The organism is Agarivorans sp. QJM3NY_25, from assembly GCF_050870875.2.
GTDB lineage: Bacteria > Pseudomonadota > Gammaproteobacteria > Enterobacterales > Celerinatantimonadaceae > Agarivorans.
This window is the reverse complement of sequence record NZ_CP194041.2, coordinates 4,433,415-4,490,727: the sequence shown is the minus strand read 5'-3', so window position 1 is coordinate 4,490,727 and position 57,313 is coordinate 4,433,415. Positions and strand designations below refer to the sequence as shown.

The following is a 57,313-nucleotide window of genomic DNA, read 5'->3' as shown; positions in this document are numbered from 1 at the left end:
TGTTTAAAAGACTTGCTCGCTTGCTGTGAATCGGGGTTGCGGATCCCTAATAGAAATTTAATGCCAAAGCGGCTGGCTTGCTCAAGCAGTTTCTCATTATCATCAATAAACAGGGTGCGTTCCGGCTCGAAGGGGGGATGCTCAAGCAGTGCTTGCCATAGTTCAGGTTTTTCTTTGGGATAACCAAATTGATGCACGCTAAACTGTTGGTCCAAGTATTGATCTAAACCGGTCAACCTAACCTTGGTGGCGAGACCATCGGGATGGCAATTGGTGAGTAAAATACGTTGCTTGCCTGCTTGTGCTAAAGCGTTTAAAAAGGGTTTTACGTTATTGCGCCATGCTATTTTATGCTCTACCTCGGTTTTAAGCTGGCGTATATCGATGTTGGTTTTGTTGCTCCAGTAATCGAAACAATACCAATCTAAGGTGCCTGCAACGGTTTCGTAATCAGCCATTAGTTGTTCACGGGCCTGTTCTATACTGAGCTTATTTTGCTGAGCAATTGCGATCGGTAGATAATGCATCCAAAAATAATTATCGTAATGGAGGTCTAGCAAAGTGCCGTCCATATCCAGCAAAACGGTATCTATTTGGCTCCAGTTAAACATTCTTGTTCGCAAATCCTTGAGTGCTTCTAACAGCAATGTAACAATGATACTACGTCAATGATAGCAGGAACCGCGATGAGTAAGCATCATCCGCCCCGATTAGTAGACAGTGCCATCACTGCTGAAAGTCGTTATTTCAAAATTGAAGAATTACACCTTGAGTTTAGTAATGGCGAACACCGGACCTATGAGCGCTTGGTTGGCTCGGGGCGCGGCGCGGTCATGGTACTGCCTATCACTGAGCAAGGTGAGCTGTTATTGGTGAGTGAATACGCCGCCGGAACAGAGCGTTATGAGCTAGGCTTTGTAAAAGGCTTGATCGATCCAGGAGAGACCGCACTGGTTGCCGCCAATCGAGAGTTACAAGAAGAAATTGGCCTGATAGCGAGTGAATTTCAGCTGCTTACCGAACTCTCGGTGGCGCCGAGTTATTTCTCCAGTCATATGTCGGTTTATGTGGCACAGGGGCTTCGTCCGAGTATTTTACCTGGCGATGAACCAGAACCGTTGCACATGATTAAAGTTTCTTTGCAAGACTTAGACAGTGTATATAGCCGTGAAGACTTTTCTGAAGCGCGTAGTGTTGCATCATTGTTGTTATTAGAAAAATGGTTGAAGAAAAATAAGGTGGATTGCTAGAGGATGTTTGAGCCTGTCAGTGTGTTATCAGAAGTGATTGAAATTGCACGTGGTGCTGGTGAGTTAATCCGTAGCATTTATGAGAAAGGTGATTATGTCAGCGAGGTGAAACAAGATAAAACACCCGTGACCTCAGCTGATTACGCAGCCCATCATTTTATTATGAATAAGCTTTCCAGCTTAACTCCAGAAATCCCCATTTTGTCTGAAGAACAGGCGAATATTCCTCTAGAAGAGCGTCAAACTTGGCAAACTTATTGGCTAGTCGACCCTTTAGATGGTACTCAGGAGTTTGTTTCTGGGAGTGGTGACTTTGCTACCGAAATTGCCTTGATCCACGATAACCAACCGGTATTGGGGGTGGTTTATGGACCTATCGTGCAAATATTGTATGCAGCAGTCAAGGGGCATGGTGCGTTTAAAGAGCAGGCGGGTAAACGAACCAAAATTCGTAGTCGTCATTACGATAGTCCGCCCGAGCAAATCCGGGTTGCCACCAGTCGAGTGCAGCGCCCTGCTTTATTGCAAGCGATTTTAAATTGTAACTATCATTACAAACTTTATCCTTTAGGTAGCGCTAGCTTAAAAAGTTGCTTGGTCGCCGAGGGCGTTGCTGATTGTTATATTCGAGTCGGCCCAACTGGCGAATGGGATACTGGCGCGCCGCAGATCATCTTAGAAGAAGCGGGTGGCGGATTGTTGGATTTACATTTACGCGACCTAAGCTATAACCAGCGCGAATCCTTAGAGAATCCTAATTTTATTTCTTTGGGTGACCGACAACTGCCGTGGCGAGATATTCTGAAAAACCCCAGCTAAGTAACATCTAAGATACATAGTTCTTATATTCGTTTTTACAATGGTTTAACCTCAGGGGAATAGCGGGTATAATTTTGCCAATAATGACAAGGATGCCTAATACTGCAGACAGTAGGCACAATGAGGAGAGATAAAGGTGAAGCTTTTGAATTGGAAAACATTGCTGGTATCACTGTGCTTAAGCATATTACCCAGTGCGTTTGCGGCTGATATGTCTGATGAAGCGATAATCGAGCGGATTAAACCTGTCGGCTCCGTTTATTTAGATGGCGAACTTGCCGTGACTAAAGCCCCTGCTGCCGCAAGCGGTCCTCGAGATGGGGCCACTGTTTTTAATACTTATTGTACGGCTTGTCATAGCACTGGTGTTGCCGGAGCACCTAAAAAAGGTGATGCAGCCGCTTGGGAGCCTCGTATTGCTCAAGGTAACGAGACCTTATTTAACCACGCTTGGAATGGGTTTAATGGTGTGATGCCAGCCAAGGGCACTTGTGGTGATTGTAGTGAAGATGAAATTAAAGACGCGATTGCCTATTTAACCCAATAAGGCCAGCCCGTTAAGCAATAAAAAACCACCGTGAACGGTGGTTTTTTATTGCCAGAATAATTAGCGTCGTTTACGGCGTTTTTTCTTTTGTAGTTCGGCAATCATTTTCTTTTTTTCTTCTTTTTCGGCGACTAGTTTGGCCGTTTCAACTTTCTCAACTGCCACCATCGCTGGCGTTTCCAAGCTAATTCGACCGATAGTTGCATCGCGTAGTTCGTTAAGAATGATGGTGGCAACCTTCACGTAGTCGACCTGACCACCACGAACCAAACAGCCTCGGCGGCGACCAATCTCTTCCATCAAGACAATTTCTGACTCAGGTAAATCTTCAAGCTTATAACGGGCTTTTAACTGTTCGGGATAGGCTTCTAATAGATATTCGCAAGCAAAGGCTGCGACATCATCATAATCCATGGCTGTATCTTTGACCGCTCCGGTTGTTGCCAAGCGGTAGCCGCTGGCGACATTGTCGAACTTTGGCCAAAGGATCCCTGGCGTATCTGAGAGGATGATGTTGCCCTCTAGACGGATCCTTTGTTGAGCCTTGGTTACCGCCGGTTCGTTGCCGGTTTTAGCGATGGTTCGTCCCGCTAAGGCGTTAATTAAAGTCGATTTACCGACATTAGGGATCCCACAAATCATAGTATGGATTGGCTTATCAACGCCCCCTTTATTGGGTAACATACTACGACATAAGCTTAGTAATTCTTGCGTCTGATTCCCCTGAATAGTACACAAGGGAATCGCTTTAACCCCTTGCTCTTGTTCAAAGTATTGCTGCCATTGGCGGGTGATCTCGGGATCGGCTAAATCACTCTTGTTTAACACTTTGATACAGGGTTTATCACCACGTAGGGTGGCAACCAACGGGTTCTCACTGCTATAGGGGATCCGAGCATCCAATACTTCGATGATCAAATCGATATTTGGCATCACTTCTTTGATTTGTTTCTGGGCTTTGTGCATATGCCCTGGATACCATTGAATTGCCATCCTATCCCCTTACCATTTCATCAATTTGGCGCTCATTGTACTCACTCAAGCTATAAAGTGTAGTGCTTTGTGCCGATAGCTGTACCAACATGTGGCGAAAGGATAAAAGAAAATCAAGAGCAAATGTAAGCAGTTGTCACGGATGTAGGTTTATTACTGATAATTCTTATTTTAACTGCTATGTTAAAGGGGCGCTTTCTGGTATCAATTACTTTGAGGCTGAATGCTCTGGTGGTTGCCCTAGCGGGAGTGTTTAGCTTGTTAATTTTAAGTGTTAAAATTAATCAGGATCCGTATCTCGCCGTTATTTTTGAGATATAAATTAAGGCTAACAATATTTGTTAGTATTCATAAGCCACTTTTAGGCAATCTTAGGGAAGAGATCATGTCTACCAATGAGCTAAAACAGCAGGCTGAGATTATTCACGCTGCTGATAGTGTCGATTTTCATTCTCCAAAGCAACGCAGTCACCGTTCAGAGGTGAGTCTGCAAGTTCGATATGAGCACCATAAGGCGCGCCATCAACATTATAAGAAAGCCTATCGACATGTTAGAAAGTATCGTTGGATTAGTGCCGCGCTGGTGGTCATTAGTTTTGCGTCGGTATTTTATTTAGTCGCTCTATTACCGACTTACCATGATTTGAGACACGATTATGAAGGCTTGTTAAGTGATTTTAATGTGGTTGAACAGCAAAACTTGAAATTGAACCAAGCTTTACAATTAGAACGAAAATATAACTTCGAACTAAATAAAGAGAATCACCCCGAATTACGTGTATTTGCCTTTGATAGTTTGATCGCCATCGACCAACAACATGTTCGTTCGGCTTTTTTTGTTGAGTCGGAAAACCAAGGGAAACAGATTGGCGTGAGTTACCAGTTGTTGGTTGAAGGGCCGATTGAGCAAGCCTTGGTGATGATATTTATTGACCAAGGTGGTGAAGAAGTGTTTCGACAGGGGATCGACTTTAATCAGCGAGTGGTATCTCAGGGACAGTTGGTCACGCTTGATGGCAGCATGTCTTATGCGAAACAATTGGATATTCGCTACTTTAGGATCGAAGTTCAGGAGATGGACGCTACCAAAAATAAAGACCTCAGCCGCTAATCTGTGGCCTTTGTTCAGAAGGCTACTAACTCATATGGTTTCGTCAAAAGGACTGGTATTAAATATATTTGGCATCATTGCTGATCTATTCTTGGTGATGAAAATCAAAAGACCCTAGACGAGCCTTTTAGTTATTCTCGTCAGGTGATGCCATAGTGCTGTTCCTGATATAAAAAATGACGGTTCCTTGTAAAAATAATCTCAAAAGATAAACAGCCTCTAGGCATTGCCAGTTATACTGGGCAACTCCAAGGACCCTATTCAGCATGAAGGTGTAGAGATGTACATTACTGATAATTTTGATAGTGGTAACATTCGAGTTATCGCTTTACAAGATCCGCAAGATATCCAACTTGAAATCAAACATGACAACCAATCTGAGTTTTTTCAGTGGTTTCATTTTCGTTTTGAAGCTGAGCAAGCGCAGTCTTATCAATTCCATATTATCAACGCCAGTCAGTCGGCTTATCCACAAGGTTGGCAAGGTTATCAGGTCGTCGCATCTTATGATCGCCAACAATGGTTTCGCATCGATACCGATTATGATGGTGAGCAATTAAAATTTTCTTTGGCGCTTGAGCAATCGAGTGTCTATTTCGCTTATTTTGCACCTTATAGCTACGAGCGCCATCTGGATCTATTGCAAACCATACAACAAGATCCTCGGGTGAGACTTAGTACCCTAGGGCAAACCTTGGATGGTCGGGATATGAGTTTATTGCAAATTGGTGATGCCGAGCAGGACAAGCACAAAGTTTGGGTGATGGCGAGGCAGCACCCAGGTGAGACCATGGCAGAATGGTTTGTTGAGGGGATGCTCGCCACGTTATTGGACGAAGATAATCCCTTGGCTAAAAAGCTATTGGAAGAAACCGTATTTTATGTCTTGCCGAATATGAATCCAGATGGTTCAGTGCGAGGTCATTTGCGTACTAATGCCGCTGGTATAAATTTGAACCGTGAATGGCAAAATCCAAGCATGGAACATAGCCCAGAGGTGTTTTTAGCAAGACAAAAGATGTTGGAATTGGGAGGCGATCTGTTTCTTGATATTCATGGAGATGAATCTGTGCCTTACAATTTTGTGGCAGGGTGTGAAGGGGTCCCTTCATATGATGCGCGGCATCAGTTGCTAGAAGAAACCTTTAAGCAAGCGTATATGGCGATTTCACCAGACTTCCAAGATCAACATGGTTATGCCAAGAACAAGCCGGGAGAGGCTAACTTAAAGATTGGCGCCGCATGGTTGGGCGAACAGTTTAAGACATTGTCTTATACCATCGAAATGCCATTTAAAGATAACGCTGATTTGCCTGATGAGGATTACGGCTGGTCACCGGAGCGGGCAATGCAATTGGGTGCAGATGTGTTGTTTCCAATTAAGCAGAGCTTAGCGCGTTTGTAGTGTCCTATTTAGCTATTTAGCGCTTAATTTTGAGCATACAAAAAGGAGGTTATGATGGATGACCTCCTGATTCGTTGTGGCTACAAGAGAAGTCGCTAGACTTGCTTTTTCTTTTTTAGTCTATCGGTTAGATTTTTTTATTTGATGTGTTCGGTTATTGGAATCATCCTCCTAGTCGATGATCGCCATTGTTTAAGGGGGCATTTCGCCACTTTTAGTATGTTGTGATTCACACGTTACAGGTAGCCGTTGGCCGCTTTTCATCCGCTTCCGAGCGAAGTCTCGTCGGTAAAGTGAGCGCAATCATGAATCAATCAAGAGCCGACGACATGGAAGTCGTGCAGAGGAGCAGTCTCAGTGATTTAGCGAAACTTGATGTTTTATCTTTGAGCTAAGATATCAGAGTCACTCACTAAGGTTCTATAAAGGTTCGCGACTTGACGATACAAGCCAGATTAGCCTTGATTCGTTGAAGGGTCTTCGAATCAAAGGCTAATCGGTGTTTTAGTCCCTTGAATTTACATAGTACCAATATACTCTGTAGTTTATATTCTGGAAAAGTTCTGTAAAGCTAGAGTCGACGAGGCTTCTAGGACTTTTCCAGAAATATAGCAAAAATGACAAAATTTTGTTGAGAAGCAAGATTCTGGAAAGAATTTTCCAGAGGACAAAGTTTTTTTTGCGCAGGAAGGGTAGACGAAATTTATTGAAATCTTTCTTCTTGCTCGAAGTGGCCCTGAAATGCTTTACAATCTTAAATGTCGACATACTAACAAGAGTAAAGCTAACTAGTTGCCTACAGCATATGCTAGGGGAGCACTCAAACGCTTGTCTCCTAACTCGATTATTGCTAGATTCTCGTTATGAATAATATTTCAATGCCTACATTATCCATTCTTTGGTGGCGCTCTCATTAGAGCGGCACAGAATTCTTACATTCTTATGCTGCTGGTAGGTAGCTAAGATTGTCATCTCTTTTGTATCTCCAGTGGCCAATTTATTTGACGAGGAGATATACCAATGAATACACAACCGAAAACTGATAAATTAGAGGTTATTTTAACCGGTGATAGAGCTACGGGCCCATTACACCTAGGCCATTACGTTGGTTCTTTAAAGCAGCGTGTCGCTTTACAAGCTCACCATGAACAAACCATTCTTGTTGCTGATATGCAAGGCCTGACAGACAATGCCCTTCACCCTCAAAAAGTGTCATCGAATATTCTAAATGTGGTGGCGGATTACCTCGCTGTAGGGATAGACCCATCAGCAACAACCATATGTCTGCAGTCACAATTACCAGCGCTTGCCGAGCTCACTATGTATTACAGCAACCTAGTTACTATTAGTCGACTAGAGCGTAATCCCACAGTTAAAAGTGAAATTCAAAATAAAGGATTTGAGCGCTCCATCCCTGCAGGATTTTTAACTTACCCCATCTCTCAAGCCGCGGATATCACTGGGTTTAACGCAACATTAGTCCCCGTTGGTGACGACCAATTACCAATGCTTGAACAAACTAATGAAATCGTGCGGAAGATAAACGCGTTAGCCGGGCGCAATGTTCTCAATGAATGTCAACCATTGTTAAGTAAAGCGCCACGCTTACCTAGCACCGATGGAAAAAATAAGATGTCTAAATCTATGGGGAACACTATTAATCTAGGAGCTAGTGAAAAGGAAATCACTGCAGCGGTTAAGTCTATGTATACCGACCCTCACCATGTAAGGGTTGAAGACCCCGGCAAGATAGAGGGGAATGTGGTGTTTACTTATTTAGATGCTTTTCATCCAGATGAAAGCTATGTCCAACAATTAAAGCAACACTATCAACGAGGGGGACTGGGTGACGGCGTGACGAAACGAATATTAGAAGAATGCTTACAAGAAATGCTCCGGCCCATTCGAGAGAGAAGAGCTATGTATTTAAATGACAAGGCACAACTAATCGACATTTTGAAGGCTGGAAGTCAGCTTTCTCGAGAAAAGACAGATAAAGTGCTCTTTGATATCAAAGACATATTTGGCCTAAATCTATTTTAGTCACAGGCGTAATGAGTAACGATGTAAAGGTTGGTTTTCTCTACTTTGTAGCCGGCGACGTTTTTCGTGATTTAGAGTTATATACAGCAGCAAAAGCCAGCTTGTGATTTGCATAAACTTTTACTGTAAGACACTGAAAATTTAAAGAAATGACAATTACGCAAGGTGCGTTTCGCAACTTGCGAAATGCATTCGATATCATACTGGCGAGGTGTATTTTAAAGGTAGTCATGTTTTAGTTTGTGCTGGGGAGGCGTCGTACGTTGCATTACTTTTTATTTTTCTTGATTTTTGTGGATTGGTAAAAGTATATCAGGCTATTCAAATTTACTTTTAACCAAGGTTAATTTCCATTTGCTTCACGATGGGCAACCACCTTTAATCAGGTGGCCAAATTCACTATGCCACTACAGTTGGGAATTTCAAAATCAAAAGAATTAACGACGAAAACCATACTAGCCCCAAACCAATAGATATTTCTATAGGTCTAAGTATTAGTAGGTTTTCCAGAATCGTCAATTCTACAGGGTACTGTTTCCAGACCCTGATCTACATAGTAACAAATTCTTCTGCGCTGGTGGGGTGGATCGCGACACAGGCATCAAAGTCGGCTTTGGTTGCGCCCATCTTCATGGCAACACCAAATCCTTGTAAAATTTCGTCCATGCCTAGACCTATCCCATGCAGACCAACCACTTTTTGTTCTTCACCGGCACAAATCAGTTTCATCTTGGTCATTTGACGATGCTGAGTGACCGCTGTGTACATCGCGGCAAAGCTTGAGTTGTAGACTTTGACATTATCCGCACCGTATTCAGCAATCGCTTCGGGTTCGGTTAAACCCAAAGTGCCGATGGCTGGGTGACTAAAGACCACAGTAGGGATGAGTTGATAATCCATTTTAGCTTCAGTTTTTCCGTTAAATAAACGTTCCGAGAGCAAACGTCCGGCTTTGACGGCAACTGGGGTGAGTTCTACCTTACCGATATTATCGCCGACTGCGTAGACGCCCGCTGCGGTGGTATTTGAGTAGTCATCGACCTGAATGTAACCGCGTTGATCAACTTCAACACCAGCCGCGGCTAGGTTGATATTATCGGTGGCGGGGTCACGGCCAATCGCCCATATAACGCAATCCACTTCGATGTTGTTGCCATTCTCAAATTTAACATTCAAGCTGCCATCAGCTTGTTTTTCGATGGATTGTGGTACGCTATGGGTGTGCAGCGTTGGGCCGTCCTCCGCCATGATTTCGACCAGCGTTTCACTAAGCATTGGGTCAAAGTTACGTAAGGGTGCGTGCTTACGCACCGCTAAATGAGTGTCGCTACCCAGTGAGTGTAAAACACCTGCCAATTCAACCGCGATGTAACCTGCTCCGAGTACCAAGACTCGTTTAGGTTGCTCTGTTAAAGCAAAAAATCCATCGGAATCGATGCCGAGTTCGGCGCCAGGGATTGCGGGGATTGAAGGGCGACCGCCAGTGGCGATGAGAATGTGTTTGGCACGGATTTGTTCGCCATTCACTTCCACGGTATTCGCATCTACAAACTTTGCAAAGCCATTGATAAGTGTGACCCCATTGTTACCCAATACGCGGTCATAGGAACCATGAATTCGTTTGATGTAGGCTTCTCTGCTGGCAACCAAGGTTGCCCAATCAAATTGATTCACTTGTAAATCAAAGCCGTAATCAGGTGCATAGCGGTGAATAGCTTCCGCGACTTGGGCACCAAACCACATGGCTTTTTTAGGGACACAACCTACGTTCACGCAAGTACCACCTACATGACGAGCTTCAATCAGCGCCACTTTTTGGCCGTACATTGAGGCGCGATTGGCTGAGGCAATACCGCCGCTGCCTGCGCCAATGCATAGGTAATCATATTCTTTCATTGAGAAACTCCGTGTAGGACAGATATGTTGCAGCAGTATAGCCTGTAGCTGTATCAGATGTTAATCAGCTTTTGTGACCTGTTTTTGCGATTGATAAGGCAAACGAATGAAGAACTTAACCCCTTCATTTTCCTTACTATCGAAGGAAATATGGCCTTTCAGTAACTGCACCACGAGATTATAAACGATGTGAGTACCTAAGCCGCTACCACCTTGACCGCGTTTAGACGTGACAAAGGGGTCGAAAATACGATTTACAATACTACTCTCCACCCCACGACCAGTGTCTTGATAATCGAGATGGAGTTGTTCACCTTCCCGGTAGATGTGAATATTGATTTGTTTTTCGCCGTCCCATTCCTCAAAGCCATGTTTAATCGAGTTGAGGATTAAGTTTGAGTAGATCTGGGTAAAGCTGCCTGGGAAGCTATAAAGTTCTAAATCGCTGGGACAATCCACTTTGATCGTGCAACCAGAACGACGAATTTTATGGCCTAAAGAGGTGATCACCTGATTAACATTTTCGTTGAGATTAAAGGTGTAGCAGGCTTCGGAGCTTTGGTCGACGGCAACTTGCTTGAAGCTACTAATCAAATCAGAGGCACGACGTAAATTGTTCAGCAATAACTCAGTCGATTGCTGTAAGTTACTGATTAGCTCTTCCATATAGCGACGGCTTAACTTGCCAGTTTCAATGTTCTTTTCGAGTTGTTTGCCTTGCTCTTGTAAGTAAGATGCGGCAGTGACACTAATGCCTATTGGGGTATTAATCTCGTGAGCGACCCCTGCCACCAAGCCACCTAAGGAGGCCATTTTCTCGGCTTCCACTAAGGATTGTTGTGCATTTTTAAGTTTATCGAAAGCACTAGCAAGCTGGAGATTACTCTCCTCTAAACGCTCGGTTCGTGACTTTACTTTTTGTTCCAACTCATCGTTGAGGGTTTTTATTTCTTTTTCAACCCGTTTTAGTGGAGTCACATCATAGCCAAAGGCGATCATGCGAGAGACATGGTTGCCTTCGTAAAAGGGAACAAAGGTCCATAGTAAAGTATATTGATTGTTCACCTGATCGGTGAGCGTTAATTCTTGATCTTGGATCACCCTTAACTGTCGGAGATCGGCTTCAATTTTGTCGCGCCGGTCGTTGTCGACAAATACACTCAGCCAGTTTTGGCCGATTAGTTCTTCTTGATGAAAGCCGGTGAGTAGCACACCAGCAGGGTTTACGGTTAATACATTGAGCTGATTGTCTAAGGTCACAATCACCGCATTACTTGAGTTGATGACGGTTGCGGAGAAGTCTCGCTCATGAGCTAATTGCTCGGTGGCTTTTAATTTTTGGGCAAATTCGTGGTCAATTTTTCGGGTCATTTGGTTGAGAGTATTGACCAATTCGCCCAGCTCATCGTTGCGTTGTTTACCCTTAGCATTAATTTTTAGTGGTGCGCCTAGATTGTCGAGGTCTAGGTTGCGGGTGTAATCCACAATGGTATTGATGTGGCGAACAATCACGTAATAAATGATGAATAAAATACCGATGGATACCACGAGGGTTTTCACGGTTTGGCTAATGAGGATCAGCATCGCTTTTTGCCATAAGCGCTCATACACCTGTTCCAAAGAGGCGGCGACAAACAGCTTTCCAACCATCTCGTCTTGATAAATAAGATCAAATTCCTGAGATAGATCATATTGGTTGGTTGAACGTCCACGTGCTAATAGTGGGACTTCAGAAGAACCTAAGATTTCTTTGACCAATACATATTGCATATTAGGCAAGTTCATAATGCCTTCAATTTGTACCTCGACTTGTTCTTCATCAAGGTTCCATAAGCTGGCTGCAATTGGTTGTAGAAAACTGACTTCAATCTGATCGATACTTTCTTCAATGACTTTCACATCTTGCTTGTAATCGTAATAAAGTTGAATCAGGGTGATGATCAGAGCAAGCAGGGTGGAGCAAATAAGAATGTAGGATAACATGCGCAAGGAAAGGCTGTTGGCTCCTTTATTTAAAGCTAACTTTTTCCACAGCCCGTGATCACTAGTCTCTGTGGATTGAGAGTTATTATCCATGTATAAGCGAGTCCTGTTGGTCTAAGTATCGTTAAACCAAGAAAGCATATTATTCCTTTGAGAAATCATAGTCTAAATCGAGGCTATGTGAAACGTCCAAATCGTGAGGGTGGGTTGATTTACAAATAATTAACCCCAAAATATGTTATTTATAGCTAATATATCTTCAGTTTTAAGGATCTTTTATGAGTAACCCTTTACTTGATTTACCCGGATTACCCCCGTTTAGCAAGATTAAGCCAGCGCATGTGCAGCCTGCGGTAGAGCAAGTGATTGAAGAATGCCGAGCGACGATCGATTCGGTGTTAAAAGAAGCCACGCCTACTTGGCAAAATTTTATTTTGCCTCTCGATGAAGTGAATGACCGCTTAGGTCGTTTGTGGTCACCGGTTAGCCACTGTAATTCGGTAGTCAATAGTCAGGAGCTACGCGAAGCTTATGAGTCCTGCCTCCCGCTACTGTCTGAGTACAGCACCTTTGTTGGCCAACACAAGGGGCTTTATCAAGCCTATAAAAGCTTAGCCGACAGCCAAGCGTTTGCTGATTATAATTTAGCCCAGCAAAAATCGGTTACAGATGCACTACGAGACTTTGAATTATCTGGTATTGGATTGGAGGCTGAGCAGCAACAGCGTTACGGTGAAATAGTGAAACGCTTGTCGGAACTCTCATCACAATTTTCCAATCATGTATTAGACGCTACTCTGGCTTGGCAAAAACATATTACCGAATCTAGCGAATTAGTCGGGCTACCGGATTCGGCCTTGGCTGCCGCCAAACAAGCCGCTGCAGCAAAAGATTTAGAGGGTTATCTACTCACGCTGGAGTTCCCGAGTTACTTACCGGTGATGACCTACGCCGACAATCGTTCGCTACGTGAAGAAATGTATCGAGCCTTTAGTACTCGCGCTTCTGAACAAGCAAGCACTGAGCAGAAATTTGATAATAGCGGACTAATTGATGAAGAATTGGCACTACGTCATGAGTTAGCCCAGCTGCTTGGCTTTGCCAGTTATGCGGATAAGTCACTCGCCACTAAAATGGCTGAATCTCCAGCGCAGGTATTAGGCTTTTTAGAAGACTTGGCTGCACGCTCTAAGCCGCAGGCGGAGCGAGAGTTAGCCGAGTTGCAAGCTTTTGCCAAACAGTATCATGGGGTTGATGAGTTAGCGGCTTGGGATATAGCCTACTATTCAGAAAAATTAAAACAGCATACCTACGCTATTTCCGATGAACAGTTACGCCCTTATTTCCCCGAAAATCGAGTATTGAGTGGTCTGTTTGAGGTGGTGAATCGCCTATTTAAGGTGACTGTAAGTGAACGGCAGGGAGTTGATACTTGGCACCCAGACGTTCGTTTTTTTGACATTAGTGATGATAGTGGAACGCTGCGCGGTTCTTTCTATTTAGATTTATATGCACGCGAACATAAACGTGGCGGTGCTTGGATGGATGGTTGTATCGACCGCCGAGTGGATGTGGATGGACAGTTGGTTAAGCCAGTCGCTTATTTAACCTGTAACTTTAATAAGCCAGTGGGCGATAAACCAGCCTTATTCACGCACGATGAAGTGATTACTTTATTCCATGAGTTTGGTCACGGCATTCACCATATGCTGACCAAGGTGGATGAAGCGGCGGTATCGGGTATTAATGGTGTGGCTTGGGATGCGGTTGAGTTACCGAGCCAGTTTTTGGAAAATTGGTGTTGGCAGAGTGAGACTTTAGCCTTTATTTCTGGGCATTATGAGACGGGCGAGCCCTTGCCGCAGCAGATGTTAGATAAGATGTTAGCGGCACGTAATTTCCAGTCGGCGATGACGATGGTGCGCCAACTCGAATTTTCATTGTTTGATTTCCGTTTACATTATGAACTCGCAGAGGGTCGCAGTGTGCAGCAGCGTCTGGATGAAGTGCGCCAACAGGTTTCGGTGATCAATCCTCCGAGTTTCAATCGTTTCCAAAATAGCTTTAGCCATATTTTTGCTGGTGGTTATAGCGCGGGTTATTACAGCTACAAATGGGCCGAGGTCTTATCTGCTGACGCCTTTGCAAAATTTGAAGATGAAGGCATTTTCAATGCTGAAACGGGTTTACAATTCTTGCATAACATTCTGGAGAAAGGTGGTTCGCAGCAACCGATGGAACTGTTTAAGGCCTTTAGAGGGCGAGAACCTAAGGTAGATGCCTTACTTCGTCATTCGGGGATTGCTGCTTAGCCTCATTTTGATGTTTTAAGTTAGTTTTATGACGCGGCTTAGGCCGCGTTTTGTTTGTCTGAGATTAGAACTGGATGAAGCTATGTTTGAAGATATCGCGCTGTGGTTAGAACACGAACAAGCCGTATTAGCGACCTCGAATTGGTGGTTTGACGTATTGGTTGTGTTGGGACTGACCTTAGTTGCTTTTGTTATTTGGCGTACTTTTGCGGGACGTTTAAGCCGTTTAACCACTAAAACCAAGACCGTGTGGGACGATGCAATTTGGTTTTCATTATGGAAGCCGATTAACTGGATGATCGCGGTGGTGGGTTTGTCTTTAGTGGCAACCGCGTTTGCCAAGGCTCTAGGATCGGACTTACTGCCGATGATCCCAGTGCTGCGCCAAGTGATGATGGTGTTTCTATTGGCTTGGGTCGCGATGCGCTTTGTGGGTTGTGCAGAGCAGCAGTTGATCAGCGAAGGCAAGGATAAAACTACGGTACAGGCGGTGGCGAAGTTGTGTCGTGCCAGTGTGATTATTATATTGCTGCTAGCCGTTTTTCAAACCCTAGGCTTCAGTATTTCCGGGGTGCTAGCCTTTGGCGGTATGGGCGGTTTGATTGTCGGTATGGCCGCTAAAGATTTACTCGCTAACTTTTTTGGGGCTTTGTTGGTGTATTTTGATCGGCCCTTTAAGGTCGGTGATTGGATCCGCTCACCAGATCGCAGCATTGAAGGAACGGTTGAAAAAATAGGTTGGCGGGTGACGCAGATCCGTACCTTCGATAAGCGTCCCTTATATGTGCCTAATTCGGTATTTTCTAGTATCGCGGTAGAAAATCCCAGCCGGATGAGCCATCGTCGAATTAAAGAAACCATCGGTTTGCGTTATGCTGATGCGGCGAAGCTAGGCAAAGTGGTGAGTGATGTGGAAGCGATGTTACGTCAACATCCGGAGATTGATACCAATGAAACTTTGATGGTGAACTTCGATAGTTTTAACGCGTCTTCTCTCGACTTTTTTATCTATACTTTTACTAAAACTACCGATTGGGTTTTTTATCATCAGGTAAAACAAGATGTGTTGAATAAGGTGGTTGATATTGTGCTTGCCAACGGTGCCGAGTTTGCTTTTCCTACGCGAACCCTGCACCTTGCAAATAATGAACCACTTAATTCAAAGTAAATTCAGTCATCTTGCTTCATAAATGAATGCAGTTGCATTCATTTATGTTTCATTCGGCTGCATAGTTATTCTTTTTACTAGCCTAAATCTTCAATAAGCAGAACGGTAAAATAGCCTAATCTAGTGGTGATAAACACTCTGACGGTATTTTTATGCTGTAAAAATCCAATAAAGCTCTTCAAAAATTAGTTATTTAGCAGGCTTGCAGCATATTTAGAAAAAATAAGACTAAAATGCTTAATTTAGATCTATTTGTAGCTCATTTTACTGCTTATGTAGCAAAACTATCTGCATGTGGTCTGGATGAATTGATAGCTGTGGTTGAATAAGTTGTCAAATCCTCTGCCGCTAGGGGGGCTACAGGAACGTCGACTTGTTAAAGGCCTTGTGTATAGGGTAAAACATCAGCCAACGGGGTGAGAATAGCATCCAAGGGTTGATGCGCCGAACTCCTGCAAACACACAATAGATAACAAAAAAGCTAACATGGAGTTTCTAATGACTAAATGGACAAAATCAGCTTCCGGCTTGGCAGTTTCGCTAGCCCTATTTGGCGCGGTATCAGTAGCTCATGCTGCCGATACAATTAAGATAGCGGTTGCGGGGCCTGTAACTGGGCCAGTGGCACAATATGGCGATATGCAATTTACCGGTGTTGGCGTTGCGGTTGATTTACTTAACCAAGCGGGGGCCTTAAAAGGTAAAAAAATTGAAGCTGTTGTCTACGATGACGCATGTGAGCCGAAGCAAGCGGTGGCGGTTGCCAACAAAATTATTAACGATGGCATTAAATATGTTGTGGGTCATTTGTGTTCTGGCGCGACTCAACCTGCTTCAGATGTCTATGAAGATGAAGGTGTATTAATGATTACGCCCGCTTCGACTAACCCAGACATTACCACTCGCGACTATCAGTTGGTTTTTCGAACCATCGGTCTCGATAGTGACCAAGGACCAACGGCCGCACGTTATATCGCGACTAGCGTTAAACCACAACGAGTCGCAGTGATCCATGATAAACAACAATATGGTGAAGGGATCGCCACCTCAGTGAAAACCGAGTTAGAAGCGGCGGGTGTGAATGTGGTTGCTTTTGAAGGTGTGACTGCGGGTGATAAAGATTTCTCAGCGCTGATTGCTAAGCTGAAGAAAGAAAAAGTTGATTTTGTCTACTACGGTGGTTACCACCCAGAACTTGGTTTGATCCTGCGTCAGTCCTCAGAAAAAGGCCTAGATGCCACTTTCATGGGGCCTGAAGGCGTTGGTAACAAAGACATTTCTGCTATTGCTGGCGCAGCTTCTGAGGGCTTGTTAGTTACCTTACCGAAAAAATATGACTTAGAACCGGCCAACAAACCAATCGTGGACGCCTTGGTGGCGAAAGGAGAAGATCCTACCGGTCCTTTCGTTTGGACTGCTTATGCGGCAATGCAATCTATTGTTGCTGGTGTGAATGGTGCGGGTGATGAGCCAGACGCTGTGGCGGCTTATCTTCGCGCTAATACTGTTGACACGGTCATGGGACCACTGCAGTGGGATAGCAAAGGCGATCTTAAAGGTTTCGATTTTGGTGTATTCACATGGCATGCCGACGGCACATCGTCTATCGCTAAGTAATTTGTGAATATCAGACCGGCTAGTGTCATCGGCGCTAGCTGGTCTCTTCTGTTTTAAAAGACACTTAATTAATGGCTTCAAGCTATTAGATTGGGATCGTTATGTCTGAGCAATTTTTCTATTTTTTTCAACAGTTAGTCAATGGACTAACGGTTGGTAGTACCTATGCCTTAATCGCCATTGGTTACACGATGGTGTATGGCATTATCGGCATGATTAACTTCGCCCATGGTGAAGTGTATATGATAGGCAGTTATGTCGCCTTCATCGTATTAGCCGCCTTATCGCTGATGGGCTTGGATTCTCTGCCGATTTTATTATTTGGTGCTTTTGCCATTAGCATCATTATTACCAGCGCCTATGGTTGGACCATTGAGAAGGTGGCTTATCGGCCAGTGCGTGGTGGTAACCGCTTGATCGCTTTGATTTCGGCGATTGGGATGTCTATTTTCTTGCAAAACCTGGTGCGTTTATCTCAGGGAAGTCGTGATATCGCGATGCCGAGTCTGATTACTGGCGGCTGGACATTTGGCCCTGACGATGGCTTCAATTTAACCATTTCCTACATGCAAGTGGTGATCTTTGTGGTGACTTTCCTCACGATGATCGGGTTAACGGCCTTTATTACCCATTCGCGAATGGGACGTGCCTGCCGTGCTTGTTCTGAAGATATTGGTATGGCCAATTTATTGGGGATCGACACCAATAAAGTGATTTCCTTAACCTTTGTGATTGGGGCAGCCTTAGCGGCGGTGGCAGGTGTGTTGTTGGGAATTTATTACGGTGTTATCAATCCCTATATCGGTTTTATGGCTGGCTTAAAAGCCTTTACTGCGGCGGTATTAGGCGGTATTGGTTCGATACCCGGAGCGGTTGTTGGAGGCTTGTTGTTAGGCATTACTGAAGCGATTACTGCTGGTTACTTTAGTACCGAGTATAAAGATGTGGTTTCCTTTGGTTTGCTGTGCCTGGTGTTACTGTTCATGCCAACGGGCCTGTTAGGAAGACCGGAGGTTGAGAAAGTATGAGTAAGCTCAATCTCCCCGGAGCATTAATCTCCACCATTACCTTTATGTTGTTGGCTGGATGGCTGTTAGGGATCCGAATGGAACCTAGTAGCAGTGGACTTAATCTGGCGTTGGCCGAGCCACAACATCTAAAGTGGCTATTTATTGGTTCGGCGGTGGTATTTTTTAGTCAGCTATTTCACCCCATGCTGTTTGGTAAAGCAAAGTTAAGACGCTCGGCGAATAAGTTTAATTTTAAATTACCGAGTCCCGAGCAAAGTCCTAAGGCTTATCGTTTGTTGGTCTCGTTCGCCTTAGCTGGGGCGATCATCTGGCCCTTTATTGTTAGCCGTGGTTCGGTGGATTTAGCGACTTTAACCCTCATCTATGTGATGTTGGGTTTGGGACTTAATGTCGTGGTGGGCTTAGCCGGTCTACTCGATTTAGGTTATGTCGGTTTTTATGCGGTAGGAGCCTATACCTATGCCTTACTGAGTGCCGATGGTTTTGGTTTTTGGACTTGCCTACCAATTGCCGGCGGCATGGCGGCACTGTTTGGTTTCTTATTAGGTTTTCCGGTATTGCGTTTACGCGGTGATTATCTAGCCATTGTGACCCTCGGCTTTGGGGAAATTATTCGTTTATTGCTGAACAACCTTACCGAGTTAACTGGCGGACCTAACGGTATTAGCGGTGTACCGAAGCCAACTTTGTTTGGTTTGGAATTTAACCGTCGCCTAAAAGGTGAAGGTTTTGATACGTTCCATAACTTCTTTGGTATTAGTTATAACTCAGAATATAAGGTGATTTTCTTATACTTGATGGCGCTACTTTTGGTCGTGCTTACGGTGATTGTGATCAATCGCTTGTTAAGAATGCCGATTGGTCGGGCTTGGGAAGCACTACGTGAAGATGAAATTGCCTGCCGTTCTTTAGGCTTAAATCCAACGGTGGTTAAGCTCAGTGCATTTACCATTGGTGCTGCTTTTGCCGGTTTTGCTGGTAGTTTTTTCGCGGCCCGTCAGGGCTTTATTAGCCCTGAGTCGTTCACCTTCATCGAATCTGCGATTATTTTAGCAATTGTGGTTTTAGGGGGAATGGGATCGCAAGTTGGAGTGATTTTAGCCGCGATTATCATGACGGTGTTACCAGAAATGGCGCGTGAGTTTAATGAGTACCGAATGCTGATGTTTGGTTTAATGATGGTATTTATGATGGTGTGGCGCCCCCAAGGTTTATTGCCAATGTCTCGACCTCATATTCAGTTAAAAGAGGGAGCTAAGGCATGAGTCAGTTGCTTGAGGTAAATGGCCTCACCATGCGTTTTGGTGGTTTATTGGCGGTGAATAATGTCGCGCTGAAGCTCAAAGAGAAAGAAGTGGTATCGGTGATTGGTCCCAATGGTGCGGGGAAAACCACGGTATTTAACTGCTTAACCGGTTTCTACAAACCCACCAGTGGACAAATTTTATATCGAGGCGAAGCCTTACAAGGTTTGGCCGGACACCAAATCGCCCGTAAAGGCATTGTGCGTACCTTCCAGCATGTACGTCTTTTCAAAGATATGACGGTGGTAGAAAATCTGTTGGTGGCTCAACATCGTCACTTGAATACCAACTTTATTGCCGGTTTATTAAAAACTCCAAATTTTAAGAAGAGTGAAGCGGAGGCCTTAGCGTTTGCTGAATACTGGTTAGACAAAGTTCAGTTGACTGAATTCGCCAACCGTAAGGCGGGTAATCTGGCCTATGGCCAACAGCGTCGTTTAGAGATAGCTCGTTGTATGGTAACCCGTCCCGAAATCTTGATGCTAGATGAGCCTGCGGCAGGCCTTAACCCTAAGGAGACTGATGATTTGGATCGGCTGATCATGGATCTGCGGGCCAATGAATCGGTCTCGGTATTGCTGATTGAGCACGATATGAAATTGGTGATGGGTATTTCAGATCGGATTTACGTGGTTAACCAAGGTTGTCCCTTAGCGAATGGGACACCGGAAGAGATCCGCAACAACCCTGAGGTCATTAAAGCCTATCTGGGTGAGTTTTAAGGGCGAGGCAAAGACGACGAATGTTAGAGTTAAAAAATGTATCGACTCACTATGGCCCGATTCAAGCTTTACATGATGTTAGTGTGAAGGTAAATGAAGGCGAAATTGTCAGTCTGATCGGCGCCAATGGCGCGGGTAAAACCACTTTATTGATGACCTTGTGTGGTGATCCTCGAGCCAGCAGTGGTCAGATATGGTTTGATGGTAAAGATATTACCCACCGCCAAACCCATGACATTATGCGTGGTGATATTGCGGTGGTTCCTGAGGGACGACGAATATTCTCGCGCCTCACCGTTGAAGAAAATCTTCGAATGGGGGCCTTTTTTGCGAGTAAACAGGAAACCGAGCAACGGATCCAAGAAATGTATGTCTTGTTTCCGCGTTTATTGGAACGAGTCAATCAACGGGCGGGCACCATGTCGGGAGGGGAGCAGCAGATGTTGGCGATTGGTCGTGCTTTAATGAGTAATCCTCGCTTACTGTTATTGGACGAGCCTTCTTTAGGTTTGGCTCCGATTATTATTCAACATATTTTCGATATCGTGGAACAATTACGCCAACGTGGGATGACGGTGTTTTTAGTGGAGCAAAATGCCAACCAAGCGCTGCGGCTGGCTGATAGAGGCTATGTTCTGGAAAATGGTCGTATTGTGTTAGAAGACACTGGCGATAATTTATTGGTGAACGAAGAGGTGCGTAAGGCGTATCTAGGTGCCTAGGCTCGGTTGTTCATACACAAAGCGAAAGCAGCCTTCGGGTTGCTTTTTTTATGCGAGAACATGCTAGTGACAAAGATGAGTACTGATTATTCTGAATGCCGAATCTGCAGCGCCCCAAGCAAACGGTTGGCATTATATTCCCTTCGTTTTGTCTCTTTTTCTTTGTGCGTAAACCAGTTAAAGTGGGCAAAATAGCTCGCAGTGGATCATCATGGAACAATTTGAACAAATCGACGTAAATGGCGCTCAAGATAAAATTTGCAATGCTGGGGCGCTACTATTAGATATGCGTGATCCGCAGTCTTTTGCTCAAGCACACCCAGTGAATGCTTTTCACCTTCACGACGGTAGCCTTAATCAATTATTAGCAAATACCGACTACGATACGCCGCTAATTGTGATGTGTTATCACGGTATTTCTAGTCAGGGGGCGGCACAGTATTTATTAGAGCAAGGATTTGAAGAAGTCTATAGCTTGCAGGGAGGCTTTGAAGCATGGCGTGTAAAGGCTCCGATCACCAGTGGTGAAGCAGAGTGAAGCAATTAATCGTCCTGGCGAATCCTCGCGCGGCACAGGCCTATGTAGACTATATGGCAGTGTTGCATATTGAGTGTCAACTAGCACCCGCGGAGCGAGGGGTGGCGATTATGCTGAACGATGAGTCTCAGCTTGAACGTGCGGAAATTGAATTAGAGCAGTTTTTAGCTAATCCGAATGCTGAAAAATATCATGCGGCTTCATGGACTATGGCCGACAGTCGCAAAGCCTCATTTTCTTATGGTGGCTCGGGGGTGATTAAAAACTCCTTTTTGGCTCATGCGGGTCCGGTGACACTGCTGGTATTGCTGATATCAGCCGTGATTTATACGCTAATGAGCTTCGGTTTTAATCGTTATTTTATTGAACACCTGACCATTACTCCTCAGCTGAGTATGCTCGCTTCAACCCAGTTTTGGCGGGTCATCACACCGATTTTTTTACATTTTTCAATTGTTCATATCGTGTTTAATGGCCTGTGGTGGTGGCAATTAGGTGGAGAGATCGAGCGTCAATTAGGAAGCTCTAAGTTATTATTGATTACGATTGTCGCAGCAGTGATCCCCAATGTAGCACAGCTACTGGCTTCCGGACCGTATTTTGGGGGCTTATCTGGGGTGGTGTATGCATTGTTGGGGTATTGCTGGTTTACGGGGTGGCTACGTCCTAAAGCTGGGCTGCAGTTAAGTCCTTCAATTGTGGGCTTTATGTTGGTCTGGTTGGTGATTGGCTTTATGGATGTAATTGGGCCATCTACGGCGAATCTGGCCCATCTGTTTGGCTTATTCGTGGGTTGTGCTCAGGCGGTATTTGATAAGTTTACTGATAAAGATATTTAGTAAACAGTAACTTATTGACCAGCTTTTTACCGGTTTCTTGCACTAAGAGGTCATTCACTGCCTCTTCACACATCTGTCGAATTTGTTCTCGGCCAGTTAAGGACTTTACATCTTCTTCGGCTTGATGGCCTAAAATTTCAATGATCGCGTCGCGGATCAGCGGGGCGTGATGCTCAATGTTGGCTAAATCCCCTGCGTTTTCTACCATGATGTCGGCGGTGATTCGCACGTAGCCTAGCTTCTTCCCTGTGCTAATGTAGTTCGTAATAATATCCGGTTCTAGCGCAAAATAGGCATAGCTAGGATTACCCGCTTCTTCGGCCTTGATGACGGTGGAGAATAACAAACTAAATGTTATAAGCAATGCTTGGCTAAATTTCATACGATCCTTTGATTCCTTGATAGTCCTAGCTTTATTGTTTGTGCTATCGAGCGTTTGGTCAAGCTGCGCAGCTAAATTTAGTCAATAATTTATCGTTGCTGAAAAGAGCCTAAAGGAAATGCAAACGTGACCGCGCAAGAATAGCATAATGGGCGAATCGGGAGTTTACTTTAATCTGTCAATTGCCGGATAATAAGGCCATTATTCAACAATAGTAATACCAGTGAACTCAAAACAGCCTTATCCTTATCAGGCCGATGGTCGTTGGCAACAGCCACAAAATGTTGAATTAGAATCAACTGCTTTAGCTGATTGGTTACTTTATCCTGGTTCGCTCACCGCACGTTTGCGCCAGCATTGCCAGCATTTTTCCATCCAAGTGTTATTTGAAGGCTATTTGGAAATTACCGAGGCTGAACGGCAGGCTTTGGATTGTGAGGGGCCTTACTGGGTCAGAGAGGTCTTACTGTGCTGTGATGACTTACCTTGGGTATATGCACGTAGCGTCGTTCCGCAGGATTCTTTAGCGGGAGAGGCTGCAGCGGTGAGTTATTTGCAAAACAACTCTTTAGGAGAGTTATTGTTTACCGACAAAGGTCAGCGACAAACTTTAGAGCTGTGCCAAGTTGATGCGCATTCTGCGCTTCAGCAAAGTGTTGGGCCAAAGCAGCCGCTGTGGGGGCGACGCTCTCGCTTTCTATTAGCGGGTGCGCCGCTACTCGTAGCTGAGTTTTTTTTACCCGCCAGCCTAGCTTATCAAGGAGTCGATCGTGCTTGATTTGATCAAAGTACACCCATACTGGCAGCTGATGCGCGCCGATAAACCCATCGGTACCTTATTGTTATTGTGGCCTGCCTTGTGGGCTTTGTGGTTGGCGGCTGAAGGACCACCTAAACTGTCGGTGTTGCTGGTCTTTGTATTAGGCGTGTTTTTAATGCGATCGGCTGGCTGTGTGATGAATGATTATGCCGATCGTGAGGTCGATGGTCACGTTAAACGCACCGCTCAGCGCCCTTTAGTCAAAGGGCTGGTTTCTGAACGCGAGGCGCTTGGCTTGTTTATTGGCTTGGTGGCTTTGGCATTTCTATTGGTTCTGACCCAAAATTTGCTGACCATTGCCTTATCGGTTGTGGCTTTAGCATTGGCGGCAATTTACCCTTTTATGAAGCGGATTACTCATCTACCACAGCTATTTTTGGGGGTGGCTTTTGGTTGGTGTATTCCGATGGCCTATGCCGCCCAAAGTGGTCAGATTGCACCTGAGGCATGGTTGTTATTATTAGCCAACATTTGTTGGACGATTGCTTATGATACTAAGTATGCAATGGTGGATCGTGACGATGACTTGAAGATAGGGGTAAAGTCGACCGCGATTTTATTTGGTCGTTTTGACAAACTAATAATCGGTTTATTACAGTTGGCTTGTTTGTGCTGTTTTGCCGAGATCGCCTATTTAAAGCAATTAGGCTTAGCCTTCGATATTGGTTTGTTAGCGGCGGCGGCTTTGTTTGTCTATCAACAGAAATTAATCCGTTATCGGCAACGGGAAGCCTGCTTTAGTGCGTTTCTCAATAATAATTATGTTGGTTTGGTGATATTTATTGGTATTGCCAGCCACTATGGATGGCTGGCGTGGTTTGCCGCTTAGACTAAATTAAGTCTCGAGATCGAGTAATTCACTGATCGAATCATAGACGCCATCGGCTAATAGTGGCGCTAGTTTGCCAAATAGGTTCTCAGCCACCTCCACTTGGTTATAGCCATGTTCGCGGAATAGAGCCAACAGACTACTGGTGATGCGTTTGTCGTAGTATTCCGGTGCATTGATATGGTGCAGCTTGGCTAAGCGCTGAGCGGCGGCTAAAGCTTGTTGTTCCAGCTCGCTACGAGTCAGGTGCGGTCGTTTTGCCAATAAAGCCGCCACAATGGCATAGCGATGTAAGCTTTCTTGGGCAATCTGCGCCAGTAGTAGCAAACGGCCACGACGGTGGCTGTCTATTTTAAAACACTCTCCGTTTTCACTGATTAACTTTAAAGCGACAAATTCAGCTAAATAACGCTCGCATATCTGGCTAATATCATCTACTTGATAGTGTAAAAACAGCTCTCCTTTAAGTAGCGGATAAAGTTGTTCGAGTAGGCTGACTAGTTGAGATCGGCCAATGCTGCGATGCTGTAATAACACGGCGGCAATAAAGGCTGGGATGATCAATAGGTGAATGATGTTATTGCGATAGAAGTTTAACAAAACCTGCTGCTTTTCATCCAAACCAATGATGCTGCCTAAATCGTCTTCCCGGATCTCAAATTTGTTCAAACTAATGGCTTGTTCCAATAGGGAATCTGCATCTAAGTCTGGCAATGTAACATGAGTGCTATAGGGCACATTACGGATCAGGCTGCTACAAAGGCTGATTTGTTTAGCTAGTTGATTACGCGGCAGAGCGCGATTTTCTGCAGCCAGTAAAATAATGGCACTTAAGCACAAACCGTTCACTGCTGCGGCACTGTTAATGTTTTCCATGAGTTGCTTAGACACTTGATTCACTGCCGGAACCAACCATTGCGGTTTCAAGCCCTCTTCATGGCTCTCTCGCCACTGTGGTGCAATTTGATTGAGTTGTTGATTGAGGTTAATTGGCTCACCAAAATTGACGTAACCATGGCCAAAATTACGCAGCTTGCTTAACATGCCAAATAGCGAAAGCAAGGATTCCTTATCTTTGGTTTTTCCCTTGAGTTCCTTGTAGTAAGTGCCTACTTCCATCACGTGTTCATAACCAAAATAAACCGGTACGATGGTGACCGGGCGCTCCAAACCACGCATCATGGCTTGTACGGTCATGGCGAGCATTCCGGTTTTGGGGGGTAATAAGCGACCCGTTCGACTGCGGCCTCCTTCGGTAAAGTATTCCACCGAGTAGCCGCGACTAAATAGTTGGCTAAGGTATTCACGAAATACGGTTGAATACAGTTTGTTGCCCTTAAAGCTGCGTCGAATAAAAAATGCGCCCGCTCGGCGGAAAAAGGGCCCCGCAGGCCAAAAGTTTAGATTTACCCCGGCGGCGATGTGTGGCGGCACCATGCCTTGGTGGTACAGCACATAGGAGAGCAGTAAATAGTCCATGTGGCTGCGATGACAAGGGGCATACACAATTTCATGACCCTCTTGTGCCAGCTGGCGAACCTTTTCGGCGTGGTTTACTTCGATTCCTGAATAGATCTTATTCCATACCCAACTTAGCACTGAATCAGCCATACGCAGGTTACGATAGGAAAAATCGGCGGCAATTTCTTCAAGATATCTGAGAGCCGTTTGTTTGGCTTCAGCTTGGCTTTTGTGGTTGTTTTTGGCTTCGTCGCTGATGGCGGCGCGAATGGTCGGCGAGGCGAGTAATTGTTCAAACATATGACGACGGATGGGCAACTTCGGACCAGTGGCAATCATCTGCATACGGCTAAAGTGGATCCGTGCCACTCTTGCCAGCTTGTGGCCAATTCTTTGGTCGGCACCATGGCGTTGTGCCATTTGTTTCAAGGAAACCGGGTGACTAAAGCGAACTAAATTCTCGCGACCTTTAAACACGACTTGCCAAGCTTTCTTGATTGGACCCGCGGGCCGCTTGGTTTTGCCACTCATTAAATCATCAACGCTTTCCCGACCAGGATAGCGATCCCAAAATAATTTTACAGGCATTAATTGCACATCGTGGTTTTGTTCACTGTGATGAGCGCGTAATGCCTGAGTGAATTGCTTGATAGTCGCTTCCGAGGTCTCGCCCTGTCGATCGCATAAAAAGGCCACTCGCTGATGAATTTCCCCTGCGAAACTGACTGGCGTCAAGGGATCTGGTAGCCCCAGTACTTTACAGGCGAGCTGCAAGGTGAGTACATCAGCTAAAGATGCGCTGGGGATCACATAAATGATCGGTTGGCTCAAGTCTAAAGAAAACTCGTCGATTGGATTTTCAGGAATAAATTTCCCGCGGGTAAAAAAGCGAATGCTTGAACGTAAAATCGCCAAAATTGGAGAGGGCAAGTGTAACATTTAAAAGAACTTATGTTGGTGAATGGATACACCTTGCAGGGTAGCAGACTTCTTAAAACTTGGCTGCAACTAGCTGTGAAATCTGTTGACCTAAGTCAAGTGTTTTGTGCGCTAGAGCTTTGTTTAAAAGCTCCGTATGATTGGCTTAATGCGGTCAGCAGCACTATTATGTGTAATGCTGTTAACATTTTATTAACTCGATATATCAGTCAAAGGATTGTCATGAGCGTTTCCCTTAGAATCATTGCTGTTTTTTTTCTCGCTGTCTTGCCAAATATGGTGCATGCGGCCTTTATTACGACGAAAGAGGCGCAGTTAGATGCCATCTATTCGCAAGCCAATTTTGGTAGCAAAATCATCGATATTCGTATCGGTACTGCCACCGAGCTGGTGTATCCTGAGTTTTTGGATATCACGGCTAGTAGCGAAGTGAACCAGTTATTTAGTTTGCACCAAGGCCCCGCCAATGTGGTGAACTTCTATTTCATTGATACGATTAGCGCCTGTGGCAGTTTCACCTCGGCAAGTATCGTTGGCTGCGGTGAATACCGAGGCAATGACTTTGTGGTTGAATCTACATTTGCTGCGGGTTGGAGTGGCGCCGAGCTGCTGGCGCACGAATTAGGGCATAACCTAGGTTTACCTCATCTTTCGGGTAATTACCTCATGAATCCAAGCTTGAATCGCTCTACCTTATTAACCCCAGCAGAAATCACAACTATTTTCTTAAGCCCTTTGGTGCAAAATGAAAATGATTATTATTGGATCGATATCAATCCGGTATTAATTGTGGCTGCCGCCACCACGGTGGATGAGCCCGCCAGCCTGCTATTATTTATGCTTGTCGGAGGCATGTTTTATCGGCTTCGTCGTCAGCGACCCTTAAAGTTAAGCGATGCGTTCTGTTGCAAGCAGGGCATCGCAGCATAGGGATTAAAATCGATTTATCGTTGTAGTTGTTGCTGCCAGAGCCGCTCGATACCACTGGGTCGAGTGGCTCCAAAAAAGGCACAACTTTGCTGTGTGGCTAGAGCCCACAACTGGTTTCCATAGTCATAATGCCACCACTCACTGGCTAAATTGCTAAAACCAGCGTTAGTCATCGCGTGGTAAAGTAAACGTCGGTTTTGCTGTGCCAACTGTAGCGCTTTACTTAAAGCTGGCCGTTCGAGTGCAGCGGTCCATGAGTCGTCACTGGCTTCGTCGAACAGAGTTCCCATGTTTAATAAACGACCATGTTGGTCACACAAGGTCACATCTACCGATCCGCCTGTTAGATGCGGACTTGGAGCCTTGGGATCGGTGCTGGGGGGCGATACTAGATTTCTCGCTTTATCATTGCATTGTTGCGGACTGAGTTCGGGATTCGCATGCTCCATCAAGTTCATTAGCGTATCAAATAAGTATTGTTGAACTGGAAATGGACGCCAAGCATCTAATATCACCAAATGAATACCAGTTGGGAGTAATTTCTCAGCTTCTATCAGACGTTCGAAGACTGAACTGCGAACAAAACACTCTGAAATTGCATGGCGAATTTGCATTTTATGATAGGCCGGATAAACCTTGATCGATGAAGACAAACTCATTGGCTCGAGTGGCTCGTTATTGTCACAAATTTGGATTTCTTGGAGCGCTTTCCAATCCGGTAGCGCTTGCTCTGGAATAGTTCTGGTAACGAAATGATTCATGAGATTACTTAAATAAACTGGGAAGGAAAAGAGTTAGCGACGGAATGAAAATTAACAGCAATAACACCATTAGCGCAATTAACACGAAGGGCCAAATGGATTTAAACATTTCATGTAAATCTAATTTGCTGACGGCTGCTGCAACATAAACGCAAGCACCCATGGGGGGGGTGATTAAAGCAATTGTAATATTCATGGTAATGATGATCCCCAAGTGGATCGGGTCAACCCCAGCTTGTAGTGCGATGGGAGTAAATACAGGCGTCAGTAGCATTAATGCCGAAACTTCTTCCATTAACATTCCCGTGATAAACGTGATTAAGCTAATCAGCAATAGTACCAATGTCGGGTTTTCAGCAAAGGGTTGTAATGCGCTGGCAAATTGATTGGGAACCTGCGCATAGGCGAGTAACCAGCTAACCACCGATGATGCGCCAATGATGATGAAAATAGCGCAGCTTAATATCACGGTCTCTTTTAAGGCCAGCATCGCCCCGCTGATCGTGAGTTGTCGGCTGATCAGGCCGATTAGCAGGGCATAAACCACAATCAAGACCCCAGATTCGGTCGGGGTGACAAAGCCAAATACAATGCTGGCTACTATGATCAGTGGGGCAATGAGGGCTGGGCCTGCAGCAACTAAGGCTTTAAGCACTCGGCTCACCGAAGGGCGCTGCGATGAAATACTTAAATTGGCTTTTTTGGCGTAAAAATAATTAATTACCAAAAACGCACATCCCAATAAAATGCCTGGAATCACCCCAGCCAAGAATAAATCCCCCACCGAGGTATTGGTCACCGATGAATAAAGGATCATAAAGATACTAGGGGGAATGATCGGTCCGATTAAGGAGCTACCGGCAGTTAAACCTGCAGCATAAGCGGTTGAGTAGCCGTCTTTTTTCATTGCGGGGACTAACAGTGACCCGAGGGCAGAGGTATCTGCTACGGCCGAGCCATTGACGCCTGCAAAGAAAATGCTAGAGACCACATTTACATAGCCTAAACCGCCCCGTAAATGGCCGACTAAAGATTTAGCAAAATCCATCAACTTCGGCGTCAGACCTGCGGCATTCATTAAATTACCCGCGAGAATAAATAAGGGGATCGCCATTAAGGAGAACACATTAATACCGCTAAAAAATTGTTGGGGTAGCATGCGTGGCAATAAACTCAGGTCAACAAAGTAAAAGCCAGTAATCGCCGTCAATATCAGACTAATGAACAGCGGCAGACCCAGTAATACGTGGATCAAAAAAACCAATAACATGGCCACGAGCATCACGAGAGCGCTCCTTTATTTGGGTAGGGGCCACGAAGTAGCACCAAAACAAAAAGTACGGCAAAACCAATTGGAAGGCTTAACGAAGGAATCGTCTTGCTAATGCCTAGGCCCATCGTATGAAAACGAGATAGAGAGATGGCATAGTGGGCGCTGGTGTAGCTAAAAAAGCCTGCAATCGTCAATATCAGTAACCACCGATACCAATGCAAAACTCGATTTAATTTTACGGGAAGATAGCGCTCAATGATGGAGACTCGCATGTGTTCATCTCTTAAGTACACTGCTCCTGCAGCCAGCATAACCGTTGCTATAATGACAAACCGTGAAAATTCATCGGTCCATATTGGCGCACTATTTAGCAGGTAACGTGCACAAACGCCGTAGAATAATGTGAGTAAATTTAAACTAAAAGCGATGACCGCAATGGCTAACATCAAGTTGGCGAAGCGTTCAAGAATAGCGTGTTTCATATTTATATCCGATATAGACGCCCTAAGGCGTCTCATCTACTGGGGAAGGGAGACCTTATTGGGCGTCTTTTAGGGCCATATCGATCCATTTTGTATCGATGTTTTGTTCTTTAAGCCAAGCTAAATAAGAGGGCTGACCAATTTCTTTAAATGCGGCCAGTTCTTGTGCGCTAGGACGATAGACTTGCATCCCCTTATCTGCCAAGAATTGAATTCGCTGTTCGACTTGTGATTCAACAGCTTCGCGGTTCATGCCATTGGCTTGGTTTACCGCTTCTTCTAAAGCTTTACGTTGCTTAGGGCTAAGGCTTTTGAGTAGTGCATCGTTGGCCACTAAGAACTGATCGGAGTATTGAATGTTGGCCAGTGTTAAGTACTGTTGTACTTCGAACAGACTCCCCAAAATGATATACATTGGTGGGTTCATTTGACCATCGGCAACGCCGGTACGTAAGCCCATATAGACTTCGGTCCATGGGATCGGTGTGCCAGAAGCGCCAAATGATTCGTATAATGCGACCTGGCTTTTGTCCATGGCTCGGAAGCGTAAGCCTTTGAAATCAGCAGGAGAGTGGATTGGACGTTTATTGTTGGTAAAGGCTAAGAACCCTCCTTCTTCAACGACGGCTAACAGGTGAGTATTGGTGCGCTTGTAAAATTCTTGTTGGGCGCTTTTCCAGTATTCACCTTGATCAAAAAACTGATGAGCCTGCTCGAAAGTGCCAAACATAAAAGGGATGGCGCTGACAAAGATTTCAGGGAACTGAGGTGAGATCCCGCCAAAAGAAGCAATGTTCAGGCTGGGGGTATTCATCACCTGTTCCATGCGTTCTTCTTCTTCGCCGAGCATACTATTGGGATAAAGCTTTAATTGAAGTTCTCCCTGGGTTTTGTCTGCGAGAATTTGTTTTAAGTTACTCGCAAATAGGTGTACTGCATTTTTGTCTGCATCGGGCGCACCGTTATAGCTTAAATTAATGGTTTGAGCAGACAGTACGCTGCTGAATAGAAGACTAATACCTAACGCGGCACTGGCTGACCACAAACGCTTTGTTACCGGAGTAGTTAAACTGCTAAACATGTCGATTCCTTTTTTCATATTGCAATTTATGGGTGTATAAGCACCTTATATGTTGTGTTGTTGATCAATCAATATCATTCGTGTTGCAAAAAACTCAACATATCTTGCGGCGCATCGTGATTAAGAAACTGAGTTGAGTTTTGTAAATGGGTGAGCAAGGCTTTTGCCGGTAAGGTAAGCTCACGCTCTTTTTTACTGAGTACCCGTGCTTTGGCTTGTGACAAAATATCGTGATTGGTCTCGACAACCGCAATAGTGCCCTCGTTGACTTCTGATTGAACGGTTAAGCGAGGCATAAAAGTGATCCCTGCCCCAGAAGAGACAAAGTTTTTTAACACCGCGACCGAGTTAGTTCGTAAACGAGGCACTAGAGAAATCCCGCCAGTCTCTTCAGCAATATTCACTAAGCGACCCATGCCTGTAGATTGATCGATTAGGGCTAGGGGAAAGTTGACCACTTCACGAATGTCAATTTTGCGTTTGAGTTGACTTAAAGGGTGGTGGATTGGGGCAATAATATCTAAGGGGTGAATTGTTTCGATATGGCATAAAAAGCTGGGTTGATTCACCGAGGCATAAGTAACCGCAAAGTCGATTTGGTCGTCTTCTAGCAGTTGAATGGCTTCCTTGGCACCAGCCATTTGCACGCTCAGTTGAATTCCTGGATATTGATTGAGAAAGCTTTGCAGTGAGGTTGATATGAGGTCGGTGATAAAACCTTCGCCAATGGCGAGCCTTACCTCGCCAGCGCGTAAGCCGAGTAAGTCATGAATTTTGGAGATAGTGACGGCCTCGCTGGCTTGCATTCTTCTAAAGTAGTGCAGTAGCTCTTGGCCAGAAGGGGTAATTAAATTGTTGTTATTGGCACGATCCCAAATACTGACACCGAGTTTCTCTTCTTGTTGGCTGAGTGCTCGGCTAATCGCCGACGGATCAACATTGAGTTTGACAGCTGCCTTTCGCAGCGAACCGTAGCGCTCGATTGCATTTAAAAATTCAAGTGCTCTAGGGTTTAGTTGTTTCATCGCGGTACTTTCTTCTTTGAGTGATGTTGTTTTGCGTGTCGATTGAGCCATTCTATTTTCTGTGGCCATGTTGTTTGGCGCATCAGCATATGGTTTTGCCATCTCACCATACACCGCTTTAATAAGTGATTAAAATCATTAAAAGTGAGATCGCTAAATCATGGTTCTGCTTACTTGAGCAGCCAAAGGGGACGGGTAAGCTGGTAAAGCCAGTGCTGGTGGAGGGTGAGAAGGTATCAGTGAGGCGAGCCTGTTTATCGATACCATGAATGGTTTGGTTGACCAAGTAAGATAAACAGGACTGTTCGGTGTTTAATCAGATATGAACAAAACGCTGCAAAAACGGCACTCAAAGTAAGGCATGGTCGCGAGGTGATTCATTCACTACATCCCATAACGAAATGTTTCACCAAGCTCTAGCATCTCTCGATGCACCGGAGCGAGCGCTTGGGCGTATGCCGCAAGTAGTTGCATGCTATATTGGCTACGCTGGTGCAACTGAGCATCTTCGCAACATAAATCAGACTTAAATAGCGTTTCGCAGTTGCGAAATATTAGCTGGTCCGGCAAAAAGCAAACATGATTATTTTTGTTACCGGTCATGCGAAGTTCACTAATTGGGTAAACACCATTGATACTGGCCGATACACTGGCGAGCAGTGCAGGTTTATGGGCTAGCTCTTGGTCGCTACATAATAGTAAAAAATTCTTGAGTGCGGGCGTTGCCATGCCATGCCACTCTGGCGTGATGAAAATAAAAGCATCGGCCTGTTTCAGGGATTCGGCAATGGGTCGCCAAGCTTGCCATTCTTCACTACCACTCCAAAAGCCTTCATTCCAAAACGGCAAGTTGAGCTGATGTAAATCGAAAACACTGGCCTGTTCAAAATGACTGAGGCTTAGTTTTTCCAGGTAATTAGCCACCTTTAAACTGTATGAGTTAGCACGTTGGCTACCAGAAATAATACAAATTTTCATTGTTACTCCTTACATATTTGAGATTGAAACTTGAGAGGATTTGCTTGGCGAGGTGCACGAGGCGTCGCCAATACAATGGATAACAAAATCGCGAATGCGCCAACCAGCTGTGGCCAGCTTAGCGTTTGGTCGAGCAGTAAGTAACCTAGAAAACAGGCCGATACACTACTTAAAAAACCGATAAATGACAGCGTTACCGTTGGCAGTTTTTCAATCCCACGAAACCAAAGTGAGTAAGCGATCATGGCACCGAATAAACTTAGATAGCTATAGCCTAGATAATTGTTCGTCGAGAGTTGGCTGGGAAAACCTTCTTGCCAAAGCGCAATAGGGAATAACATTAAACCGCCAAATAAGAGTTGCCAGCCAGTGAATCCAAGCATGGTCATACCGCTGGGGCGCCCCCATTTCTTGGTCATCACCACGCCTAAAGCCATGCTGATGGTGCCAAGAGTCGCCACCAAAATTCCAGCCAAATTAAGCTGAGCCTGGTTATTGAGAACGAGTAGTGCGACCCCGCCAATGGCTAATCCGCAAGCAAAAAGTTGCGCCGATGAGATCCGGTTGCCTAATAGCAAGCAACTTAAACCAATCACCAATAGTGGCTGAATTGACATCACCAAAGCCGCCATACCACCGGGTAAATAAGTTGCGGCAAAAAATAGGCAATAGAAAAATAGACCAATATTTAACAAGCCGAGGCTGGCAATGCGCCACCACCAGCCCGTCTTAGGCCAGGCTCGGCTAAACAGTACTAACAAAATGCCAGCGGGAAGAGCCCGCAGAGAGGCTGCAATCAGTGGGCTGTGCGGGGGAAGTAACTCTGTGGTCACAATATAGGTACTGCCCCAAATAATGGGTGCGATGGCGGATAAAATAATATTCTTCAGTGATTGACTGGGGCTCATGATGGACCTCGATAGCAATAATAGGGTTAATTATCTTCCTTGGAAGATACTTTCTTAAAAGTAATGGATGCCGTTGATTTAATCAAGTATCTTTTACAAAAGATTTTTACCAGAGAGATAAATATGCCGGAAGACAAAGTTGATAAGATCCTCGCTCAATGGCGAGTGGCGAGACCTGATTTAGATTGTTCGGTCATGGGGGTGGTGGGACGCTTAGGTAGAACTCACTGTCAGTGGCGACACCAGCTAGACCAGATATTTAACCAGTATGGATTAAGCAATATTGAGTTCGATATTATGGCAACGATGCGCCGCAGTGGCGAAGCCGTGACGCCGACTCAGCTTTATCAAACGCTGATGATCTCGTCTGGTGCGGTAAGCAAACGTATTGAAGAGCTGGTGCAACGTAACTTGGTGCAGCGGATTGCCAGTGAGCAGGATCGACGTAGTTGCAAGGTGAGACTCACTGAACAGGGCCAAGTCTTGCTCGACCAAGCACTTAACGCTCATGTTGCCAATATGAACAAAATGCTGAGTCCGCTGGATCCAAAAGAGCAACAACAACTCGCTGGTTTACTTAAAAAGCTACTGCTCTCAGAGGGTTTATAAGCAGCCTGAACAACGCTTAAAAACGGTGCCGGCTTGTGGTCAACGCTCCGTTTTATTTTCAGCATAGTGAAGTGCGATACTTTGGTTTTTCGATTTTGCTTAGCTAAAACGCTGAGCAATAAATTTGGCGGCTTTCGCTGCACCCTCGTTAGAAATGCTATGTAGGGTGTCGGGTTCGTATTGGGTTTCTACTTTGTAGCCTAAGTCGCTTAAGCGTTGTGCGGCAATTTGGCTTTCGGAGCAGGCGATTACCGGATCTTTTTGCCCATGGATCAGCAATACCGCTTGCTCTTGGCTCTTAGAATAAGGCTCGGGGGAAGATAATCGGCCAGAAAAGGCCACCACGCCAGCAATTGGTAGGCGGGAACTTACCAGTAAATCCAAGGCCATAATTGATCCTTGAGAGAATCCAGCAAGGATGATTTGGTCATGTTGTGGATCTAGTTGATGTTCTTCTAGTACGGCTTGAATGCTCAGATCGAAGCTTTTTCGTGCTTGGGTAATCCGTAATGGACGGGTTTCGTCACTGATCCCTGTCACACTAAACCATTGGTAGCCAGGGCCCTGGTCAAAAGGAAAGGGAGCATTGGGGGCAATGACTAGGGTATTGGGTAGGCTTTCGGTCCAATAATTGACCAGGCCTTGCAGGTTTTCGCCGCTGCTGCCGACGCCATGTAACATGATAACTGCTTGTTTACTCATCTGCTGACACACCTTGAATGAAATAATGGTGTTTAGCTTAAACTATCTTCTCCTTGATGATTAGTCTTCAAAAATGGGAGTGATTATTAACGCTATGGCGATAATCTTTCGCGAATTTGGCTTGGTCGCTAGAAGTGGGAGCAGTATTTTAAGACTCTTTGGCCTTCGCTTGTTTTACTTGGGGTGAGGCCTATCCATCGAACGCTAGAGATTGGAGGCTAACGGTCTCTGGCAATTCGATGAACAGGTCTCATTTATTTCGCCTTAGAGCCTTGTTATATTGACGCCCTTCAGCGTTAAAGCGTGCCTTTCTAAGAGGAATGAGTATCACTAGAACTTATTTATTCGGTTTGTTTTCGTTGCCGTCGTACCAATCAAGGTATTGACTCGCACCCACCTGACCCGATTCGACTAAGGCTTTTTTCTTCTCATCGGATAGATCAAAATCGGTGGTGCTAACACCTAGGGTGTCGATGTACACGGTGCGAGCCCAATCATCACTATGTAAGTGCGCATTTTGCTGTGCTTCTAATATGGTATGGATCAGTGCCCAGCTATAATCGAAGAAATTATCGATTTTTTGCTGACTAGGCGCCGCGTGATCGCGAAATACTGCAATCTCTTGTTTTGAATCGAGCCTGAAGCCAAGAGTTTCCCGGTTATACACATAGTTAGAGATAGGCCGTTGCAGGGTGGTGATTTGTGAATTGATTGATTTGTAGTAATCGGGTTCATGGTAGTTGTGGTTCACATATTTCTGGCGATCAAACAGCTTGATGGGGTAGTTGTCGAGTACTCCGCCATCTACATAAACATCGCCACGGATACTACGCTTAGCGGCAAAAAATAGTGGGATCGACATCGAAATCCTCGCTGCATCGGCAACGCAGATCCTTGGCGTATGCTGTGCTGAGAATACTTCAGAAAAAGATGTTGATAGGTTGGTTCCCATAAAGTACATAGATTTGAAGCCTTTACTGTCTTTCATCGCTTCAATATCTGCGAAAGTGCTCTCGCTATTGCCAGTTTTTTGTTTAATCAATTGGCCTATCCAATTGCGAAAGAAGTCGCCTTTATACCAACCAAATTGCTCTATTAAACGTTCGGTATCTCGAACCACGCCCCAGGAATCATCCATAAAATTGTTAAAATCTAAAGACCACAGGATCTGCTTCATTTCTTCGTTGGTGTAACCCAAGCCCACCAGCACCGCATTGATTGCTCCGGCAGACGTTCCGCCTACCCGCTGAATATCTTGAATAATGGCTCTCTCTGAAAACACTTCGAGTGCGCCAAGGTAGGCGATGCCCTTTACACCACCTCCTTCAAAAACGAAGTTTTTAAAGTGATAGTTCATGCTGTTATCTCCCGATGGTTGATGCCATTAAATATCTTGCTGTTTAGGGCGATACCCCAAGCACGGTTAGGGTCTAATTAAATCCCAATCCTTGGCCCCTATTGGTGTTCTTGCATGGGGGCGAGTGTGTACATTCAGTAGAGGATTCGTCCTCCTAAAAGCCTAGCTATTAATGAGCTATTTGCCATTAAAGAATGGCGTGAAGTGAGAACTATCTTTATACAGCTGCAGAGGGGGCGGATGTTTACGGTTGATGAAGGACGTAACATAGCTTTTAATTGTCTGATAAGTAGTGATTTTATGTTAAAGTTAGAATGCTTATTTGAGATGGTTAGTGGAGTGTTGTCAGACAAATTTGCTGTCAACAATGGATTTATACATTGTCAGATGTTTTGAAGCGCATATAAAATTGGAGGCAATTGAGTGAACAAAGAACAGGCGCAGCAGCATATAGAATCGTGTTTGCAAGAAAGTGATTCATTCATTGGTTTCTTTCAAGCCATAGAGCCACCAAAGATCTGGTTGTTCTTTTTGATTGGTCCCTTGGCTGTATTTAGCATGAAAAGCTATTTTTTAGCCGTGACCGAAGCGGGTATCTATTTTCATAAGTTGAGTCTACTCGGAAAGTTTAATGGCTATGACTTCTTTACCTACGACGACATTGAGAATGTAAAAATTGGAAAGGGTTTACTGCAGCGGCCCATTAAATTCAAATTTAAAAATAACCGAAAAATTACCGTGAAGGCTCAGTTAAAAGGCGTCGAAAAAATTGCCAAAATAACGCCCGAGGTACAGCAGTATATCGAAGGAAATATCCCCGTAATATCATGATTTTATTTCTTGTATCCAGCCTTATTTATGGGGGTGGATTACTGGCGCTAAAACCATCGCCGAATAGTTTGAAAGTGAAGCCCATATCCTACAGGGAACATTTTGGCCTTGTTTGGGCGGCGATGTTTTCAGGCCTATTATTGATGTTGGTATTTCTGGTGACAAGCGATTTTGGTTTTATCACGGTTAACGACAATCTTTATCGCTTACTCTCACTTAATAACGATTTTCAACACAATAAAATTTGGCCGATACAAGCGATGACTCACTTGTTGATCCACGCTGATCTTTTACATCTTTTTTCAAATGTGCTTGGCTTGGGCGTTGCTTCTGTCTACCAAAGAAGGGTGGGGGCTAGACGATTTTTTGCCGTGTTATGTGTGGCAAGCGTGGCGTCTATTCCATCGATTTTATTCTTTTCCGAACCAGTTTCAGTATGTGGAATATCTGGCGGGATATTTGGTTTGGCTGCGGCATATTTTACTGATGAAGATGGCTTAAGTTTTAAGGAGTGGGGGAGTGCAATATTGCTATTTGTATTTCTGATGGCGTTGTTTTCTCTGCAATCAACATTTTACCGTCATTCCAGTGTGAGCTTGGATTTGAACATTGACCACCTAGGACATGCGATGGGGGCTATGGGTGCGATTATCTATTGTCGGTTAAAGCCAAGAGCAATGGGTAAGCAAGCCGAGAGCGGTTAAATGGAAAGCACCTAAAAACGTGCTTAGTGTTATTTTTTGGTGAATGTTTTACACGATTGAACGGCCAACTTTCTTTTAAGATACAAAAATTACGGTTGGCATGATCCGTTATCTTCTCTGGTGTTTGGCGATGTATAATTATGCGTCAGCTTTTGACAGCAGCTTCTCGATATTTTCTAAACGCATGTTACTAGACTGCCAGATTTTTTTGCAGAGTTGTGCTGCTTACCGCAGATGACTATCAAAAAAGCCAATCACAAGTTCTTCAGCACCATAATTAATATAAGCGTGTTTTTGCCAAATGGCTTGAAAGTGCGAGGCTTAAAAATTGCTGAACGTTGATGGCACCGAGTGTGCGTTTAAACTGCTATAGTGGCCAATCAGGACGTACACAATAATGGATGAATAATGGGTAGAGAGCTATTTGTAAGCGTACAGCGTTTAACCATCATGTTGGCGTTGTTGGGTTTATTCAGTTGCTCAGTCTCCCAGCGAGAAGCGGCAGACCAAAGCTTAATCAATGCGGACTTTAAGATCGAGTTAAGCCAATACCAACATAGTCCCTATAAACAGGTCGAAGCCCAATTTACTACGGAGCAAAATTTACAATTGGTATTTAGAGTCTTGTCTGATCTGCAGCGAACCGCTCAATGGTTCGAACACTTACAAGCAATTGAAACCTTGGAAATATATTCCAATCAACAGTTTTTGTTACGCACTATCATCAAAAGTCCTTGGCCGTTTACGGATCGAGAACTTATTACTTGTGTTGCCACCGACTTTGAACCGAAGCGCATTCAAATTCGGGTGAGCGCTTGTTCAGACCGTTACCCGCCGAATCCTCAGTGGGTTCGTGTGAGCGCAACCAATGCCACTTGGACCTTGCAGCAACAAGCATCGGGTGCAGTGCTGGTGAATTATAAGGCTTGGCTCGATCCCAATGGCAATGTTCCGGCGTTATTTTATAACCAACAACTGATCGCTTCAACGACTGCTTCTCTGCATCAACTAATCAAGCTGATCGAAAGCTCTTCATTACAACAGTATGCCTATTGAGGGCTTGTTATTATTGTGTGTCGGAGTCATGTTGAGTTTGCTTTAATGGTGAAAGTTTATGATATATAACATATTTTTATCAAGTTAGGCGAGTCTCTTCTTTTAGTTATAAAGAACACTCACCGCTATTGATTAAAAAGACATTAGGGTGCAAAATAGAGCGTACACTAGCAAAGTAGTATTAATTAAACATCATACTTGAGGTGATATCATTGTTTGTGATTGAAAGTATTTTCATTGAATTTGAAGTGCATACCATCCGTTCAGTTTTGTTCGTGGCTGTATAGGTTAATCATTAACAAGGTGAATTATGACTAAATTAATTTCAATCGCTAACTTGCCATATAATTTATCTGCCAGTAGAGCAGCTCAGCTATCAGTTCTATCAGAAATTATTGGAATTAAAAAGGAACTTCTTAAAAGAGGAGGGCAGCTGGAAATTGACTCTATCTGTGCAACAATTTTATATCGACATTTGACTCAGAAGCAACGAGTCGATGCGATGGTTTTAATTAGGTCACTCTCCAATCCCATTTTAAAAAGTAAGTTAATAACAAAAGCTCTGGATGCTACATATTTAAATCCGCAATGGGGGATATGGTCGATGACTAATGATGAATTACAAGCAGATAAAGACTTTCATGAATTCATTGATTCATTTGCTAGTTACATTGGACTTAGTGCCTCAGGATTAGGCGTCAAAGAGTTAATTGATAGTGCGAGAAGTAACCAAAAATTGGCTAAAGGTGGAATTGTAATGTTAGTCATTTGGGGGACAGTTGCATTTAATAAATCTGAGTTAAATAAAGTCAGCAAAGAAATTAATAATAGAACTATAATGCTTACTTCGGAACTATATTGATGGTCATTAGAATTATCTTAAACATATTAATTGCATTGTTAGTATTTTGGTATTGGAGTAATAGTGAACCCTCGAAAAAGGATGGGTTATTTTACGTCTTTTTTATAAGTTCGCAAATTGGGATTTTCTTTGCCTATGAGAAAATTGCTAAGCTTAAGGATCAACTTAAAGAACAATCTTCTGTAGAGCCCGTGAGCACAAAAGATACGAAATGAAGGTGATAGTCTGAAGGCTTGCCGTGGATAAGTATCGAAGCACGCAAGTCTCATTAGGTTGTCGTTGCTCAGGCCAACAGAGAATAAACAAGAATAAAAGACATCCATCCCAATTGATCCCAACTGGTATTCAGTCATTAGTTGCCTGAACTGTCAGTAGTGTTTTCTTGGAGTTATTGCCATGCCTCGGTCAAGACAGTCGCAAGTCAGCTTATCGAATACACCTTATTCCCACTGTGTTCGACGGGCAAGATAAGCAAATGGGCAAGAGCTACGAGCATCCATCCTCGCGAGTGGATTTAAAGTGGCTGTCATAAATAACTTATTGATGTTTGTGCTTACGCAGTCATGAGTACATTAAGGTCGTAGGCTTCGGATTTTGGTCGTGTTACTTTGGGTGTCTTGATATTTAGTGTCTTCCGTCTCGCTGAATGCCAGTTTTTATCCCCCTCTTTGTTAATGCTGAACTTTTCAACATCAGGCTGCTTTCTGTGTATGAGGAGTGAATCTTGTTGCCCTATGGAAGCGATTTAACAGAGGCTTGTAAGTGGCTGTTATAAAAATACAAAAGGAAAAATTTTTGATGAAATTTTTAAATTGCTTGAAAATAGAGCAACTACTTTCATAGTTTAAAGGAAGTAGCATAGCCCCGCTTTATCTAATACGAGGCTGGGAGATAAATAAACCTCCCTTAGAAAGTTACTTTATAAAGTAAAGCATCTTATTTTGTTGACTGTAGGACGTGCCACCGCTATATGGATAAACATCAAACTTCACAGGTCCAGCGTTGTATACTGATGCCCCGTTCATAGAATGAGTCCCACTAGTATTTGCAGCGGTAATAAATATCGCAGAGAAGTTTCTAGCCCAATCAGTAACTGACGCCCACAACACCGAAGCAGTAGCTAAATCTTCTGCAACGACTTCAGGCTGTTTACTAGCAGGAGCTAAACGCATAGTGTCAACACTAATAGTAGAGACTCTTCCATGCTCGTCTATGGTCATAAAACCTTCACTCATTAGAGATAACAAAGCTTGCCAGCTATCTTTCTCAAGAACCCCTAATTCATCGAGTTTAACACTGCTTGTTGCAGTTTTAGCTGGCAGGTTGTCTCGATGATTGACAATCAGAGTCCATCCGCCGCCATAATTAGTCATATCACAATACGCTTCAAATGGAGCTACTCCAAAGTCTTCTCCATCAGGGTCGATTACATAATAACCATCACCGGTAGACTCCCCAGCTAAAATAATATCATTACAACTTTGTCTCACAGTTTGAACTTTCGGAAATTCCAAACTCCAATCTCCAGCCTTTCCCTCAGCTGAATACCAAGTCCCGTAATAATCAGAATTAGCATCCTTAAGGCCAACAAAATAGGTCTTTTGTTGCATGCCCTCTATTTCAAAATAAATATTTTTTTCGTTCTTAATTGATCCGTTGAATAACTGAGAATCATTAACAATTGAAACAACCGACTCACCATTTTTCACTAAAGTAAATTCTACGCTACTAGTAGCAATCAATTCGTTATCAATAGTTTCATCCATTGATAGCACTGTTGGCATCTCTGTATTGTTGGCTTGAACAGCCAGTGAAGTCACAAAAAACAAGCTTGCTATCTGATATTTCATTTCATCAAAAACCTATTATCTAATTAAAATGCCAAAAATACACTTACCTTATAAATAATTCAAATATTATGATGCCGTTTTTTTATAAAACTGTAAATTTCTGGGATAAAATCATTTAGAGTGAAGTAAGCTGCGTATTTCGGTGATTGCGATCGCTTGTTTCGGTTTATTCCGATCACCTGTTCCTACGGCAGAAAACTAAGACATCCATCCCAACTGGTATTCAGTCATTAGTTGCCTGAACTGCAGGGCGGGAGCATACTTTGATGGATTTATAACCCAAAGAAGACTCGTGCCCGATAATCGTCGCTCCATCCCGCTTTCTTCAACTTCACTTTGTGACTTGGCGCTCCACAATCGCATTGTTTGAGCATGTTCATCACAAAACGTCTAAATAGAGCTATGTTTTCCACCGCTCCGTCTAAAGTAATGCGAGAGTTATCCTCTTTAAAAACAACATCTAATACGTAATGCTGGCTGTTTTCAATTCGCCAATGCTGACGAATATAGTGGCCTAACAATTTGTGATTCGGTGACATTGAGCTTATGTAATACGAGGTATCTACAGTGCCTTTCCCATTTATCACGCGGTGGCGTTCCACTGCTATGATGCTTCTTACCGTTGGCCATTTCTTTGCTAACTCTTCGGGCAACTTGGCCTTTAGTTGAAAGACGTATCGCTCTTCGCTACGACCATGGTGTTTTTCTTTAATTTCAGTGACGACCTTCTCTTTACCAGCATCAAAGACGGCTTGAAACTGCTCAACAACAGCCGCTCTCAACTTTGGTTGGTTGTTTTTTACTTGAACGACAACATGAGCCTTCTTTTCTGCGATTTTCTCTAGTGTATCGCGCTGACAATGTAGAGCATCAACGGTGACAACACTGCCTTTTACGTTAATAACATCAAGCATTTGGCGCACAACGCTAATCTCGCCGTTCTTGTTCGCTGTCGGTTTCTGACTCAGAACGAGACCACGTTCAGTATCATAGGCTGTAACCAATTGTAATGCTGTTTTCTTGTTATTTCGGTACGAGCCACGCAGTACTTTTCCGTCAAATGCGATGATGGCTCTGTTTTGACTCGTTCGCTGCTCGTTAATCCACAGAGCTAATGCCTCAAGCAAAGACTCCGCGACAACAGAACGCAAAATGCGTGCAATCGTGTGTCGTCTTGGGATCCCGTGTTCAAATGGTCTATATTTCCTCAGCCAGCCCAACTTCTCTTCTCCATAATATTCAATGTCTTGCCAGCCTTCACATCCTGATGCGATAGCACTGATAACAAGGAAAATCACGTCAATAAGGTCATGCTTTTGATTGATGTCAGATCGAGTATCCTCGACGACTGATAAATGTTCAATTATGTTCAAAATAACTATGTAGCTTAGGGTTTAGAGGTATTAGATCATATCTGTTAACAAAGTGCGATCCCGCCCTAGCCTGAACTGTCAGTAGTGTTTTCTTGGAGTTATTGCCATGCCTCGGTCAAGACAGTCGCTTTTGGGAAGGCCGCTTTAAATCGTAAGCATTACTCGATGAAGCAGCACTTGCTAGTTAGAATGTCTGTCAAAATACTCCTAATTAAGCGGTCGTTGTCTATTGGGCTAGTATTGTATAATTTGGCATACTTGTTATGTATAAGAGTAAAAAATAAGAATGAAAATCCATCACTTGAGAAGCGCAACCTTTGTCATTGAGTCTGGTGAATATCATATATTGGTTGATCCTATGCTCGGTGAAAAAGGTTCATTGCCGCCATTTTCGCTATTCCGATTCAAAGCCCAAAACAATCCAACCGTAGATTTACCTTCAAATGCCAAGATTATTCTAAAGAAAGTAACTCATGCATTAATCACTCATAGTCAAACGTTTGGTTTTAAGCCACTGCAACACGTTGATCATTTAGATCGAAAAGGTGAGGATTTCTTAATCGAGAAATCGGTTCCTGTAACCACGATTAATAAAGATAAAGCTTATTTGGAAAAGTATGGAATGACGGTATCTAATGGCTTGTTGCCTTGGCAGCCTACGGCATATTTAGGTGGGGAAATTACGGCAATTCCCGCTCAACACGGGCATGGTTGGATTAATAAAGTAATGGCTAACGGTTGTGGCTTTTTCCTAGCACTACCTAATGAACCAAGCATTTATATTAGTGGCGATACGGTCTTAACCGCAGATGTCAAAAAAGCCTTGAGAGATCTGAAACCAGATATCACCGTGGTTGCGGCTGGTCAGGCTCAAATGGATGTTGGTCAGCCACTGTTAATGTCGAAGGATGAAGTTCTGGAGTTTATTCGTTTATCACCTAGTAAAGTTATCGCAAACCACATGGAAGCATTAAATCACTGCCCAATAGATAGAAATGTACTGAGACATACCCTAGATTTTGAAGGCCTCGCTGACAAGGTGATCATCCCAGAAGATGGAGCAACGTTGACGGTTAAGGTTTAAGTATTCGAGTGCATTTAAATTGGACCTGTTTGAGTTATTACATTAGCTGGTGTGACAGTGAGGAAAACTAAAGCATCCATCTTAGCGAATAGGTTTAAAGCAGGAAAACTAAGACATCCATCACTCGGGAGTGATTCAGGTTATCTAGAATAACTGCGCTTGCCGTCTTGCTTGTTGCCCTATGGAAGCGATTTAACAAAAATTTTAAAGTGGCTGTCTCGATCAGTAGATAAATAACTTAGTTATGGCTGAATCGCAAATTTTATTTGAATCAAGTGTTAAGTTGCTATACGCTCTGGGTATGAACAAAGAATCAATGTTATTTTTAAATGGTAAGTTTCAGTCTTTAATAAAGCTTGCTCAGCAGATGGAAAAGGCGCCAAGAAAGTTTGGTACCGACGAAGTACTTTCGAACTCAGAGATCCATTTAATAGAGATTATCGGTGATCATCGCGACTTAAGTGTCACAGACATTGCTAACGCATTGGGGATAACAAAAGGCGCGGTTTCTCAAGCTCTAAAAAAACTGGAGAAGAAAGGTTTTACCGAGAAAAGCCCTGCTCCAGACAATCTTTCGAGAGCCATTGTTCGATTAACGAGTAAAGGGGAAATTGCTTTTGTTGCTCATAAAGAGTGGCATGAAAAGATGGATGGCGGGTTTGCTAACTATATACAAGAATTAGGTCAAGAGGATATTAAAGTGATTTCTGAGTTTCTCGAAAGAACGGAAGATTTTCTCATTCGCAGGGTTAACTCTTCGGAGTAACCCTTTTTTTAGCTAAAGTGTATACCAGCTAAACACTTAAGGAAAAAAAGATGAACTTGTTAAGAAATGAGCTACATATTTGTAATCACAGGCACTCCTTTGCACTCGATAACGTGGCTCGCCGTTTATTTCAATCACCCAAAAAGATAACATTAGATTATATTCGACCAGGGAATACTGTTATAGATATTGGGTGTGGCCCAGGTTTTTTTACAATTCCAATGGCGGAACTCGTTGGAGAGACTGGTCAAGTTATTGCGGTTGATCTACAACCTCAAATGCTCGCTAAACTAAAGAAAAAGCTGGATGGCTCTATTTTGAATGAACGTGTTGAACTGCATCAGTGTGAACCATCAAGTCTGGCACTTAAATCTGAAGTTAAAGCGGATTTTGTTCTAGCTTATTACATGGTTCATGAGGTTCCCAACCAGAGAAGTCTCTTTGAAGAGGTAGCCAATACACTTAGCGATGATGGCCAATTTCTAATAGTAGAGCCATTTTTTCATGTCAAAAAGTCAGCTTTTATGCAATATCTATCGATTGCTGAAGATGTAGGTTTGAAGGCAATTGAGTCTCCTCGAAAAAAGGGCGGGATGAGTGTGTTACTCACGAAATAGATGAATTTGAAGGAGGCTTGGTTTAGAGCATCACTTTGCCAGCGTGGTTGGGGCTGGGCATTCACTAGAGCGCTATAAGCGTGGGCACAATCAACAACGAATTAAAGGCATGGCAGCTGCCAAGCGCTGGCTGTCTCGATAATTTGTTAGTAATTCGTTAGCGCTTTTTCCAGTTTACGTTTAGAGAGCAGTTTAGCTATTTTTTCGGGTTCTTCAGGGTAACCATATCTAGCCAGTTTACCTACCTCTGGGTCGTTACATAGCTCAAAGTCTTTTACCCATGCATCAATACTTACGGAACTGATTAATAAGGTAAATGGTGGACAAGCTTGATAACCTTCTTCTTCAGCTCGAGATTCTAGACGGGATTTTTCTAGTGACTGGCCAGGGAAAATAAATAGGAAACCAATAATCACGACTATAGTAAGAACTTTTACTGATTGGTGCTTAGCATTTAGACTTTCGTTTGAACGTTTTAGGCAAATATATTGCCAAAGCATAAACAGTGCTCCTGATAAAGTAACGATAGAGCTACCAATAAAACCGCTGTATTTAGCATCGAGATAAATTACTTGGTAATTATGTATGACTTGATGATTAAAAAAATTGAGCATGTTGGTGCTGAAAAGCATAACGATAGATATGAGACAAATTGCGAAACAAAATAATGAACTAGTTAATGCTGTTCGAGGGGAGTGCTTTACCATTGTTTATCCTAAAATAATTTATAAGCAGAATAATTCATTTCATTTATAGTTTTCATAGTATTTATTTTTTGTTCCAAATGTTGTATATCTTTTTCGGCTGACGCTTCGACAGCTTGATTGAGGCTGGCCGTTATTTTTTCTTTAATTTGAAGTCTATTCTCAGTTGCGTTTAAAGTACTTTGCACAATGAATACGACCGCTAGACCAATTGCAATTGGAATAATGACTACTTGGGTTGATATGAATGCCGCTCCGATTAAAACACCTGCACAAGCAGCTATCGATGCTTTTAGTACGTCAGAAGAGACATCCACGATCCAGTTCGTCATTACATAATCTTTTTGGAGAACGAGCTCCAAAGTGTGATGTGATACCGAAAATAAGATGGTTAATAGTACTCCCCCACGAGCTGATGCTTTTAGTCCTTGCAGACCGATACCCAAGGTTAGTATTTTTGTATTAGTAGATAAGTAGCGGGTGCCCTTAATCACCGTTCTTAGTTTGTGATTGCCTTTAAAGCTGATGTAGCTCTTAGCGCCATTTTTAGTGATTTCGTATTTACCTAATATGCTACCACCTCGACGCAGATCTAAGGCCAAAATACCCATAGTCTTCATATCAATAATTTGTCCACCAAACTGGTTCACTAAGTTTGTTGAGGACACGAATAAATTTTGTGCTAGTTCAGGTAAACCTAAAGCTTCCAATTGTTGACTTATTGCACTTTGAGAAAATCCTCGGCTCTTTTGTTTAGCGACCCATAGTGAGAAAAGCTCTGGTCCATGAAGTATGTACAAATCAATTTCACTCATTTCTGAGGTTTTCAATTTTGTTAGACATTTATCTCTAGTTTGCTTTTTGCGTAGTGATAAGCACTGAAATTTATTTTTAACCATGGAACTTACCCTTTCTTAATATTGATAAAATTATAGTTAGTGGTTGTAGCAAAGTAAATAACAGAGAGAATAAAAGACATCCATCCCAATTGATCCAACTGGTATTTAGTCATTGGTTACCTAAACTATCAATAGTGGTTCTTGGAGTTATTGCAATGCCTCGGTCAAGACTGTCGCTTTGGGAAGGCTGCTTTAAATCTCAAGCGCTTTTAGATGAAGCCGCCCTTGCCGCATGTATGGTCTATGTGGATTTAAACCCGGTTCGCTCAAATATGGCGAGCACGCCTGAAACCTCGGACCACACCAGTATCAAACAGCGCATTCAGCAAGCCAAACAAGGTCAGCAACCCAAGCCGCTAATGCCTTTTGTCGGCAATCCCATAGAAATTATGCCCAAAGGTTTACCCTTTGAGCTACAAGATTATCTGCAATTGGTAGAGCTCACCGGCCGCGTCATCAGAGAAGATAAACGCGGTTATATCGATAATGCACACGCGCCTATTCTGCAACGACTACAAATCGATGAGGAAAGCTGGTTAGCTTTGAGCAATGGTTTAGAGCATCACTTTGCCAGCGTGGTTGGGGCTGGGCATTCACTAGAGCGCTATAAGCATGGGCTAAAGGCATGGCAGCTGCCAAGCGCTGGCTGGATGTAGGTTAATAAACTACGGCTTCATGTATTCTCGACTGAGTAGGTATTTAGCGTATCTCGAATCACTAAGTCTTTCGCCCTCATGAATCGCTTCGCATTGACTAAAGCCCCAATATTTAGCGTTTTTAAGAACAAGTTGGCTCTTCAACGTTGATTTGAGCTGATGACATCGACGGATGCTCATTGGATAGTTAGCATGGCTGTCTAAATACTCTTCAAAGCACTCATTTCATGCTTTATGCAAGAAATGCATAGCAGTTTTAAAGTGGCTGTCCCGATAATTTTTCCCTTCAATCCGAGTTAGTTGAGCCAAAAATTATAATTGATTAGCAATATGCTCATTACCAAATCTATATTGACAAAATCACATAGCGGTCCCAATATGATTGCGATACGCAACTATATTGAGGTGTTAGTAATGAACGTCAACCAACTAAGACACTATTCTCGTCACGCCGTACGCTTATTAGGCATGCTAGATAAACAGTGTGGCGATGTCCCTCTTACTCCAGTTCAAGCCCATGCGCTGGGAGAAATAGGGTTAACTCAAATCACCATAAGTCAACTTGCTGAAAATCTGAATGTCAATAAGTCAAACGCTAGTCGTACAGTATCAGCACTTATTAAGCTTAATTTAGTAAAATGTTTAGATAATCCTAGAGATAAACGTAGTCATCTAATTGATATAACAGAGCAAGGTAGCCAAGCGCTCTTACAATTAGATCGACAGCAAAATGCATTTTTCGAGCAATTGTTATTTTCTTTAGATAAACAAGAACAACAGCAAGTGAAATTAGGTTTTGAAATTTACCTCAAAGGACTGACGAGAATATGCGGGTTAAATAATTTTGTCATACGCCCCCTCTGTAAAGCAGATAATTCAGAAGTCGCAGAGTTGATTCGAAATGTGTCCGAGGAATATGGCCTTACCGCCGACAAAGGTTATAGTGTCTCTGACCCAACTCTAGATGATTTATATTCAGTGTACGACCAAGAAGGCGCTTCATACTGGGTAATTGAACATAATAACAAAATCGTTGGTGGTGGCGGATTTTCACCACTGTCCGGCGAAAAATATGTCTGTGAGTTGCAAAAAATGTACTTTTTACCACAAACACGAGGACACGGTTTAGCTAAGAAACTTGTCGCACTGATCCTTAAACAAGCGAGAGAGCAAGGTTATCAAGAGTGTTATTTGGAGACGACCGAATGCTTAAAAGAGGCTATTAAATTGTATGAAAAACTAGGTTTTGAATACTTAGATGGTCCACGAGGGACTACTGGACATGATGCATGTGAAGTAATCATGCAAAAAATAATATAAGTGTTATTGAACTGCTTCTATTCCCAAAAGAGCCAATGCATAAATTTTCGTCTTAACTACATGAAGCTAATTTATCATGTCAAAATCGCCATGCTCAGAAATATCCTAACTCTATCAAAATGCTACCTGTTTAAACGGCGGCATTGGTAAGGCCTAACAATCCTAGACATTTACTAGATTCTCGAAAGATTGTTGCTTCCATCCATAAATTGAAATTGTTCAGAAGCGTGTTATAGCGAAACACGCTTTTGCCCAATACGTGTTTCAACACCTAAACAAGCCAAACTAAATTTCGTATTTTCAGCAAATTTTTCTCATCACTAGCGATAAGCTTAATGAGTATTCCAATAATCTATATTGACTCCCTTGTTACTAGCCTGATAGCATCACATTCTTATTGAGTCTATAGTCAATTTTTATCAGGTAAGCAAGCAAGGAACCGCATGTTTAAGGCAGTAAAATCGATGGCGTATTTGGGGGGCTATCATGCACCCAAACGCTAATCCTTTCGAGGGATCTAAGTTTAACCGAACGCTGTTAGTTGATGCTTTTGGTCAGTCTTATATGTTTCTACCAAGGCTTGCAGCCCACACGGAAAACCAAGGGGAGCTGGTTAATCACTGCATCGATATTTATTGGGCGCAGTCCTTACTACAAAAGCATAGCCCTATGTGGGGTTATCAGTTCAACTTAAACAAACTTTACGTTCAAGTGTCTGGCGATTACATGGCTAGCCACAAAAGTGAGCAGCAAAAAATTGACTGGCTAAGTAATGGTATTGTGAGCGGAGAGGTTAAGGTGCTCAAAGGGGCAAACTTTGCGCCGCCACCGCCCTCTAGTATGGAAGGTAGTATTCCGGTTGCCACCTTGTCCGAAAAAGTCGTTACTCGAAAAACGCCTACTCTAGAACCGTTAGGTCAAGGTGGCAGAAACGAGCAGCAAATTGCTGAGCCAGCCGGTACAAAGGAAATTAAACAGGCGAAATCGGATCAGCCCAGAGGTACACAAGCTAAGTCCCCCGATGATGGAAAGGTCAGGTCTTTTTCCGAAGCAGAAAAACGCTTGGAGAAGGCTCGGGGAGATATTAAAAAACGTATGGATGCTGGTGAGCCCGCTTACAAGCCTAAGTATAGTGATGATGAGCTAGTAAAAATGGCGAATTCAGGAGCAACGGCTAATGATCGGTTCTTAGTTAGTATTCAGCCAAAGAATAGAGCGTCTGACGCTCCGTTATCATATCAGCGTGAAAGCGGATTAGTACCCACTTGGACGACCTCTTTTGATCAACTCGAAGCTGCCGATTCAGACCCTGAATTAATCTATAAAGTACTTGGTAACGGCTCATGGTATGACCCGAATAAAGATTATGTAATGCATATTATTGATCGAGGTGAACATTTAGACCTCTTTGGTCAAAATACAGTGGTACCAACATGGGACAATATGGACGGCGTTGTTACCAACCATGTGGAAGGTCATGATAAAGATGTACTTTTAAGTACAATGAATTCGGATTATCAAGCTGAGTATGCAGATAAAATGAAAGGATTCTGGGAAGTCGGTGGCAAGGAGTTTAACCCTAAGCAAATTAATGAATACGCTTCAAGTATGCCACCTGATGAGGCTGATAAATTTTTAGCTCGGCATGAAGTAAGAACGGAAATAGGGGTAAACGCAGAGTTTACAGGAAATGGATTAACTGCAAATACAGCGAATGGAGGAGGAAGCTTTGGTGTTGTAGAAACTTTAAGTATAGAGAAAGACTTACCTTCTTTGACTGAACTACAGTCTTCTAAATCAGGTAGTTCCCCCATAGTAAAATCTGTCAATCTAAGCCCAATCGAGTAAGTTTATGATGAAAAAAATACCGATATTAGACCCTTTATACCTCCCTAAAAATTCTAGGGTTTTATTCGAAATAGATTACCCTATGTTTGAAAATGAAACACACAAACTTATACAGTATGAAGACTACATAGTCTTCTGGTCGAAATATAAAAGCCTTTTCACCAAAGAGAATAAAATATCTCAAATAGAGTTTCCTTTTGAATCAATAGCTTGGTTCACTAAGACTATAGAGAACAATTACTGGGGAAATGAAGGAGATAAAAGTTCTAATTCAGAGAACAGAATGTTTAGCGGTGAGAGTATAGGTATTAGCTCAATGATGCACTGCTGTTCAGAAAACTTACCAGGCTATAACTTTTGGAATAAATCAAGGGTTGATCACGTATCAAATCGATCACCACAAAGTTGGTTAATACCTCGATATATGCTTAAAGAAGGGCTTTTAGAGAAATTAAAGCGTATTTCCTGAATACAGTTAATTCTATTAGGATTATTACTTGGTAGTGTTTAGAAATCTGTGTCATTTCAGTAGTATATAAAACAGGAATGACATATGACCAAAGACTTCGATCTAGAGCAAGCCTTTAAAGCTCTTCAGTCAGGGCAAGACCTGACAGGCAAAGATAGCTTTTTAACTCCTCTCATCAAACAGATCACTGAAGCGGCTTTAAAAGCTGAGCTTCAGCAGCATCTTGAACAGCTTTAAAGTGGCTGTGTCGATAATTTTACTGTTTTGAACGCATTCATAACAAATTACAGCATGCTGAGGAGGCGTCTAAAGAGAGCCGGAAACCGTTGCTTAAGTTGATTGGTGCTGAGCATAAAAAGCAACCACAAGGCATCAACTTCTCACTAGTAGATTACCTTGAACTTGTTGATTGGACAGGGCGAATAATGCGCCCAGATAAGCGCGGAGCGATATCTGTGCAAGTGCCAGCTTTGCTTCATTCACTTGGATTAGATAACGAAACATGGCTCCGTTTAGCTAATGATTTTGTTAAAACCTATCACGGTGCGGTTGGCTCCCTCGAAGAGCTGGCGTTATTTGCAGAGCATACCGGAAAACCTTGGATTTCAGGGAAAAATCACTTACGACGAATGTACCACTAAAACTAACAGTTCAAATGATTTTAGCTACTATATTAGTGACTTGCTAATATTTTTCATACCCAAAAGTCACTGCTGGTAGTGAAATATTTTCCTCTAAGTAAACCCTTCGCAGATTTAGTGATTGAATCGTTTTTTTTCCATTTTTTACTGTGTCATTTCGTTTTTTTGATGCAAAGTGGTTTATTAAAGTTTGGATGTCCGCATTCGCGCATTTGACGATGGCTATAATTCAATTTTGCTCTTTCAAATTAAAGCGAGAGCAAGAAAGGTCAATATCGTAATGTATTGTTTTAGAATATCTTGCGCCCTGCTTGCGTAACAAAGGCGCATCAAGTAAAGCTTATGACAACAATTGATAGGGCTGTGTTTCAAACTGCAGTAAATCTTGTTGTTTTATTGCTGTACGAATACAGCTTGCTTCTTCTCCATTAACCAATACCTCGCTAATAATATTGCGGCTGTTATAGCTGTTGCTCATTACCGCGCAATAGGCGCCAGCATATAAAAAACAAACCAATTCACCGGGTGTTAATAATGCGGGTAATTTAGCCTTTTTCTCAAAAGTATCAGTACTTTCACAGACAGGCCCGACGACATCATACTGTTGCTCTCCCTGTTTTTGTGCAACGGTAATAATCGGATGAATCGCTTGGTATAAAGCGGGACGCATCAAATCATTCATTGCAGCTTCAAGGATCACAAAAGGACGCGGCTCTGCGTGTTTGATATACGTGATCGGCGTGATGAGCAGACCCGCATCGGCAATAATTGAGCGTCCAGGTTCAATATAGATTTTCCCTTTCCAGTCTTTTAATTTCTGCATTATGACATCTGAAAACTGGGTAAAAGTTAATGATTTTTCCTGTCCGTAACTAATGCCAAACCCTCCCCCTAAATCAATATTATTTAATATAAATCCTTCTGTTTTAAACATCTCAATGTGCAACAGTAATTTATCGATTGCAGCAAGGTATGGTGTTGTTTGCTGAATTTGTGAACCAATATGCATGGCTAGCCCTTGGATCTTCACTTGGGTGTTTTTTGCACTGTGTAACATCTTTAAAACCTGATCTAAGCGCACTCCAAATTTATTACCTTTAGCGCCAGTGGTGATGTTTTTATGCGTGGATATCGACACTTCTGGATTGACTCGAATCATGGCATTAACCGTGTGATTGGCGTCAGCAGCTAGCTGAATTAATAACTCAAGTTCCTCTGCCGACTCGATATTAAACTGCCCCACACCCTGCTGCATTGCTTGTTGTATTTCCGATGATGTTTTACCAACACCTGAAAATATAATTTGTTGTGATGAAAATCCGGCTAATAACGCCCGTTGCATCTCCCCTATAGAAACAATATCTGCCGATAAATTTTGTGCGGCAACGATCTTTAAAATAGATAAGTTGCTGTTTGCTTTAAGGGCGTAATGAATATGAAAACGTGGGTCAGAAAACGCTGTTTGGCATTGTTTAATATTATCTACAATGGCGCGTTGTGAATAACAATAAAAGGGCGTACCTATTTTCTCGGCAAGTTTTTGTATTGAAACGTTTTCAAAAAAAAGTGTTTGCTGTTGATAGCTTAACTGCTGGGTTAAATTAACCATATTTCTCTCCTGTAAATAGTCGCTATTAGGCTAACGTGGCAAAAGAGAAAAAGTAGCTACTAAATTATCTAAAAGAGGTGATAGATTGTCGTTTTTAGCGTGATTTTATCAAATTTAATCTCGCTATAACGCCTTTTGTTTTACAGTATCAATGAGGGTGGTGTAATGAAATAATAGGTGAAAAGATGGACAAATTTGATCAGAAAATTGTGAATTTATTAGCAGAGAATTCACGTCGCTCGATTGCTAGTATCGGAGAGAAAATTGGTTTGTCACGTACGGCGGTTAATGATCGCGTACAACGATTGCATCAAAGTGGAGAGATTGAGGCTTTTACCCTCAAGCTAAAATCGCCAGACAATAAAAACCTGATATCAGTCTACTTTCAGCTCACCTTTCGTCCTTTTATTCTCAATGCAATTATGACCCAGCTCAATAATATTCCAGAGATAAAACAAGCCCATAGTTTAACCGGGGATACGGATTTAATACTTTATATCCAAGCTGGCTCGATGGGCAGAGTGAATGATATTCGAGAACAACTCTGTCAACTCGATAGTCTTGACAAGTTACAAACGTTCACCGCATTACAAAAAATTATTTAATTTCAAGAGCTGCTAACGAGAACCTCTTTTTAATCTTGATTTCATTTAATAATTAATATCGTTAATTAGTCGATTTTATTGAAATAAAAGTGTGGGTGTCCCACTTTGGGTCATTGGCAACGGGGTAAAAGCTTTCGCCTACGGCGACGTCATTAAGCTTCAACGAGCAAAGCTTAGCTAAGCAAAAAGAAAGCTCGCCCTGCATCTTCTTAAACCCTGCGTTGCTCATTCTCAAGGGTGTTGAAGTAAACACTACGCTCAAACAGACTTCAACTTTGCTCCCTTGTTCATTTGCGCTACTTGGCGAAGATGATGGGATTTAAAAGCGTAATCTTGGCTATCGAGAGTGTGAAAGATTTTGTTTTTAGAATGGGTGTCTAGTTTATTTCTTGGGTTGTTCCTATAAGTGTCGTTTTGGCTTGATTTATGTAATACATCTTGCAGTTATCAAAGTTATGTTATTGATATTACTTGACTTTAATTATTCATTCACTTGTTTAACATCGATGCTTTTCCATAGCTTCCTGACAGACTTTTTCTATTTGTTCTCTAAACCATATGTGAGAGGTATCTTCTTGGAGTCGAGGGTGCCACATCATCGAAATGGCAATTTCATCAGTGTGAACTGGAATGGCAACTATTCTTTACTTAAGATTCTATCTAACTATGTTAGGTAGTTTGTACAAAGCATATATAGAGTTAGCTATGGCTGTATTAGACTTAAAATGTTTTGACCTCCAGAGTAAGTTCGCTGAAGATGGTTTTATTCATAACCTGTATCAAATTGAATATTTTCAACATTTTTGATGGCCTGCTGGCTCTAATTTACTTCTCGCCATTTTCTTTTTGTATTGTGTATGGAGTAAGGTTTTGGCGAAGCTATGAGGAATAATTGTGAACGATAAGATTTTTTCGCAGCAAGGTATCCATGTATTTTTTCTAAAGGCGTCTATAGCGATTATAGTGTTCTTGATGACAGCTATAATCGTTCAGCAGTTACAAGGTATGGCTGCTCAGGAAAGTAAGCTATATCTAGATAAAGCAATTGCCCAAGCTGAAGTTAGTTTTTATGAAGAACAAAAGTTAGTTAATCCTGAAGATAAACTGAAACAAAAAATCGCATCTGCAAAGTTGGAAGCTCTATCAAAATCAATTGAAACACATGACTCTTTACTCGAGTTCAACGAAAATTTGGCAGTGCTTTGCTTTATGCTTTCCATAATGAGTTTAAGCATTGGCCTTTTCTTTTGGATAAATTACTTACCATATGCTCAAGTGGCAGCTATATCAGTATCGAGTAATGCAACTGAAAAACCTTGGGAAGAGCCATATTTTATTACACCAAGGGAGTACCAGCAGTATTCGGTGCGTGTAAAGCATTTAGATTTACCCAATTAAACGGAACGTTGTATCTTCAAGTCCTAACGAGTTTCTGCCCCAAAGTTGTTTAGATTAGAAACTCATTCACATTGTGCTTATCTGTTTTTGCTATATTTCAGCTAATGCGATAGGCAAAATCCAGGATCCACCCCTACATTTCCGAAGCGTAAAACAACTGTTGGAAAGGATAGCTGACAAAACTAGCGTGTTAGAGAAAAATAGTACGCAGTAATTGATGTTTGCTTAATTTTTATTAAATTCAATGGCTTGAGTTGAAGTTTTTGAGATGCATGGCAAACCATGTGTATATCTGCATACAATAATCGTTGACTAAATAGTAGGTGTTAACCATAATTACGCTGCTCACCTACTATTGAGTAGAAAGAGGTGACCGTATCGCCCGGTCTACAATAGGCGACCAATCCCCTCCAATTCCTTTTAGAACCAGGAATAATCGCGTAGCCCATTCTCGTTATTGATATAGTTGTTGTATCGCACTTGATAGTCGTTTTTCTTGCGTTGATGATCAACGTAGAAACTTGTTACTAGAAAAGAACTGGCTCTTCCTAGCTTTTGGAGGATAACGACAAAATCGTCATCCTTAGCCCAAAGATACAAACGAATATTTTTCTTTGAGTTGGTCTCTTTGTGATAAAACAGCTTAATCGAAGCATCTTGATGATTTGTGATTATCTGTCGAACCCACTCCAGACGAGACGCTCTTCGAAAGTCGGGATAGCGTTCTAATATCCTAACATGTCGTCTACCGTTTACCCACTCGACTTCTTTTTCTTTTCTAGTGGTTAGGTGCCAAAATGTGTCTTCTTTACCATCCGTTTTTCGATGACATTGAGGGTTGATGTAGATCTCGCCCGCTAGGTATGTATCGGTTGATATAAAGTCTCTGTGAAAGAATTCATACAGGTGATTGATGATTTGAGTCGCGTCAACAATAGACAAGTCAATCGGTTCGCTTAGCATTTTGCCCCCTTTCTAGGGTTAAACCTGAATATGTTGAATTGGTCTTCCCAAGGAGGAGTGCCGCAATCTAAAGAAGAACATAATTTCTCTTCTAAGTAAGAGACAAATCGCTTTTTTATTCCGCTAGTCTTGGGGATGTCATTTCTATTTTTGTATGCAATTGCACCAATCAAAAGGTCACAAAGTTGAATTAATTGTACTTCGTACGATTGAACGATTGT

Annotated in this window: 55 protein-coding genes and 1 pseudogene (2 of these 56 only partly in view); 34 read left to right on the top strand and 22 right to left on the bottom strand. The window is 43.0% G+C overall.

Going from position 1 to position 57,313, the window contains the following annotated elements; translation table 11 throughout:
* On the bottom strand, window positions 1–611 hold the 5' portion of the coding sequence (gene yrfG, locus ACRRSW_RS20595; protein ID WP_432460314.1) for a GMP/IMP nucleotidase. 73 nt of this gene lie to the left of the window's left edge; only the first 611 of its 684 coding nucleotides appear in the window; the start codon lies at window positions 609–611; the stop codon falls past the left edge of the window.
* 75 nt (window positions 612–686) lie between these two features.
* Between yrfG and nudE the strand changes: the two genes are divergently transcribed.
* The 3 genes from nudE to ACRRSW_RS20580 all read left to right on the top strand — a co-directional run bounded on the left by nudE (window position 687) and on the right by ACRRSW_RS20580 (window position 2,616).
* Window positions 687–1,250, top strand: a complete 564-nt coding sequence (gene nudE / locus ACRRSW_RS20590) for an ADP compounds hydrolase NudE (RefSeq protein WP_432455695.1) — start codon at window positions 687–689, stop codon at window positions 1,248–1,250.
* Window positions 1,251–1,253: 3 nt separating this feature from the next.
* Window positions 1,254–2,069 (top strand): 3'(2'),5'-bisphosphate nucleotidase CysQ, encoded by an 816-nt coding sequence (cysQ, locus tag ACRRSW_RS20585; protein ID WP_432455696.1) that lies wholly within the window; start codon window positions 1,254–1,256, stop codon window positions 2,067–2,069.
* A gap of 136 nt (window positions 2,070–2,205) precedes the next feature.
* A complete protein-coding gene (locus tag ACRRSW_RS20580) occupies window positions 2,206–2,616 on the top strand; it encodes a c-type cytochrome (RefSeq protein ID WP_432455697.1) in 411 nt (136 codons plus the stop codon).
* Window positions 2,617–2,676: 60 nt separating this feature from the next.
* On the opposite strand, the gene ylqF is transcribed toward ACRRSW_RS20580, so the two are convergent.
* The gene (ylqF, locus tag ACRRSW_RS20575) at window positions 2,677–3,609 is read right to left on the bottom strand and encodes a ribosome biogenesis GTPase YlqF (RefSeq protein ID WP_432455698.1); all 933 of its coding nucleotides are present in this window, start codon (window positions 3,607–3,609) and stop codon (window positions 2,677–2,679) included.
* Window positions 3,610–3,994: 385 nt separating this feature from the next.
* On the opposite strand from ylqF, the gene ACRRSW_RS20570 reads away from it, so the two are divergent.
* The 3 genes from ACRRSW_RS20570 (at window position 3,995) to trpS (ending at window position 8,168) form a co-directional block, all read left to right on the top strand.
* On the top strand, window positions 3,995–4,720 hold the full coding sequence (locus ACRRSW_RS20570) for a hypothetical protein (RefSeq protein WP_432460313.1): 726 nt from the start codon (window positions 3,995–3,997) through the stop codon (window positions 4,718–4,720).
* A gap of 280 nt (window positions 4,721–5,000) precedes the next feature.
* Window positions 5,001–6,125, top strand: coding sequence for a M14 family metallopeptidase (locus ACRRSW_RS20565; RefSeq protein WP_432460312.1), 1,125 nt, complete (start codon window positions 5,001–5,003; stop codon window positions 6,123–6,125).
* 1,020 nt (window positions 6,126–7,145) lie between these two features.
* The gene (trpS, locus tag ACRRSW_RS20560; protein WP_432460311.1) at window positions 7,146–8,168 is read left to right on the top strand and encodes a tryptophan--tRNA ligase; all 1,023 of its coding nucleotides are present in this window, start codon (window positions 7,146–7,148) and stop codon (window positions 8,166–8,168) included.
* Between the two features lie 549 nt (window positions 8,169–8,717).
* Here trpS and gorA read toward each other — a convergent pair.
* Together gorA and ACRRSW_RS20550 are read right to left on the bottom strand one after the other, a co-directional pair.
* Window positions 8,718–10,064 carry a glutathione-disulfide reductase gene (gorA, locus tag ACRRSW_RS20555; RefSeq protein ID WP_432460310.1) on the bottom strand — a complete coding sequence of 449 codons (1,347 nt, stop codon included), beginning with the start codon at window positions 10,062–10,064 and terminating at the stop codon, window positions 8,718–8,720.
* A 60-nt stretch (window positions 10,065–10,124) separates the two neighbouring features.
* Window positions 10,125–12,140 carry an ATP-binding protein gene (locus ACRRSW_RS20550; protein WP_432460308.1) on the bottom strand — a complete coding sequence of 672 codons (2,016 nt, stop codon included), beginning with the start codon at window positions 12,138–12,140 and terminating at the stop codon, window positions 10,125–10,127.
* A gap of 185 nt (window positions 12,141–12,325) precedes the next feature.
* Here ACRRSW_RS20550 and prlC point away from each other — a divergent pair, with 185 nt between their 5' ends.
* The 9 genes from prlC to glpG all read left to right on the top strand — a co-directional run bounded on the left by prlC (window position 12,326) and on the right by glpG (window position 22,300).
* A complete protein-coding gene (gene prlC / locus ACRRSW_RS20545; protein ID WP_432460307.1) occupies window positions 12,326–14,359 on the top strand; it encodes an oligopeptidase A in 2,034 nt (677 codons plus the stop codon).
* Window positions 14,360–14,441: 82 nt separating this feature from the next.
* Entirely contained in the window at window positions 14,442–15,527 is a 1,086-nt protein-coding gene (locus ACRRSW_RS20540; RefSeq protein WP_432460306.1) for a mechanosensitive ion channel family protein, read from the top strand.
* 498 nt (window positions 15,528–16,025) lie between these two features.
* Window positions 16,026–17,144, top strand: coding sequence for a branched-chain amino acid ABC transporter substrate-binding protein (locus tag ACRRSW_RS20535; RefSeq protein WP_432455705.1), 1,119 nt, complete (start codon window positions 16,026–16,028; stop codon window positions 17,142–17,144).
* Window positions 17,145–17,245: 101 nt separating this feature from the next.
* Window positions 17,246–18,172, top strand: coding sequence for a high-affinity branched-chain amino acid ABC transporter permease LivH (livH, locus tag ACRRSW_RS20530; protein WP_432455706.1), 927 nt, complete (start codon window positions 17,246–17,248; stop codon window positions 18,170–18,172).
* Window positions 18,169–19,440, top strand: a complete 1,272-nt coding sequence (locus tag ACRRSW_RS20525) for a high-affinity branched-chain amino acid ABC transporter permease LivM (RefSeq protein ID WP_432455707.1) — start codon at window positions 18,169–18,171, stop codon at window positions 19,438–19,440. Before livH ends, ACRRSW_RS20525 begins: the two co-directional genes overlap by 4 nt.
* Window positions 19,437–20,201 carry a high-affinity branched-chain amino acid ABC transporter ATP-binding protein LivG gene (livG, locus tag ACRRSW_RS20520; protein ID WP_432455708.1) on the top strand — a complete coding sequence of 255 codons (765 nt, stop codon included), beginning with the start codon at window positions 19,437–19,439 and terminating at the stop codon, window positions 20,199–20,201. Before ACRRSW_RS20525 ends, livG begins: the two co-directional genes overlap by 4 nt.
* A gap of 20 nt (window positions 20,202–20,221) precedes the next feature.
* Window positions 20,222–20,923, top strand: coding sequence for an ABC transporter ATP-binding protein (locus ACRRSW_RS20515; protein WP_432455709.1), 702 nt, complete (start codon window positions 20,222–20,224; stop codon window positions 20,921–20,923).
* 211 nt (window positions 20,924–21,134) lie between these two features.
* A complete protein-coding gene (gene glpE, locus ACRRSW_RS20510) occupies window positions 21,135–21,461 on the top strand; it encodes a thiosulfate sulfurtransferase GlpE (protein ID WP_432455710.1) in 327 nt (108 codons plus the stop codon).
* Window positions 21,458–22,300, top strand: coding sequence for a rhomboid family intramembrane serine protease GlpG (gene glpG, locus ACRRSW_RS20505; RefSeq protein WP_432460305.1), 843 nt, complete (start codon window positions 21,458–21,460; stop codon window positions 22,298–22,300). Before glpE ends, glpG begins: the two co-directional genes overlap by 4 nt.
* Here glpG and ACRRSW_RS20500 read toward each other — a convergent pair.
* A complete protein-coding gene (locus ACRRSW_RS20500; RefSeq protein ID WP_432455712.1) occupies window positions 22,281–22,682 on the bottom strand; it encodes a flagellar basal body-associated protein FliL in 402 nt (133 codons plus the stop codon). The two genes, glpG and ACRRSW_RS20500, sit on opposite strands and share 20 nt — an antisense overlap.
* 223 nt (window positions 22,683–22,905) lie before the next feature.
* On the opposite strand from ACRRSW_RS20500, the gene ACRRSW_RS20495 reads away from it, so the two are divergent.
* Both ACRRSW_RS20495 and ubiA read left to right on the top strand, forming a co-directional pair.
* The gene (locus tag ACRRSW_RS20495) at window positions 22,906–23,460 is read left to right on the top strand and encodes a chorismate--pyruvate lyase family protein (protein ID WP_432455713.1); all 555 of its coding nucleotides are present in this window, start codon (window positions 22,906–22,908) and stop codon (window positions 23,458–23,460) included.
* A 31-nt stretch (window positions 23,461–23,491) separates the two neighbouring features.
* The gene (ubiA, locus tag ACRRSW_RS20490) at window positions 23,492–24,331 is read left to right on the top strand and encodes a 4-hydroxybenzoate octaprenyltransferase (protein WP_439037778.1); all 840 of its coding nucleotides are present in this window, start codon (window positions 23,492–23,494) and stop codon (window positions 24,329–24,331) included.
* Between the two features lie 6 nt (window positions 24,332–24,337).
* Here the strand turns inward: ubiA and plsB are convergent, their stop codons facing one another.
* Window positions 24,338–26,731 (bottom strand): glycerol-3-phosphate 1-O-acyltransferase PlsB, encoded by a 2,394-nt coding sequence (gene plsB / locus ACRRSW_RS20485; RefSeq protein ID WP_432460303.1) that lies wholly within the window; start codon window positions 26,729–26,731, stop codon window positions 24,338–24,340.
* Window positions 26,732–26,953: 222 nt separating this feature from the next.
* Here plsB and ACRRSW_RS20480 point away from each other — a divergent pair, with 222 nt between their 5' ends.
* Window positions 26,954–27,661: a PEP-CTERM sorting domain-containing protein gene (locus tag ACRRSW_RS20480; RefSeq protein WP_432460302.1), complete on the top strand. Its 708-nt coding sequence runs from the start codon at window positions 26,954–26,956 to the stop codon at window positions 27,659–27,661.
* Window positions 27,662–27,675: 14 nt separating this feature from the next.
* On the opposite strand, the gene ACRRSW_RS20475 is transcribed toward ACRRSW_RS20480, so the two are convergent.
* The 7 genes from ACRRSW_RS20475 to ACRRSW_RS20445 form a co-directional block, all read right to left on the bottom strand.
* Complete coding sequence (locus ACRRSW_RS20475; RefSeq protein ID WP_432460301.1) at window positions 27,676–28,422, bottom strand: M15 family metallopeptidase; 747 nt, start codon at window positions 28,420–28,422, stop codon at window positions 27,676–27,678.
* A 4-nt stretch (window positions 28,423–28,426) separates the two neighbouring features.
* On the bottom strand, window positions 28,427–29,704 hold the full coding sequence (locus ACRRSW_RS20470; RefSeq protein WP_432456131.1) for a TRAP transporter large permease: 1,278 nt from the start codon (window positions 29,702–29,704) through the stop codon (window positions 28,427–28,429).
* A complete protein-coding gene (locus ACRRSW_RS20465) occupies window positions 29,704–30,177 on the bottom strand; it encodes a TRAP transporter small permease (RefSeq protein WP_432460300.1) in 474 nt (157 codons plus the stop codon). The genes ACRRSW_RS20470 and ACRRSW_RS20465 overlap by 1 nt, the downstream gene beginning before the upstream one ends.
* Before the next feature lie 55 nt (window positions 30,178–30,232).
* The gene (locus tag ACRRSW_RS20460) at window positions 30,233–31,258 is read right to left on the bottom strand and encodes a TRAP transporter substrate-binding protein DctP (RefSeq protein ID WP_432460299.1); all 1,026 of its coding nucleotides are present in this window, start codon (window positions 31,256–31,258) and stop codon (window positions 30,233–30,235) included.
* Between the two features lie 74 nt (window positions 31,259–31,332).
* Window positions 31,333–32,385 (bottom strand): LysR family transcriptional regulator, encoded by a 1,053-nt coding sequence (locus ACRRSW_RS20455; protein WP_439037766.1) that lies wholly within the window; start codon window positions 32,383–32,385, stop codon window positions 31,333–31,335.
* A 282-nt stretch (window positions 32,386–32,667) separates the two neighbouring features.
* On the bottom strand, window positions 32,668–33,261 hold the full coding sequence (locus ACRRSW_RS20450; RefSeq protein ID WP_432460297.1) for an NADPH-dependent FMN reductase: 594 nt from the start codon (window positions 33,259–33,261) through the stop codon (window positions 32,668–32,670).
* A 2-nt stretch (window positions 33,262–33,263) separates the two neighbouring features.
* Complete coding sequence (locus tag ACRRSW_RS20445; protein WP_432455721.1) at window positions 33,264–34,169, bottom strand: DMT family transporter; 906 nt, start codon at window positions 34,167–34,169, stop codon at window positions 33,264–33,266.
* A gap of 123 nt (window positions 34,170–34,292) precedes the next feature.
* Here ACRRSW_RS20445 and ACRRSW_RS20440 point away from each other — a divergent pair, with 123 nt between their 5' ends.
* Entirely contained in the window at window positions 34,293–34,778 is a 486-nt protein-coding gene (locus ACRRSW_RS20440) for a MarR family winged helix-turn-helix transcriptional regulator (RefSeq protein WP_432460296.1), read from the top strand.
* Between the two features lie 99 nt (window positions 34,779–34,877).
* Here the strand turns inward: ACRRSW_RS20440 and ACRRSW_RS20435 are convergent, their stop codons facing one another.
* Both ACRRSW_RS20435 and ACRRSW_RS20430 read right to left on the bottom strand, forming a co-directional pair.
* A complete protein-coding gene (locus ACRRSW_RS20435) occupies window positions 34,878–35,480 on the bottom strand; it encodes an alpha/beta hydrolase (RefSeq protein WP_432455723.1) in 603 nt (200 codons plus the stop codon).
* Window positions 35,481–35,817: 337 nt separating this feature from the next.
* Window positions 35,818–36,837, bottom strand: coding sequence for a patatin-like phospholipase family protein (locus ACRRSW_RS20430; RefSeq protein WP_432455724.1), 1,020 nt, complete (start codon window positions 36,835–36,837; stop codon window positions 35,818–35,820).
* A gap of 423 nt (window positions 36,838–37,260) precedes the next feature.
* On the opposite strand from ACRRSW_RS20430, the gene ACRRSW_RS20425 reads away from it, so the two are divergent.
* The 4 genes from ACRRSW_RS20425 to ACRRSW_RS20410 all read left to right on the top strand — a co-directional run bounded on the left by ACRRSW_RS20425 (window position 37,261) and on the right by ACRRSW_RS20410 (window position 40,290).
* The gene (locus tag ACRRSW_RS20425) at window positions 37,261–37,668 is read left to right on the top strand and encodes a PH domain-containing protein (RefSeq protein ID WP_432455725.1); all 408 of its coding nucleotides are present in this window, start codon (window positions 37,261–37,263) and stop codon (window positions 37,666–37,668) included.
* A gap of 122 nt (window positions 37,669–37,790) precedes the next feature.
* The gene (locus ACRRSW_RS20420; protein ID WP_432460295.1) at window positions 37,791–38,372 is read left to right on the top strand and encodes a rhomboid family intramembrane serine protease; all 582 of its coding nucleotides are present in this window, start codon (window positions 37,791–37,793) and stop codon (window positions 38,370–38,372) included.
* Window positions 38,373–38,780: 408 nt separating this feature from the next.
* On the top strand, window positions 38,781–39,428 hold the full coding sequence (locus tag ACRRSW_RS20415) for an START domain-containing protein (RefSeq protein ID WP_432460294.1): 648 nt from the start codon (window positions 38,781–38,783) through the stop codon (window positions 39,426–39,428).
* A 310-nt stretch (window positions 39,429–39,738) separates the two neighbouring features.
* Window positions 39,739–40,290, top strand: a complete 552-nt coding sequence (locus tag ACRRSW_RS20410) for a hypothetical protein (RefSeq protein WP_432460293.1) — start codon at window positions 39,739–39,741, stop codon at window positions 40,288–40,290.
* Window positions 40,291–41,204: 914 nt separating this feature from the next.
* Here ACRRSW_RS20410 and ACRRSW_RS20405 read toward each other — a convergent pair.
* Window positions 41,205–42,140, bottom strand: a complete 936-nt coding sequence (locus ACRRSW_RS20405) for a fibrinogen-like YCDxxxxGGGW domain-containing protein (RefSeq protein WP_432455728.1) — start codon at window positions 42,138–42,140, stop codon at window positions 41,205–41,207.
* A 272-nt stretch (window positions 42,141–42,412) separates the two neighbouring features.
* Window positions 42,413–43,513: an ISAs1 family transposase gene (locus ACRRSW_RS20400; protein ID WP_432452595.1), complete on the bottom strand. Its 1,101-nt coding sequence runs from the start codon at window positions 43,511–43,513 to the stop codon at window positions 42,413–42,415.
* A 286-nt stretch (window positions 43,514–43,799) separates the two neighbouring features.
* Between ACRRSW_RS20400 and ACRRSW_RS20395 the strand changes: the two genes are divergently transcribed.
* The 3 genes from ACRRSW_RS20395 (at window position 43,800) to ACRRSW_RS20385 (ending at window position 45,980) form a co-directional block, all read left to right on the top strand.
* A complete protein-coding gene (locus ACRRSW_RS20395; RefSeq protein ID WP_432460292.1) occupies window positions 43,800–44,597 on the top strand; it encodes an MBL fold metallo-hydrolase in 798 nt (265 codons plus the stop codon).
* Window positions 44,598–44,841: 244 nt separating this feature from the next.
* Window positions 44,842–45,363 carry a MarR family winged helix-turn-helix transcriptional regulator gene (locus ACRRSW_RS20390; RefSeq protein WP_432460291.1) on the top strand — a complete coding sequence of 174 codons (522 nt, stop codon included), beginning with the start codon at window positions 44,842–44,844 and terminating at the stop codon, window positions 45,361–45,363.
* Window positions 45,364–45,413: 50 nt separating this feature from the next.
* Complete coding sequence (locus ACRRSW_RS20385; protein ID WP_432460290.1) at window positions 45,414–45,980, top strand: class I SAM-dependent methyltransferase; 567 nt, start codon at window positions 45,414–45,416, stop codon at window positions 45,978–45,980.
* A 146-nt stretch (window positions 45,981–46,126) separates the two neighbouring features.
* Here ACRRSW_RS20385 and ACRRSW_RS20380 read toward each other — a convergent pair whose 3' ends face one another.
* On the bottom strand, window positions 46,127–46,687 hold the full coding sequence (locus ACRRSW_RS20380; protein WP_432460289.1) for a hypothetical protein: 561 nt from the start codon (window positions 46,685–46,687) through the stop codon (window positions 46,127–46,129).
* Between the two features lie 8 nt (window positions 46,688–46,695).
* Window positions 46,696–47,583 carry a hypothetical protein gene (locus ACRRSW_RS20375; protein WP_432460288.1) on the bottom strand — a complete coding sequence of 296 codons (888 nt, stop codon included), beginning with the start codon at window positions 47,581–47,583 and terminating at the stop codon, window positions 46,696–46,698.
* Window positions 47,584–47,762: 179 nt separating this feature from the next.
* Between ACRRSW_RS20375 and ACRRSW_RS20370 the strand changes: the two are divergent.
* From ACRRSW_RS20370 to ACRRSW_RS20345, 6 genes and pseudogenes are all read left to right on the top strand, one after another.
* A pseudogene (locus ACRRSW_RS20370) lies at window positions 47,763–48,239 on the top strand (transposase); the annotation flags it as partial.
* Between the two features lie 414 nt (window positions 48,240–48,653).
* Window positions 48,654–49,559 (top strand): bifunctional helix-turn-helix transcriptional regulator/GNAT family N-acetyltransferase, encoded by a 906-nt coding sequence (locus tag ACRRSW_RS20365; protein ID WP_432455737.1) that lies wholly within the window; start codon window positions 48,654–48,656, stop codon window positions 49,557–49,559.
* 486 nt (window positions 49,560–50,045) lie between these two features.
* Entirely contained in the window at window positions 50,046–51,407 is a 1,362-nt protein-coding gene (locus ACRRSW_RS20360) for a hypothetical protein (protein ID WP_432460287.1), read from the top strand.
* A gap of 4 nt (window positions 51,408–51,411) precedes the next feature.
* Window positions 51,412–51,876 carry a hypothetical protein gene (locus ACRRSW_RS20355; protein WP_432455739.1) on the top strand — a complete coding sequence of 155 codons (465 nt, stop codon included), beginning with the start codon at window positions 51,412–51,414 and terminating at the stop codon, window positions 51,874–51,876.
* Between the two features lie 84 nt (window positions 51,877–51,960).
* Window positions 51,961–52,113 carry a hypothetical protein gene (locus ACRRSW_RS20350; RefSeq protein ID WP_432461134.1) on the top strand — a complete coding sequence of 51 codons (153 nt, stop codon included), beginning with the start codon at window positions 51,961–51,963 and terminating at the stop codon, window positions 52,111–52,113.
* An 89-nt stretch (window positions 52,114–52,202) separates the two neighbouring features.
* Window positions 52,203–52,517, top strand: a complete 315-nt coding sequence (locus ACRRSW_RS20345) for a transposase (RefSeq protein WP_432460286.1) — start codon at window positions 52,203–52,205, stop codon at window positions 52,515–52,517.
* A gap of 340 nt (window positions 52,518–52,857) precedes the next feature.
* On the opposite strand, the gene lysA is transcribed toward ACRRSW_RS20345, so the two are convergent.
* A complete protein-coding gene (gene lysA, locus ACRRSW_RS20340) occupies window positions 52,858–54,126 on the bottom strand; it encodes a diaminopimelate decarboxylase (RefSeq protein WP_432460285.1) in 1,269 nt (422 codons plus the stop codon).
* Window positions 54,127–54,311: 185 nt separating this feature from the next.
* Between lysA and ACRRSW_RS20335 the strand changes: the two genes are divergently transcribed.
* A complete protein-coding gene (locus ACRRSW_RS20335) occupies window positions 54,312–54,731 on the top strand; it encodes an Lrp/AsnC family transcriptional regulator (protein ID WP_432460284.1) in 420 nt (139 codons plus the stop codon).
* Window positions 54,732–55,625: 894 nt separating this feature from the next.
* Entirely contained in the window at window positions 55,626–56,129 is a 504-nt protein-coding gene (locus tag ACRRSW_RS20330) for a hypothetical protein (RefSeq protein WP_432460283.1), read from the top strand.
* 420 nt (window positions 56,130–56,549) lie between these two features.
* On the opposite strand, the gene ACRRSW_RS20325 is transcribed toward ACRRSW_RS20330, so the two are convergent.
* Window positions 56,550–57,092, bottom strand: a complete 543-nt coding sequence (locus tag ACRRSW_RS20325) for a hypothetical protein (protein ID WP_432460282.1) — start codon at window positions 57,090–57,092, stop codon at window positions 56,550–56,552.
* Window positions 57,086–57,313: the final stretch of a DUF3800 domain-containing protein gene (locus ACRRSW_RS20320; RefSeq protein WP_432460280.1), read on the bottom strand. 477 nt of this gene lie beyond the right edge of the window; only the last 228 of its 705 coding nucleotides appear in the window; its start codon lies off the right edge, out of view — the gene reads right to left on this strand; it ends in the stop codon at window positions 57,086–57,088. The genes ACRRSW_RS20325 and ACRRSW_RS20320 overlap by 7 nt, the downstream gene beginning before the upstream one ends.

Coding starts and splice junctions, on each gene's coding strand:
- prlC (WP_432460307.1), top strand. CDS start 12,326: ATGAGTAACCCTTTACTTGATTTACCCGGATTACCCCCGTTTAGCAAG.
- ACRRSW_RS20405 (WP_432455728.1), bottom strand. CDS start 42,140: ATGAAATATCAGATAGCAAGCTTGTTTTTTGTGACTTCACTGGCTGTT.
- ACRRSW_RS20565 (WP_432460312.1), top strand. CDS start 5,001: ATGTACATTACTGATAATTTTGATAGTGGTAACATTCGAGTTATCGCT.
- ACRRSW_RS20455 (WP_439037766.1), bottom strand. CDS start 32,385: ATGGCAAAACCATATGCTGATGCGCCAAACAACATGGCCACAGAAAAT.
- ACRRSW_RS20390 (WP_432460291.1), top strand. CDS start 44,842: ATGGCTGAATCGCAAATTTTATTTGAATCAAGTGTTAAGTTGCTATAC.
- ACRRSW_RS20470 (WP_432456131.1), bottom strand. CDS start 29,704: ATGCTCGTGGCCATGTTATTGGTTTTTTTGATCCACGTATTACTGGGT.
- ACRRSW_RS20465 (WP_432460300.1), bottom strand. CDS start 30,177: ATGAAACACGCTATTCTTGAACGCTTCGCCAACTTGATGTTAGCCATT.
- ACRRSW_RS20365 (WP_432455737.1), top strand. CDS start 48,654: ATGAACGTCAACCAACTAAGACACTATTCTCGTCACGCCGTACGCTTA.
- ACRRSW_RS20350 (WP_432461134.1), top strand. CDS start 51,961: ATGACCAAAGACTTCGATCTAGAGCAAGCCTTTAAAGCTCTTCAGTCA.
- gorA (WP_432460310.1), bottom strand. CDS start 10,064: ATGAAAGAATATGATTACCTATGCATTGGCGCAGGCAGCGGCGGTATT.
- ACRRSW_RS20325 (WP_432460282.1), bottom strand. CDS start 57,092: ATGCTAAGCGAACCGATTGACTTGTCTATTGTTGACGCGACTCAAATC.
- ACRRSW_RS20480 (WP_432460302.1), top strand. CDS start 26,954: ATGAGCGTTTCCCTTAGAATCATTGCTGTTTTTTTTCTCGCTGTCTTG.
- ACRRSW_RS20500 (WP_432455712.1), bottom strand. CDS start 22,682: ATGAAATTTAGCCAAGCATTGCTTATAACATTTAGTTTGTTATTCTCC.
- ACRRSW_RS20395 (WP_432460292.1), top strand. CDS start 43,800: ATGAAAATCCATCACTTGAGAAGCGCAACCTTTGTCATTGAGTCTGGT.
- ACRRSW_RS20475 (WP_432460301.1), bottom strand. CDS start 28,422: ATGAATCATTTCGTTACCAGAACTATTCCAGAGCAAGCGCTACCGGAT.
- ACRRSW_RS20375 (WP_432460288.1), bottom strand. CDS start 47,583: ATGGTTAAAAATAAATTTCAGTGCTTATCACTACGCAAAAAGCAAACT.
- cysQ (WP_432455696.1), top strand. CDS start 1,254: ATGTTTGAGCCTGTCAGTGTGTTATCAGAAGTGATTGAAATTGCACGT.
- ACRRSW_RS20450 (WP_432460297.1), bottom strand. CDS start 33,261: ATGAAAATTTGTATTATTTCTGGTAGCCAACGTGCTAACTCATACAGT.
- ACRRSW_RS20335 (WP_432460284.1), top strand. CDS start 54,312: ATGGACAAATTTGATCAGAAAATTGTGAATTTATTAGCAGAGAATTCA.
- ACRRSW_RS20410 (WP_432460293.1), top strand. CDS start 39,739: ATGACTAAATTAATTTCAATCGCTAACTTGCCATATAATTTATCTGCC.
- ACRRSW_RS20360 (WP_432460287.1), top strand. CDS start 50,046: ATGCACCCAAACGCTAATCCTTTCGAGGGATCTAAGTTTAACCGAACG.
- ACRRSW_RS20570 (WP_432460313.1), top strand. CDS start 3,995: ATGTCTACCAATGAGCTAAAACAGCAGGCTGAGATTATTCACGCTGCT.
- ubiA (WP_439037778.1), top strand. CDS start 23,492: ATGCGCGCCGATAAACCCATCGGTACCTTATTGTTATTGTGGCCTGCC.
- nudE (WP_432455695.1), top strand. CDS start 687: ATGAGTAAGCATCATCCGCCCCGATTAGTAGACAGTGCCATCACTGCT.
- ACRRSW_RS20535 (WP_432455705.1), top strand. CDS start 16,026: ATGACTAAATGGACAAAATCAGCTTCCGGCTTGGCAGTTTCGCTAGCC.
- ACRRSW_RS20525 (WP_432455707.1), top strand. CDS start 18,169: ATGAGTAAGCTCAATCTCCCCGGAGCATTAATCTCCACCATTACCTTT.
- livG (WP_432455708.1), top strand. CDS start 19,437: ATGAGTCAGTTGCTTGAGGTAAATGGCCTCACCATGCGTTTTGGTGGT.
- ACRRSW_RS20420 (WP_432460295.1), top strand. CDS start 37,791: ATGTTTTCAGGCCTATTATTGATGTTGGTATTTCTGGTGACAAGCGAT.
- ACRRSW_RS20540 (WP_432460306.1), top strand. CDS start 14,442: ATGTTTGAAGATATCGCGCTGTGGTTAGAACACGAACAAGCCGTATTA.
- ACRRSW_RS20355 (WP_432455739.1), top strand. CDS start 51,412: ATGATGAAAAAAATACCGATATTAGACCCTTTATACCTCCCTAAAAAT.
- ACRRSW_RS20515 (WP_432455709.1), top strand. CDS start 20,222: ATGTTAGAGTTAAAAAATGTATCGACTCACTATGGCCCGATTCAAGCT.
- ACRRSW_RS20445 (WP_432455721.1), bottom strand. CDS start 34,169: ATGAGCCCCAGTCAATCACTGAAGAATATTATTTTATCCGCCATCGCA.
- ylqF (WP_432455698.1), bottom strand. CDS start 3,609: ATGGCAATTCAATGGTATCCAGGGCATATGCACAAAGCCCAGAAACAA.
- ACRRSW_RS20460 (WP_432460299.1), bottom strand. CDS start 31,258: ATGTTTAGCAGTTTAACTACTCCGGTAACAAAGCGTTTGTGGTCAGCC.
- ACRRSW_RS20415 (WP_432460294.1), top strand. CDS start 38,781: ATGGGTAGAGAGCTATTTGTAAGCGTACAGCGTTTAACCATCATGTTG.
- ACRRSW_RS20380 (WP_432460289.1), bottom strand. CDS start 46,687: ATGGTAAAGCACTCCCCTCGAACAGCATTAACTAGTTCATTATTTTGT.
- ACRRSW_RS20550 (WP_432460308.1), bottom strand. CDS start 12,140: ATGGATAATAACTCTCAATCCACAGAGACTAGTGATCACGGGCTGTGG.
- glpE (WP_432455710.1), top strand. CDS start 21,135: ATGGAACAATTTGAACAAATCGACGTAAATGGCGCTCAAGATAAAATT.
- lysA (WP_432460285.1), bottom strand. CDS start 54,126: ATGGTTAATTTAACCCAGCAGTTAAGCTATCAACAGCAAACACTTTTT.
- ACRRSW_RS20435 (WP_432455723.1), bottom strand. CDS start 35,480: ATGAGTAAACAAGCAGTTATCATGTTACATGGCGTCGGCAGCAGCGGC.
- livH (WP_432455706.1), top strand. CDS start 17,246: ATGTCTGAGCAATTTTTCTATTTTTTTCAACAGTTAGTCAATGGACTA.
- plsB (WP_432460303.1), bottom strand. CDS start 26,731: ATGTTACACTTGCCCTCTCCAATTTTGGCGATTTTACGTTCAAGCATT.
- ACRRSW_RS20430 (WP_432455724.1), bottom strand. CDS start 36,837: ATGAACTATCACTTTAAAAACTTCGTTTTTGAAGGAGGTGGTGTAAAG.
- trpS (WP_432460311.1), top strand. CDS start 7,146: ATGAATACACAACCGAAAACTGATAAATTAGAGGTTATTTTAACCGGT.
- ACRRSW_RS20385 (WP_432460290.1), top strand. CDS start 45,414: ATGAACTTGTTAAGAAATGAGCTACATATTTGTAATCACAGGCACTCC.
- ACRRSW_RS20440 (WP_432460296.1), top strand. CDS start 34,293: ATGCCGGAAGACAAAGTTGATAAGATCCTCGCTCAATGGCGAGTGGCG.